47 protein-coding genes and 1 pseudogene (1 of these 48 running past the window's edge) are annotated in these 57,671 nt (G+C 40.2%); 32 read left to right on the forward strand and 16 right to left on the reverse strand.

The features are described 5' to 3' along the window. Positions 1 to 371, forward strand: a pseudogene (locus CSC79_RS20055) (ribonuclease E); the annotation flags it as partial. Positions 372 to 532: 161 nt separating this feature from the next. Here the strand turns inward: CSC79_RS20055 and yejK are convergent. Next, complete coding sequence (gene yejK, locus CSC79_RS03795; RefSeq protein ID WP_099294202.1) at positions 533 to 1,546, reverse strand: nucleoid-associated protein YejK; 1,014 nt, start codon at positions 1,544 to 1,546, stop codon at positions 533 to 535. 62 nt (positions 1,547 to 1,608) lie between these two features. Here yejK and CSC79_RS03800 point away from each other — a divergent pair, with 62 nt between their 5' ends. The 7 genes from CSC79_RS03800 to CSC79_RS03830 all read left to right on the forward strand — a co-directional run bounded on the left by CSC79_RS03800 (position 1,609) and on the right by CSC79_RS03830 (position 7,911). Continuing rightward, complete coding sequence (locus CSC79_RS03800; protein ID WP_099294204.1) at positions 1,609 to 1,821, forward strand: DUF1414 domain-containing protein; 213 nt, start codon at positions 1,609 to 1,611, stop codon at positions 1,819 to 1,821. Positions 1,822 to 1,826: 5 nt separating this feature from the next. After that, positions 1,827 to 3,332 (forward strand): DUF3413 domain-containing protein, encoded by a 1,506-nt coding sequence (locus tag CSC79_RS03805; RefSeq protein ID WP_099294206.1) that lies wholly within the window; start codon positions 1,827 to 1,829, stop codon positions 3,330 to 3,332. Positions 3,333 to 3,430: 98 nt separating this feature from the next. Next, the gene (locus tag CSC79_RS03810) at positions 3,431 to 3,919 is read left to right on the forward strand and encodes a hypothetical protein (RefSeq protein WP_099294208.1); all 489 of its coding nucleotides are present in this window, start codon (positions 3,431 to 3,433) and stop codon (positions 3,917 to 3,919) included. Positions 3,920 to 4,004: 85 nt separating this feature from the next. Continuing rightward, positions 4,005 to 5,729 (forward strand): bifunctional isocitrate dehydrogenase kinase/phosphatase, encoded by a 1,725-nt coding sequence (aceK, locus tag CSC79_RS03815; RefSeq protein WP_099294210.1) that lies wholly within the window; start codon positions 4,005 to 4,007, stop codon positions 5,727 to 5,729. A 15-nt stretch (positions 5,730 to 5,744) separates the two neighbouring features. After that, positions 5,745 to 6,683: a LysR family transcriptional regulator gene (locus CSC79_RS03820; protein WP_099294212.1), complete on the forward strand. Its 939-nt coding sequence runs from the start codon at positions 5,745 to 5,747 to the stop codon at positions 6,681 to 6,683. Between the two features lie 171 nt (positions 6,684 to 6,854). Beyond that, positions 6,855 to 7,301, forward strand: coding sequence for a PA2169 family four-helix-bundle protein (locus CSC79_RS03825; protein WP_099294214.1), 447 nt, complete (start codon positions 6,855 to 6,857; stop codon positions 7,299 to 7,301). A gap of 214 nt (positions 7,302 to 7,515) precedes the next feature. Beyond that, positions 7,516 to 7,911, forward strand: a complete 396-nt coding sequence (locus CSC79_RS03830) for a biopolymer transporter ExbD (RefSeq protein ID WP_099294216.1) — start codon at positions 7,516 to 7,518, stop codon at positions 7,909 to 7,911. A gap of 58 nt (positions 7,912 to 7,969) precedes the next feature. On the opposite strand, the gene CSC79_RS03835 is transcribed toward CSC79_RS03830, so the two are convergent. The 4 genes from CSC79_RS03835 to CSC79_RS03850 all read right to left on the reverse strand — a co-directional run bounded on the left by CSC79_RS03835 (position 7,970) and on the right by CSC79_RS03850 (position 13,645). Further along, positions 7,970 to 10,789, reverse strand: a complete 2,820-nt coding sequence (locus CSC79_RS03835; protein WP_237113951.1) for a TonB-dependent receptor — start codon at positions 10,787 to 10,789, stop codon at positions 7,970 to 7,972. A 230-nt stretch (positions 10,790 to 11,019) separates the two neighbouring features. Further along, a complete protein-coding gene (locus CSC79_RS03840; protein ID WP_099294220.1) occupies positions 11,020 to 12,087 on the reverse strand; it encodes a FecR domain-containing protein in 1,068 nt (355 codons plus the stop codon). Next, positions 12,084 to 12,638 (reverse strand): RNA polymerase sigma factor, encoded by a 555-nt coding sequence (locus CSC79_RS03845; RefSeq protein WP_099294222.1) that lies wholly within the window; start codon positions 12,636 to 12,638, stop codon positions 12,084 to 12,086. The genes CSC79_RS03840 and CSC79_RS03845 overlap by 4 nt, the downstream gene beginning before the upstream one ends. 116 nt (positions 12,639 to 12,754) lie before the next feature. Continuing rightward, on the reverse strand, positions 12,755 to 13,645 hold the full coding sequence (locus CSC79_RS03850; protein WP_099294224.1) for a LysR family transcriptional regulator: 891 nt from the start codon (positions 13,643 to 13,645) through the stop codon (positions 12,755 to 12,757). A gap of 160 nt (positions 13,646 to 13,805) precedes the next feature. On the opposite strand from CSC79_RS03850, the gene CSC79_RS03855 reads away from it, so the two are divergent. Beyond that, the gene (locus CSC79_RS03855) at positions 13,806 to 14,570 is read left to right on the forward strand and encodes a haloacid dehalogenase type II (RefSeq protein ID WP_099294226.1); all 765 of its coding nucleotides are present in this window, start codon (positions 13,806 to 13,808) and stop codon (positions 14,568 to 14,570) included. Between the two features lie 46 nt (positions 14,571 to 14,616). Here the strand turns inward: CSC79_RS03855 and CSC79_RS03860 are convergent, their stop codons facing one another. Continuing rightward, positions 14,617 to 15,282, reverse strand: a complete 666-nt coding sequence (locus CSC79_RS03860; protein ID WP_343255096.1) for a TetR/AcrR family transcriptional regulator — start codon at positions 15,280 to 15,282, stop codon at positions 14,617 to 14,619. A gap of 153 nt (positions 15,283 to 15,435) precedes the next feature. Between CSC79_RS03860 and CSC79_RS03865 the strand changes: the two genes are divergently transcribed. From CSC79_RS03865 to CSC79_RS03900, 8 genes are all read left to right on the forward strand, one after another. After that, a complete protein-coding gene (locus CSC79_RS03865; RefSeq protein WP_099294228.1) occupies positions 15,436 to 16,635 on the forward strand; it encodes an efflux RND transporter periplasmic adaptor subunit in 1,200 nt (399 codons plus the stop codon). 14 nt (positions 16,636 to 16,649) lie between these two features. Beyond that, the gene (locus CSC79_RS03870) at positions 16,650 to 19,823 is read left to right on the forward strand and encodes a multidrug efflux RND transporter permease subunit (RefSeq protein WP_099294230.1); all 3,174 of its coding nucleotides are present in this window, start codon (positions 16,650 to 16,652) and stop codon (positions 19,821 to 19,823) included. A 121-nt stretch (positions 19,824 to 19,944) separates the two neighbouring features. After that, a complete protein-coding gene (locus CSC79_RS03875; RefSeq protein WP_099294232.1) occupies positions 19,945 to 20,562 on the forward strand; it encodes a PilZ domain-containing protein in 618 nt (205 codons plus the stop codon). A 70-nt stretch (positions 20,563 to 20,632) separates the two neighbouring features. After that, on the forward strand, positions 20,633 to 21,685 hold the full coding sequence (locus CSC79_RS03880) for an agmatine deiminase family protein (protein WP_099294234.1): 1,053 nt from the start codon (positions 20,633 to 20,635) through the stop codon (positions 21,683 to 21,685). Then, positions 21,685 to 22,578, forward strand: a complete 894-nt coding sequence (locus CSC79_RS03885; protein ID WP_099294236.1) for a carbon-nitrogen hydrolase — start codon at positions 21,685 to 21,687, stop codon at positions 22,576 to 22,578. Before CSC79_RS03880 ends, CSC79_RS03885 begins: the two co-directional genes overlap by 1 nt. Before the next feature lie 43 nt (positions 22,579 to 22,621). Continuing rightward, the gene (gene mfd, locus CSC79_RS03890) at positions 22,622 to 26,095 is read left to right on the forward strand and encodes a transcription-repair coupling factor (protein WP_099294238.1); all 3,474 of its coding nucleotides are present in this window, start codon (positions 22,622 to 22,624) and stop codon (positions 26,093 to 26,095) included. After that, positions 26,095 to 26,931 carry a peptidoglycan binding protein CsiV gene (locus tag CSC79_RS03895; protein ID WP_099294240.1) on the forward strand — a complete coding sequence of 279 codons (837 nt, stop codon included), beginning with the start codon at positions 26,095 to 26,097 and terminating at the stop codon, positions 26,929 to 26,931. The genes mfd and CSC79_RS03895 overlap by 1 nt, the downstream gene beginning before the upstream one ends. A gap of 13 nt (positions 26,932 to 26,944) precedes the next feature. Then, on the forward strand, positions 26,945 to 27,196 hold the full coding sequence (locus CSC79_RS03900) for a DUF3862 domain-containing protein (RefSeq protein ID WP_099294254.1): 252 nt from the start codon (positions 26,945 to 26,947) through the stop codon (positions 27,194 to 27,196). Positions 27,197 to 27,277: 81 nt separating this feature from the next. Here CSC79_RS03900 and CSC79_RS03905 read toward each other — a convergent pair whose 3' ends face one another. The 3 genes from CSC79_RS03905 to CSC79_RS03915 form a co-directional block, all read right to left on the reverse strand. Further along, positions 27,278 to 28,633 carry a hypothetical protein gene (locus CSC79_RS03905; RefSeq protein ID WP_099294256.1) on the reverse strand — a complete coding sequence of 452 codons (1,356 nt, stop codon included), beginning with the start codon at positions 28,631 to 28,633 and terminating at the stop codon, positions 27,278 to 27,280. A 112-nt stretch (positions 28,634 to 28,745) separates the two neighbouring features. Beyond that, the gene (locus tag CSC79_RS03910) at positions 28,746 to 31,466 is read right to left on the reverse strand and encodes a TonB-dependent receptor (RefSeq protein ID WP_099294258.1); all 2,721 of its coding nucleotides are present in this window, start codon (positions 31,464 to 31,466) and stop codon (positions 28,746 to 28,748) included. Between the two features lie 678 nt (positions 31,467 to 32,144). Then, a complete protein-coding gene (locus CSC79_RS03915) occupies positions 32,145 to 32,567 on the reverse strand; it encodes a hypothetical protein (protein WP_099294260.1) in 423 nt (140 codons plus the stop codon). A gap of 341 nt (positions 32,568 to 32,908) precedes the next feature. On the opposite strand from CSC79_RS03915, the gene ccoN reads away from it, so the two are divergent. The 11 genes from ccoN to ttcA all read left to right on the forward strand — a co-directional run bounded on the left by ccoN (position 32,909) and on the right by ttcA (position 42,825). Further along, positions 32,909 to 34,342, forward strand: a complete 1,434-nt coding sequence (ccoN, locus tag CSC79_RS03920; protein WP_099294262.1) for a cytochrome-c oxidase, cbb3-type subunit I — start codon at positions 32,909 to 32,911, stop codon at positions 34,340 to 34,342. 12 nt (positions 34,343 to 34,354) lie between these two features. Further along, on the forward strand, positions 34,355 to 35,029 hold the full coding sequence (gene ccoO / locus CSC79_RS03925; RefSeq protein ID WP_099294264.1) for a cytochrome-c oxidase, cbb3-type subunit II: 675 nt from the start codon (positions 34,355 to 34,357) through the stop codon (positions 35,027 to 35,029). A gap of 6 nt (positions 35,030 to 35,035) precedes the next feature. Then, complete coding sequence (locus CSC79_RS03930) at positions 35,036 to 35,221, forward strand: cbb3-type cytochrome c oxidase subunit 3 (RefSeq protein WP_087534511.1); 186 nt, start codon at positions 35,036 to 35,038, stop codon at positions 35,219 to 35,221. After that, entirely contained in the window at positions 35,218 to 36,183 is a 966-nt protein-coding gene (gene ccoP, locus CSC79_RS03935) for a cytochrome-c oxidase, cbb3-type subunit III (protein ID WP_099294266.1), read from the forward strand. The genes CSC79_RS03930 and ccoP overlap by 4 nt, the downstream gene beginning before the upstream one ends. A gap of 148 nt (positions 36,184 to 36,331) precedes the next feature. After that, a complete protein-coding gene (locus tag CSC79_RS03940; RefSeq protein WP_099294268.1) occupies positions 36,332 to 36,823 on the forward strand; it encodes a FixH family protein in 492 nt (163 codons plus the stop codon). A gap of 10 nt (positions 36,824 to 36,833) precedes the next feature. Further along, on the forward strand, positions 36,834 to 39,209 hold the full coding sequence (locus CSC79_RS03945) for a heavy metal translocating P-type ATPase (protein WP_099294270.1): 2,376 nt from the start codon (positions 36,834 to 36,836) through the stop codon (positions 39,207 to 39,209). Then, complete coding sequence (gene ccoS / locus CSC79_RS03950) at positions 39,206 to 39,373, forward strand: cbb3-type cytochrome oxidase assembly protein CcoS (RefSeq protein WP_058559001.1); 168 nt, start codon at positions 39,206 to 39,208, stop codon at positions 39,371 to 39,373. Before CSC79_RS03945 ends, ccoS begins: the two co-directional genes overlap by 4 nt. Next, entirely contained in the window at positions 39,366 to 40,037 is a 672-nt protein-coding gene (locus tag CSC79_RS03955; RefSeq protein ID WP_099294272.1) for a sulfite exporter TauE/SafE family protein, read from the forward strand. Before ccoS ends, CSC79_RS03955 begins: the two co-directional genes overlap by 8 nt. Positions 40,038 to 40,071: 34 nt before the next feature. Then, positions 40,072 to 40,803 carry an FNR family transcription factor gene (locus CSC79_RS03960; protein WP_099294274.1) on the forward strand — a complete coding sequence of 244 codons (732 nt, stop codon included), beginning with the start codon at positions 40,072 to 40,074 and terminating at the stop codon, positions 40,801 to 40,803. A 91-nt stretch (positions 40,804 to 40,894) separates the two neighbouring features. Next, positions 40,895 to 41,821, forward strand: a complete 927-nt coding sequence (uspE, locus tag CSC79_RS03965; protein WP_099294276.1) for a universal stress protein UspE — start codon at positions 40,895 to 40,897, stop codon at positions 41,819 to 41,821. A gap of 95 nt (positions 41,822 to 41,916) precedes the next feature. Beyond that, on the forward strand, positions 41,917 to 42,825 hold the full coding sequence (ttcA, locus tag CSC79_RS03970; RefSeq protein WP_099294278.1) for a tRNA 2-thiocytidine(32) synthetase TtcA: 909 nt from the start codon (positions 41,917 to 41,919) through the stop codon (positions 42,823 to 42,825). 68 nt (positions 42,826 to 42,893) lie between these two features. Here the strand turns inward: ttcA and secF are convergent, their stop codons facing one another. The 4 genes from secF to CSC79_RS03990 form a co-directional block, all read right to left on the reverse strand. Continuing rightward, positions 42,894 to 43,811 carry a protein translocase subunit SecF gene (gene secF, locus CSC79_RS03975; RefSeq protein ID WP_099294280.1) on the reverse strand — a complete coding sequence of 306 codons (918 nt, stop codon included), beginning with the start codon at positions 43,809 to 43,811 and terminating at the stop codon, positions 42,894 to 42,896. Next, complete coding sequence (gene secD, locus CSC79_RS03980) at positions 43,808 to 45,643, reverse strand: protein translocase subunit SecD (RefSeq protein ID WP_099294282.1); 1,836 nt, start codon at positions 45,641 to 45,643, stop codon at positions 43,808 to 43,810. Before secD ends, secF begins: the two co-directional genes overlap by 4 nt. A 93-nt stretch (positions 45,644 to 45,736) precedes the next feature. Then, a complete protein-coding gene (locus tag CSC79_RS03985; RefSeq protein ID WP_099294284.1) occupies positions 45,737 to 46,222 on the reverse strand; it encodes a hypothetical protein in 486 nt (161 codons plus the stop codon). Positions 46,223 to 46,554: 332 nt separating this feature from the next. Beyond that, a complete protein-coding gene (locus CSC79_RS03990) occupies positions 46,555 to 47,604 on the reverse strand; it encodes an NAD(P)-dependent alcohol dehydrogenase (protein WP_099294286.1) in 1,050 nt (349 codons plus the stop codon). Positions 47,605 to 47,790: 186 nt separating this feature from the next. Here CSC79_RS03990 and CSC79_RS03995 point away from each other — a divergent pair, with 186 nt between their 5' ends. The 4 genes from CSC79_RS03995 (at position 47,791) to CSC79_RS04010 (ending at position 54,060) form a co-directional block, all read left to right on the forward strand. Then, positions 47,791 to 49,581, forward strand: coding sequence for an ABC transporter ATP-binding protein/permease (locus tag CSC79_RS03995; protein ID WP_180270383.1), 1,791 nt, complete (start codon positions 47,791 to 47,793; stop codon positions 49,579 to 49,581). 137 nt (positions 49,582 to 49,718) lie between these two features. Then, positions 49,719 to 51,791, forward strand: a complete 2,073-nt coding sequence (locus CSC79_RS04000) for a M13 family metallopeptidase (protein ID WP_099294288.1) — start codon at positions 49,719 to 49,721, stop codon at positions 51,789 to 51,791. 194 nt (positions 51,792 to 51,985) lie between these two features. Next, positions 51,986 to 52,699: a YebC/PmpR family DNA-binding transcriptional regulator gene (locus tag CSC79_RS04005; RefSeq protein WP_099294290.1), complete on the forward strand. Its 714-nt coding sequence runs from the start codon at positions 51,986 to 51,988 to the stop codon at positions 52,697 to 52,699. An 89-nt stretch (positions 52,700 to 52,788) separates the two neighbouring features. Continuing rightward, positions 52,789 to 54,060, forward strand: coding sequence for a leucine-rich repeat-containing protein kinase family protein (locus CSC79_RS04010; protein WP_099294294.1), 1,272 nt, complete (start codon positions 52,789 to 52,791; stop codon positions 54,058 to 54,060). Between the two features lie 242 nt (positions 54,061 to 54,302). Here the strand turns inward: CSC79_RS04010 and CSC79_RS04015 are convergent, their stop codons facing one another. From CSC79_RS04015 to eda, 3 genes are all read right to left on the reverse strand, one after another. Further along, on the reverse strand, positions 54,303 to 56,057 hold the full coding sequence (locus tag CSC79_RS04015; RefSeq protein ID WP_099294296.1) for a hypothetical protein: 1,755 nt from the start codon (positions 56,055 to 56,057) through the stop codon (positions 54,303 to 54,305). 456 nt (positions 56,058 to 56,513) lie between these two features. Then, positions 56,514 to 57,518, reverse strand: coding sequence for a type I glyceraldehyde-3-phosphate dehydrogenase (gene gap / locus CSC79_RS04020; protein WP_099294299.1), 1,005 nt, complete (start codon positions 57,516 to 57,518; stop codon positions 56,514 to 56,516). A 17-nt stretch (positions 57,519 to 57,535) separates the two neighbouring features. After that, a protein-coding gene (eda, locus tag CSC79_RS04025) for a bifunctional 4-hydroxy-2-oxoglutarate aldolase/2-dehydro-3-deoxy-phosphogluconate aldolase (protein ID WP_099294301.1) crosses the window boundary here: on the reverse strand, positions 57,536 to 57,671 show its 3' portion. It continues 485 nt past the right edge of the window; 136 of the gene's 621 nt are visible here — the last part of the coding sequence; its start codon lies beyond the right edge, outside the window; the stop codon is at positions 57,536 to 57,538.

Consider the following 57,671-nt stretch of genomic DNA (forward strand, 5'->3'; position numbering starts at 1 on the left):
TAACTGAAGAAGCACCTGCTTTGACAGAAGAAGCACCGACTGTAGCTGAAGAAGTACAGGTTGAAACTGAAGTTGCACCGGTTGAAGCTGAAGTAACACCAGTATCTACTGTTGAAACGCCAGTTGAAGCCAAAGCTGCACCCGTTGCCCAAACTGCTTCTGCAAACATCAAAACAGTGATTGCAGCAGGTCATGCAAGTGCCCCAATGGCACAGCCAACACCTGTTGCAGACAGCGATGTGACTCATACGCCACAAGCGATGGCTCATGACCAACGTGAAGCAATCCCTGATAGCGGCTTACGTGCAGGCTCTATCAAGCCAGCTGGTCGCGCAAGCGCTGCAATGACTAAAACCATGAGTGTTGACTAACAACTCTGGCTTTAGCCAAAAGTAAAAAAAGCCGCGTTAATGAAAATTAACGCGGCTTTTTAATACTCATTTTAATTACTAACCATAAAAAAGCGAAGTGCTGGCACTTCGCTTCAACTAACTCAAATCTGCTTAAAACTTACCGCTTATGGCTTAAAGCGTTAATCTTCACTTTCCATAAACCGTTGCAGCTGATCTTTTAAGTTCGGCGGGATACCTTTAATAACCAGCGTGTCCGTGGCTTCATTATAGGTTACGCGCTCACCTAAGTGCTTACGCTCAAAGCTGATACTCACACCGCCACCAAGGCCTGAGAATTTCACCATGCTAGTGACGGTTTTTTTATCTACCGGGAATGACTCTTCTAAATCGTAGCTTTGCTCTTTGCAAAAACTGTCAAATGGGTTGTCGTCACCTTTTGTGAGCGCTTGTGATAGTTCGCTGACGTTGGCATCTTCACCTGTAGTTACGCAGTCATTACAGTAATCAAAGACTTGTTTGCGTAAGTCATCTTTCTCTGATTTGTCAAATTGCTGCTCTGATAGGTAATCTTCAACAGCGTTGAGCATGGCTTGGCTTTGCTGTTTTGGATCAATACCTTCTTCACATCCTAAAAAGTCTAAGAAAAAGTCTGCTACTTTTCGCCCTGCACGCCCTTTTATAAAAGAAATATAACGATTCTCGTCAGCTTGAGTGTCCCAACCAGTTAAATCAATTCGCGCCGCTAACTGCATTCTAGAAATATCTAAATGACGTGATGAGGCTAAATCAAGCTCTGATGTGATTGAGTAGTGCTCTTTAATGTTGATCATGGCAATCAACATATAATCAGTAGCAACATATTGATAATGACAAAAGATTAAATAGCCTGTTTCGTTAAACGCATACTTATTTAACTCTTCTTTTAATACCGTTGTAGCTTGCTCAGTCATGTGCCAAAAGCCAAGCTCATCGTTGCGATAGCTTTGCATTGCTGATGCAACAACACTATTTTTGTCGCCACTAAAAGCGCAGAACCCTTTTCCAGGTTTGCCGTTATATGCGTGATGTAATTGTTCAATGAATACAGCTACTTTTTCATTAACCGCCATTTCATCGTTGCGTAAATGAATTTGTGTATCGTCGTCTTTTTTGTCTACATAATGAACGACTAATTTTTTAACATCTATTGTCATCTTTGTTTTTCACGCCTCTGGTGTTAAAATACGAGAATATAACTCTTTTATTGAACCAACTGATGCCAATCTTATCAAAATATTCTAATGATGAAGTAGAACAAATCGTCGATCAGCTCATTGATGTGTTAACTGAGCACAATGCGCCGGTTGATTTAAGTCTTATGTGTTTAGGAAATTCTATCACGCATATATTAAAAGAGCATGTGCCAAAAGGGAAAAGACAAGCCGTTGCGGATAACTTTGCAAAAGCATTAGCGCAATCGGTTAAATAACATATATGAATTTATCGCAGCACAATCAGTTTTCGTCTAAAGCAAGCCAATTATTAAGCTGGGGCCATTGGTTTACCTTTGCTAATATTGGGTTAGTATTACTTATTAGCTTAAGTTACTTATTTGCTGACTCTGCGCCAACAACCACAATGGGCTATATATATATGTTAGTAACATGGCTAAGCCATACTAGCTTTATAACCTTCATTGCGTTTGTGCTGACGATATTTCCACTTAGTTTAATTTTTCCTTACCCACGGCATATTCGCGGCATGGCAGCAATACTGGCGACTTTTGGCGCATCTTTATTGACGCTTGATGCTTATGTTTATTTTAATTTGGGCTATCACCTAAGTAGCTCAGCATTGCCTGAAATTGTTTCATTGTTGTGGCACAGATTAACCAGTTCTCCCGCACTAACCACCCTACTTGCAGGTGGCATCGTAATGCTAATTCTTGCTTTCCAATTATTGGCGAGTAATTATACTTGGCACCATCTAGCACGATTAAAGCAATATAAATTTGGCCGTTATGCAACATCTGTATTAGTTACTTGCTTTGCATTAAGCCACAGCATTCATATATGGGCTGACGCAAACTTAAAGTTTGATATTACAAAGCAAGATAACGTTTTACCGCTGTCGTATCCAACAACAGCAAAAAGCTTGCTCGCTAAGAATGATTTGCTTGATATAGAAACCTATAAACAAGCTCATAACGTTAAACTGACTAACCAAAACATTAAGTACGCTTTATCAAAGCCACTTCCCCGTTGCGAATCAAAAACACAAGCAAACATCGCTATTTTAGTATTTAGTGAAGATGACTCATTAGAGTCCTTTGCCAAGCAACATGGTGAGCTTTTTCAAACTGAGCAGTTTCTTCAACCAGTAAATCATCAAGATACTCTATTTAGCCTAGTTTATGGCCTACCCGCCTATTACAAACCAGCATTATTTGAAGAGCAGATTATGCCTGCTTGGACAAACAAACAGCGTAGCTTGAGCGTGAATGGGTTTACTGAATTTGATTATATTAACGAAGAAAACAATTCAACAAACGCTATACGTATTATCAATACTACAGTTACTGACCCCAGCTCGCTAAGTTTTGCTAAAGACACTCGCATTTATGCGTTTAGTCTTGCTAACCACAATAATGAAATCATAACGACTTCTCGGCTTTACAGTAGTGATAAAAAAATTACTCGGGTAGAAGGGTTAATTCAACCTAGCGATATTATAGCCACCAGTGTTGGCGAGTACTTGAGTTGTCCAAAAGTCGCACATCAGAGTATGTTGGGTGTAAATTTATATGATAAAAAAGATGATATTGGCGTCACCTATTCACAAGGTGTACTGATAGCTTACAAAAAAGATCGTATCACCTTAATTGATTCTGACGGAAACTATAAAAATGTCTCTGCAGCCCAAGGTTTTTCGATAGAGCAAGGCTTGGACATACCGTTTTTAGTGCAAAGCATCAAAAAATTAAAGGCATTCACTGATTAGCTTAGTTAAGGTTAATCTAATATGATAAGCCTATAGACTTGTGATTTGGCTACAGTAAGTTATATTTCATTATACTGTCATAGTGCAAGGAAGCCCTTATGAAAATAAATACCCGCTTTAACCTTCTTAGCTTACTCGCGTTTGCTTTTGTTTTTTCACAAAGCATTGCTGCTAAAACTAACTATTATAAATGTATTACGGATAGAGGGACTGTATTTAGTCAGTTCCCATGTGGATCAAACGCCACTGAGCACAAAATTAAACAAACTAACGTTGCCTTTTCTGATCCCAACTCCAATCATGTAAAAACACTTAATGAGCTCGAACGACAACAAATAGTTCGTAACCTTAATTCAACCATACGCAGTAAACAACATTCACTTGATATACTTTCTCGGGACAGAGATCGTGCTGAATTTAATCAGCAACAGCGTTTAAAACGTATTTTAAGTGACAGTGAAACAAAACGAATTACTAAAGATATAAAAAAGAAACTCAAGGCAATTAATAAGCGTTACTTAAGAGATGTTAAAAAAGTAGAGAAGCAGATTGAAAAACTTGAAAAAAAGCTAAAACGATATAAATAACCTATTGGGTTTTACTTTTATTTAGCATACTCTTAACAAGTATAGAGCAATAACTCTAAGGCCGTATTTTAGGAGTATTTCCCACATGCACGCACACACAATTGCCGAATTTATTCTAAAAGGCTTTAAAAAGCACTATCAGTTATTTCAAAAAATTACAGCGCAAGCACCTGTAGCGTTTGCTGAGCAAGATTGGCCGCAAATGCACAAAATTAGTCATTTAAGAATTAGTCATTACGATGACCGTGTCAATGAAACCATAATACAACTTAAAAAAGCCCATTTAGCTTTTAGTGATCAACTCGATGAAACGTTATGGCTTGCTAGCAAACAACATTACCAGCAGTTTTTACAATTCCACCCTCAAGCAGAACTCGCTGAGACGTTTTATAACTCTGTGTTTTGTAGATTGTTTCATCGTCGTTATTTTAATAATAATTTTATATTTGTAGAAACCTCATTAGCGGATGCACCCGCTTTGCCAATTGAAGCGGAATACAGAAGTTTCTTCCCGGTAATTGATGGCCTAAAGCCTACGATTAAAAAAATTATTAGCCAATTCGATTTTAGAGCAGATTTCGAAAATTTAGAGCGCGATATACGGCTTCTTGTAAAAGCATTTTATAAGCAAGCTCCTGATACTCATCACAGCGCATGGCAAATGCGTTTTGATATATTACAAACCCCATTTTATCGTAATAAAGCGGCCTATATTGTGGGTCGGGTTGTATCAAGCAGTGGAATACAGCCATTTATCATTCCTGTTTTACATCACAAACAGCATGGCCTCTATTTAGACGCACTATTGACAAATTCATCACAGATGCGAGTTATTTTTGGCTTTGCTCGGGCTTATTTTATGGTGGAGACCCATGCACCCTCAGCACTTGTACGCTTTTTAAATCAGTTAATGCCAAATAAAACGTTGGCTGAATTATACAACGCGATAGGCTTTCACAAACAAGGCAAAACTGAGTTCTACCGAGAGTTTCTTACCCACTTAGAACGCTCTGATGATAACTTTATTATCGCCCCTGGTACGCCTGGCATGGTAATGATGGTGTTTACCCTCCCTTCATTTGGCTATGTATTTAAAATAATTAAAGACAAGTTTGGTGAAAGTAAGCCATTTGGCAGAGACACTGTTCTAAAACGCTACCAATTAGTGAAAAGTCATGATCGGGTTGGGCGTATGGCTGATACCATAGAGTATTCGAACGTCGTATTTCCTTTAGCGCGTTTTGACGATAACTTACTCTCACAGCTTAAAAGTACCATTGGTGAATCAATGGTTATCGATAATGATTTAGTTATTATAAAGCACTTATATATTGAGCGACGCATGACCCCGCTGAACTTATTTTTAGAATCAGCCACAGAAGATGAGGCTGTCACTGCTATTACTGAATATGGCCAAGCGCTCAAAGAAATGATTGCAGTTAACATTTTCCCCGGTGATATGCTGCTGAAAAACTTCGGAGTCAGTAACCATAAACGAATCATTTTCTATGACTATGATGAAGTACAATATTTAAGTGATATGAATTTTAGAGCCTTACCTAAGGCTAAGAGTTATGACGATTATTTAATAAATGAGCAAAGTTACTCCGTTGCGCCACAAGATGTATTTCCTGAGCAGCTTTGTACCTTTGTGATGCCGAACCCTCGTTATAAAGCTATTTTTACCCAGGCTCATCCGGAATTATTAGACGTAAATTTTTGGCAGCAAGCACAGAAGAATATTAAGGACGGTGTTGTTAGCCATATTTATCCTTATCCGAGCACTCAACGTTTTATCAAGCATTGGTAAACGCAAGGACACACAATGAATATCAGCAAGATAGATTTAAATTTACTCGTGTATTTAGACACTCTTTTACGTGAATGTAACGTTACGCGCGCAGCCAATCAGCTAAGTATTACTCAACCTGCAATGAGTAACGGCCTTAAACGTTTACGTAACTTATTCAACGATCCTATTTTAGTGCGTACCAGTGATGGTATGGTACCTACAGAGCGAGCCATTGAGCTACAACCCGTTATTCGCGGAATTTTAATGACTCTAGAGGAAACTCTCGCCCCCAATAGAGAGTTTGAAGCAAGTCAAAGTAACCGTGTATTTAGAATAATGGCCAGTGACTATGCAGCAAGCACGCTCGCTCCTAGACTACTTAGTAAGTTACATGAAGAAGCCCCCGATACCACTTTGGATATTCTCACTCCTAGTGATGTAACCTTTCACGATGTTGAAAATGGCAAAGTTGATATGGCCATCAACCGGTTTGAAAACTTACCGCAGTCTTTTCATCATAAAAGGATATGGAAAGACAGTTTTTGCTGCTTAGTAAAAGCTGACAACCCAATTATTGAAAATTTTAGTTTGGATAGCTATTTAAAAGCACGCCACATTTGGGTGAGTAAAACCGGCTTTGGCGTCGGTGTTGGCATGGATCCAAAAGATGTGCAAAAATTAGGTTGGGTTGATGAGGCTCTTGCACATTTTGGCAAACACAGAAATATCGCTACATTTACTCGTAACTATCATGTAGCTATCCACTTAGCTAAAGAACAAAACTTAGTTGCCACATTACCTTCAAAGGCCGCTAACATATATATAGATGACCCTGGTTTAACAATCCTTGAAACCCCGTTTCCAATACCTCCTTTTGAACTAGATATGATATGGAGTCCATTACTTCATCGCGATGCTAGTCATATTTGGCTAAGGCAAAAAGTGGCGGAAGTTGCACAGGAGTTAAAGTAAAACAATTACATATGAACTTGTAAAATTTTCTGGGTATGTTGGAAACAGCATTCTTTAAAACGTTTGATGAAATTTAAATGCATTAAATTCATGATGTTATAAAAACGAACATCTGGTACACGCATTGCTTTAATCTTAGCGAAATTCATTAAACTTAAAGAGGTCATTATTATGAATACCCATCAAGGACAAGAAGCGAATCATATCACTGACATTATCCAAGTAATGAACAGCGGAATAGACTTTTACGAGAAAGCCCAAGATAAGGTTGAAGATCCTGCTATTGGTGCACTTTTTCAACGCATGATAGATGCTCGTAAAGTAAGTGTCGAAAGCTTACAACCTTACGCTATTAACCAGCAAGGTGAACGCGAAGACGGCTCATCATTCGCTGTAGAAGCACGCCGTGCGTATACATCATTAATTGCTAAATTTAGTTCTGACAACGATGAAACGTATGTAAAAGAACTCGAAGAAGTGGAAGATAAAACGTTGGAAGAAATTAAAGCGGCCATGAATAAACCACAACCACACGATTGTGAAGCTGCATTATCTAAAGTTTTACTCACAATTCAAAGCTGCCATACCGAAATGAGCCGCATGCAGCAAAAATATTAATACAATTCGTTAAGTCAAAGCCCAGCCCTACTTGCTGGGCTTTTTTGTTTTTAAGTTATATACCTCTGATTTTCATAACAAATAAAACCAAAAAATTAATAAAAATAATATATTTATTTAACCATGCAATTTTCTTCCTCTGCTAGTCTTGTATTTAGGTACCTAATAAACCGCTGCGGCGCCGCAGCTTTTTAAACTTTTATGAGGTTCTAATATGAAAAAGAAACAAGAAATACAACAAAATAATGCAGATGTAGATATGACACCAATGCTCGACATTGTGTTCATACTATTAATTTTTTTTATTGTAACTACATCATTTGTTAAACCAGTAGGCATTGAGTTACTGAGGCCTTTAGATAAACCAAGCATTGATAAACCTACTAAAAATGCCCAGTTCAGCATTGATAAAAACAATGCTATTTATTTTTCTAATAGACAAATTGACCTTGAAAGTGTTGCAACTAATTTAGCTATGTTTGCAGCGAAGTATTCTATTACCTCAGTGCAGATCAACGCCGACTCGGCCAGTAAGCATAAAACATTGATGAGTGTGATGAATAATATAAAAGAATATGATAATTACCCCATTGCCTTAGTTTCGGAATAAAATTACTAAAAAAGGGCCTTACGGCCCTTCAAAAGTTAAATAACGTAGGAGAACTTATTTAGAAACGGTATTCGGCGCCTAAATAGTAATAAGCACCGTTAAAGCCAAATGGTGCAGAACGTCTTGAGTATTCAAACACACCTGTTGAACTAACAATTGTATTACCTGATGCGTCTACAATTGTGCCAGATCGTGAGTTACCAATAGTATTTTTGTCTGGGTAGACATCAAACAAATTGTTTGCACCAATGTTTAACGACAGATTATCAGTTACATAATAGTTTATTTTTACATCTGTCAGAACTTCAGCCCCATAAGTTTGACGGCCACCATCTTGCACTGTGTATTCACCATAGCGGTTCAGAGATAAGTTCACTGTCCAATCTTCAATGCGGTAAAGTGCGCTTAAATTAACCCTGTCTTGCGGTTGCCACTCTTCAATAATAGATGTTTCTTGCGCTGAAAATACGTCTTCTACTGGGATAGTTTCAAGACCACTTCCCGCTGGCGTGAATAAATCAACCACATCTGTTTCGGTAAAGTTAGCTGCTAACGTAAAATCAAGCGTGCCACCAAGGCCTTCTGTGTTCCAAGTTGCAACAAAGTCTACGCCCTGTGTTTCAGTATCAGCACCATTTAAGAAAAACTGACCTGCTCCCGCTCCTGAGCTAACTAAAGCAGCATCAAGCGTTGATGACAAGCCTTTACCTAACCGATTACTGATCACGATACGATCATCGATATCAATCGAGTAGTAATCGATGGTGACATTAACATTATCTGTTACGTTATAAACAATACCTAGGCTAAGGTTTTCTGACTTTTCTTCTTTAAGTTTTGGAATTCCGATGCTTTGAGCAAGGGTACTGTCATTTCTAAATGTACCCACTTCCTCTGCAATTAGGTCACCATTAGGGCCCACAACAAATTGCGTACTGATATTATTAAAGTACAGCTGCTGCATAGAAGGTGCTCTGAAGCCCGTGCTAACCGCGCCACGTAATGAAACATCATCAGTAACAGCCCAGTTACCGGCAAGTTTAAAGTTTACCGTGTCACCAAAACCTTTATAGTTATCGTAACGTAGCGCCCCAGAAATAATCACATCGTCAATTACATAAGTTTCTGCGTCTACATAGAATGAAATAACATCGCGAGATTCATCAACTGATGAGTCAGGAGAAGAACCGCCAAAACCTTGTGTTCCACCCGATGCATTTTCACTACCGACACCACCACTCAAACCATCATAAATATTAACACCATTATTAGTGTCGTAATCTCGGTATGCGTATTCACTGCCTTCAAGTATTCTATATTCATCAGTGCGCAACTCTGCGCCCATAGCTAATGAATAATCATCAAAATCTTTCGTGTAATCCAAGTTTAACGTTTGTAAGGAAAGCTCCATGCCATAAGCGTAAGCTTCACGTGGGATAGTCGCACGTATATCTTCGGCACTTAATCCTTGCTCATAACGTAATAAATTAGCATACGAGCCGTTTATTGTATCACTGGTCGTGTAATCTATGCTGTTTTCACCATAGGTGTATGAAAAATCGAGGCTTGAATCGTTATCGAACTCTTTCTTAAAACCAAAGTTATATGAAATGTCGTCTATAGTAGTATTTATTTTAGGTAAAAAACCCATTGGAATTACTGCATCACCATCTTGCAAGACGGGATTACCACCAGCATTAGCATTGTGACGGAAAAACGCGGCTGATTCATTATCACGCGTTGAATAAGTAATAAAACCATATAGCTCGCCACCCGCTAATTCGTAGCCTGTATTTACGGTTAAAGCAAACTGTTGTGAGTCAGCATCACCAATTCTAAAAGTATCACGCGGTGCTGTGAGTTCACGAGGATCTGAAGCCAGTAAAGTACCATCATCAAGCTCTGTACAGCCATAGAACTGGCAAGAACCATGAAGGCCGGCTCGGTTAGTTGGCGCACGATCGCGGTAATTAAGCGTGGTGTTTAAATAACCTTCATCACCCAACGCAAAGCCTTTATTGAAATCAATGTTTACGGTTTCGCCATCACCTTCTGAGTATTGACCGTAATTAATTGCTGCTTTTCCGCCCTCTTCAGCATCTTTCAATACTATGTTGATTACACCTGCAATAGCATCAGAACCGTACTGTGCAGCTGCACCGTCACGTAACACCTCAATGCGTTTAATTGATGCAGCAGGAATAGCATTCATGTCAGTTCCGGCAGTACCACGCCCTACAGATGTATTGATATGAATAATACTCGCTTGGTGACGACGCTTACCATTGATAAGCACCAACGTCTGATCTGGGCCTAAACCACGGAGTGTTGCAGGGCGCAGTGCATCTGTGCCGTCACTGATTGATGAACTTGAAAAGTTAAATGAAGGTGCAATGGCTTGCAGCATCCTGCCAACTTCCGTTTGACCTGTATTCTCTAGTGCTTCTGCACTTAAAATATCAACAGGAACAGGTAAATCTTCAACTGAACGACCCGCGACACGGCTACCTACAATAGCAATTTTTTCGATTTTTTCTTGTGCAGCTTGTTCTTGTGCATTAACACCTTGGCTATTGGTCGCCATTAAAAGTGGTAATACGGCAGCACTGACCCCTGAAAGCTTTTTCATGTTGTTATCATTCCTATTGATTTGATTGAGTTTTACGCTCAGTAAACCATTTTGATCAACAACCGCATCGAGTTCAGTATTTTGCAACATCGTATTAAGTGCATCCAACTGGGTGTAATAACCAAACACTGATTGAGCTTGATATTGCTTTGCTAATTCAAATGAAAAAACCACGGTTTGTTCAGTTTGCTTAGCAAATTCAATCAGTGCTAGGTCTGCTCGTTGCGCTTTAATATCAAATTGCACCATGTGTGATTCAACAGCATTGGCATGCACATTCAGGCTACATACTAAAGGTGCTAATGCTATAAACCCACAAAATGGATACGTTTGGTTACTACGCAACTTATACAAACAGTTGAGAACGAATAATCCCCTACAAAAATTTGATTTTTTCTTTATTATTTTTTTACTTTTATTTATCAGCATTGTTACTTTTCATGCTTTAAGTCAGAGTTTCAGCAGCTTGCAGAACGATATTAGCCTTGTGTTAAGCTAACAATATGCTCACCTAATCGCTCATGTTCAATCGCTAGATTTGCTTGAAGGCTATCTAATAAGCCTAATATGTCTCCAGCTTTAAATACACCGGCTACTTTGAGCGACGCTAAAGCAGGATCTTTTAATTCAAACCGCGTGGCAGTGTAACGACTAACCTCTTGTAATGCTTCACTTAGTGGCTCACCATTAAAGATAAGCATACCTTGTTGCCATGCCAAATCTCGCTGCACATCATCTATGGATAATTGTTTAATTGGTTTAGTAATGCTTTCTTTTATAAGTGCTTTTTCGCCAGAAATAACAATACTCGCCTTAATATTTTTAACCTGTTGTGTTTCATTACTTGCAGTTTGTAACTCAATAAAGTCTTTTGCATTTACTTCAACTGTGGGATCCGTGATCATCACTTTGCCTTCAGTGACAACCAGTTCTAAATCTGACGCTGCATTACGTTGTACGTTAAAAATGGTGCCAAGCGCAGTAAACGATTTATCTCCTGCCATGACAGAAAAAGGCCTTGATGCATCTTTTGCTACATTAAAACGCCCTTCGCCTCGGCTTAAAATTAATTGTCTGCGCCCTTGAGTGTAGGCAACCTCTAACAAACTATTGGTGTTGAGCTGAACTATGGTGCTATCTGGTAAAACATAGGTTGCTTGTTCACCAACTTTTGTACGATAAATTTTACTATATTTAGCCTGATCTTGAGATGATTCAGAATAGTAATTAAGACCAGCAAACATAAATGTAGCTATCAATAAAACGGCAATAACACTGGCTGCCATTGCATAATGTGCAGTTGCAAAAGTAGATTTAGAAGGAACCTGTTTGTGTGGAAACAATGCACTTAATTCATTTAAAACACTTAATTCATCCCACAGCTTTGCTAAGTCAAAAACAGCATCCTGATGTGCTTTGCTTTGTTTAACCCATTTATTGAATTGCTCTTTTTCATTATCAGACAAACCACGATCCATCGCACTGATCCAGCGACTTGCTTGGGATTGTATCAACTCTTTTGACGAAAATTGATGTACATTACTCATTTCCCCACCCTCCTGGTAGCGGCCACATCTGGCTCTACAGTATTCGAATCATGCTCTTGCTGCTGCATATACTGCATAGATTTTAATAAACCTTTGGCAATATGCTTTTCAACGGTACTTTCACTTAAGCACATTTGTGCAGCGATTTCTTTCTGACTCATACCGTATACTTTTTTAAGTATAAAACATTTTCTAACAGGTTGACTAAGTTGTTCTGTCGCACGGCAAAAAAGTAAAAACCGCTCTTTTGATGTGACTTCATCTTCAAGCTGCATCGATTTTAAATTTTGTTGATAGTCATCTGATGCATCTAGTGAGTCGCTGTGTTTATTGTCCCACTTTGCAACGTGATTTAGCGCCAAATTTTTCGCTGTTTTTAGCATATAACTATGCGTATATTTAATATCTTGTTTTAAGTCGGCTTCATAACTTTTAACAAAGGTTTCTTGGACAATATCTTCGACATCATCAGGTAATACAATGCGTGAAACAAACCGCCTTATTTGTGCTGACAGTTCAACAAATGTATTGGTTACTTTGCTCTGTGTCATCCTTAACAGGCCTTTTATAATTATAGTTATGCTAAGACTACGAGTTTTAGCGCTAATTACAAGGCAAATTGTTAAATTATCGTTATTTTTGCTTACGTTTTCTTCATCATATCTGTTTATATCTCTGGGACATCAAATAATGATCTCATAAAGTCATAAAAAACCTCTGTTTTGCGTGTGGTCAAACTATTTTGTGGCCTTAAAAACCAAACGGGAGAGTCATCATCAGCCAAGACCCCCGGTAATACCTCTACTAGTAGACCCGTTTGCAATTCATCTTTGATAGCTAGTTTAGACTTGATCGCAATCCCATGCCCCGCAATGGCTGCTTGCGTCATATTATCGGAATTAGATATCGTAAAACGCGTTTTAGCATTAAAATTAATGACCCTTGCATTATCGTCTATTAATTTAAGTTGTCTTTGCCAAGGTAAACATACCCAAAAATGGGTTTGGAGTTGTTCAAAAGAAGTTGGCATCCCGTACTTTTCAATATAACTGGGGGCGACACACAATATCCGATGGTTATTCACTATTTTACGCGACAGTAAAGCTGAGTCAGTTAATTTACCAACTCTAATTGCAATATCCTGTGCTTCATCTACCACATTGACAAAATTGTCAGAAATAGAAAAGTCTAATTGCAACTCTGGGTATTGCTGCTCAAACTCAATCAATTTAGGCATAACGAATTTTGAGAACACCCAAGGCGGCATTGTTACTCTTAATAAGCCACTTACTGACGAACCTCGTGCGCCAATGCTGTATTCAGCATCATGCAATGCCTCAAGTATACTACCTACTTTGCGATAAAATATTTCACCGGCGGGCGATAATCTAATGCGCCGACTATCTCTAAAAACTAATACTGTTGCTAGTTCACGTTCAAGTTTTGCAAGCCTATGACTAACCGTGGCAGCAGAAAGTCCTTGCGCACTAGCAGCTGCCAGCACACCTTTGTTTTCAACTATTGCAATAAATGTTTCAAGATCACTTACGCTGTACATATGCCCACTTTATATTAATTTGATATTTTCGAATATAGCTTTCAATTTTGCGCTCTTTATTTAATTAATTCAAACACTATACTGGCCTCTCACCGTAAATTGAGGCTTTAATTAACTAATAGTCTCTGAACTTCAATTTTTGTAAAGGGCGTTAAGCGTTATGACTATTTTTAAAAACTTAACCAAACTAAGCTTATCATTAGTAATGTTAGGCCACTTAATCGGAGGAAATGTGATGGCAGCCGATCTTAAACAGCATAAGCCAAAAGTAATTATTTTTGATGTAAATGAAACATTGCTCGACTTAGATTCTATGCGTGGCTCAATTGGTAAAGCCCTTGGCGGGCGAGATGATTTATTGCCAGTTTGGTTTTCAACAATGTTACATCACTCATTGGTCAGTACCGCGATTGGTGATTACCAAGACTTTGGTAAAATTGGTGTTGCATCATTACTTATGGTTGCACAAAACAATGATATTAAAATGAATGCTGAGCAAGCCAAAAACGCTATTGTTACGCCACTACTAAGCTTACCTGCTCATGCTGATGTTAAAGCAAGTTTGCAAGCACTAAAAGATCAAGGCTATAAATTGGTCAGTCTGACTAACTCATCAAACGAAGGCGTAAAGGCCCAATTTGAAAGTGCTGGACTCACTGATTACTTTGAAGCTAGGTACAGTATAGAAGATATAAAAATATATAAACCAGACCTACGTGCTTATGAGTGGGCACTCAAGCAGCTAAATATAAAAGCCGAGGATGCTTTAATGGTTGCTGCACATGGCTGGGATGTTGCTGGTGCAAAAGAAGCCGGTTTACAAACAGCATTTATAGCTCGACCAGGTAAAGCACTTTACCCGCTTGCGCAAGAGCCTGATTACAATGTGGAAAATTTAACGCAGCTAGTAAGCCAGCTCAAGTAACTATAAAGTGACAAATCAAGGGTTGAACTTTATTACAGGTTCACCCTTATTTAATACCTCTGATAAAAAATCTCGACATAACATCAATTAATTGTTCTAACCGAGTTTCATCAAGTGCTGGACGCCACATAATTACCTGCTCCCAATAGCCTAAATCTTTTAAACCGCCATAGAAAATTGAAGCTGCAATATCTGCTGGAATGTCATTCAGTATCCCCGCTTGGTGAGCCTGTTCAAACCACGTTAGTAAGCCTTTTTCACAGTCTAAAAATTGTTCTTCTAATCGCGCGGCTTGCACTTTATCACGCATAGATTCGATAATAACAATTCGTGATAATGTTAAATAATTCTCGTCACCCCCGAGCGACAGGCACACGCGCGCCAATTCTTTTAATTGCTTATCAACACTTACATTTGGTTGATATGGATACTTGTGTAATTGCGAAAACCGCTCCAATAAGAGTGCCACAACATCATCGAACAAAGCATTCTTATTAGGGTAATGTTTATATAAAGTGCGTTTAGAAACGTTCGCACTCTTAGCAATCGCTTCCATTGTAGTACCTAATAAGCCGTATTGTGCAAACTCTTGAATTGCTGCGCAGAGCACATCATTTTGTTTACTATTACCTGATTCCATATCGCCCCCAATATTGAACATGCTAATTTGCTTCAACCATTTCATACGGAATAGTGAAAAAAGTAAACGCAAGTGTATACCTATTTTGAATTTGGGTATACACTTGCGTTTACTGAGTTTAAATATCAATCATTACTATTGGGTAATATCTCACTTTAAGCCATACTCAATTAACTCAAACTTGCTTTAACTTTATACTTATACAATTGGATCTGTGGAGTAACCATGCGTCAGTCTTTCGTACCATCGAAGTTGTCATTATTTTTAATCACTACTGCTTCATTCTTAATTCAAGGGTGTAGTGAAGCCCCGAATACACAGCAACAAGAAGCTATGCCTTCGGCTGCTGTATCAACAATTAAGGCAACAACTGAAGATGCCCCTTTTACAATAGAACTACCTGCCACACTTTCTGGGTCGAAAGAAGTTGAAGTAAGGGCCCGTGTAACGGGGATCTTAGAGTCACGTAATTTTGACGAAGGGCAAACCGTAAAAAAAGATCAATCTTTGTTTACCATTAACTTAGAACCTTATCAATTAGCGGTAGAAAGTGCTCAAGCTGCGTTTGATGGTGCTAATGCTTCGCTTATTCAAGCACAGCGAGATGTTAAGCGCCTAGGTAAACTTCGTGCTGACAAATCAGTATCACAACGTGACTTTGATAACGCAAGTTCTGCACAAGATATTGCTAAAACTAACCTAGCTGCAGCTAAAGTAGCTTTAAAAGAAGCGAAATTGAACCTCGAATACGCCCAAGTAAAAGCCCCAGTTGCAGGCATTATGGGACGAGAATTTGTCTCAGAGGGGACATATGTTGCAGGACCCGATTTGCTATTAACTCAAATTACTCAACTTGATCCCATTCGGTTACGTTTTGGCATCTCTGAACGCGAACAATTAAAAATGCGCCAAGATGTTGAAAAAGGCTCCCTTACATTGCCTAAAGATGGTCACTGGCAAACCAGCATAACATTACAAGATGGCTCGCGTTATGAACAAACTGGTGAAGTGAACTTCTCTGATGTACGCATAAACCCAAATACTGGCACGAGCGAATTGCAAGCCATCATACCCAACCCTGATTTTAAATTACGTCCGGGTCAATTTGTTCGGGTTACGTTACAAGGCGCTGTGCGCAAAAATGCTTTTGTCATTCCACAACGAGCCGTACTTGATAATGGAACCGGTAAGTTTGTCTACCTTGCAGCCAAAAATGAGCAAGGCAACACGGTTGCTCGCCCTGCTCCCGTTGAAGTGGGTGAGTGGATCCAAAAACCTGAAAGCCAAAACAACAAAAACTTTTGGTTAATAAAATCAGGACTTAATGAAGGTGACGAAGTAATCATTGACGGCATGGCGAAAATTTTCTTCCCAGGCATGCCCGTTGCAGTTAATAACACATCTCACAGCGATAACGCTGAATAAGTACAGGGAGTCGTATGTTTTCTCGTTATTTTATAGACAGACCCATTTTTGCGTTTGTTATATCTATCGTTATCGTTTTAGCGGGCCTTGCGGCAATGCGCAGTTTACCTATTGCCCAATATCCTGAAATAGCGCCTCCAGTTGTACAAGTTACAGCTGCTTACCCTGGCGCTTCAGCTGAGGTACTTGAACAAACTGTGGCTGCACCGATTGAAAATGCAATTACTGGTGTTGAAGGCATGATGTATATGGCATCTACTTCAACCAGCTCGGGTGCCACAACCATTGAGATCACATTTGAAATAGGGACTGATATCGATCAAGCCGCAGTCAATGTGAATAACCGAGTAAAGCAGGTTGAAGCACGTTTACCTGAAGAAACTCGTCGCCAAGGTGTTGTTGTGCAAAAAGGCTCCTCAAGCTTTCTGCAAGTTCATGCTTTTTATTCACCCGACGGCAGCCGTGATAGCTTATGGACGTCTAATTACGTTACATTAAATATACTTGATCGAATCAAACGTATTCCTGGCACCACCAGCGTACAAATATTTGGTGCTAAGGATTACGCCATGCGTATCTGGCTGCGTCCAGATGTGATGAGCCAATTAGGTGTAACAGTTGAAGAAGTCGCTGCTGCAATTCGTAGCCAAAACTCTCAGTATGCAGCAGGTAAGATTGGCGCTACACCAACCTCTCAGTCCGCACAAGAGCTTGTTTACAGCGTAACAGCACAAGGTCGTTTATCAGAGCCTGAACAGTTTGAAGAAATTATTATTCGCTCAAACATAGATGGCAGTAGTTTGCGTTTAAAAGACATAGCTCGCATCGAACTTGGCTCTAAAGATTATAATTTTAGTGGCACAATCAATGGTAAAGAGGCTGTGCTACTGGGCATATTTTTACAACCTGGTGCAAATGCATTGGATGTAGCCGCCGAAGTAAACGGTGTACTTGCTGAAATTAAGCAACAATTCCCAACCGGACTGGCACACTTAAATTCATACGATACCACTCGCTTTGTTGAAGTTTCTATTCGCGAAGTTGTCATCACACTCATTGAGGCCATGATACTTGTATTTTTAGTGGTGTATTTATTTTTACAAAATTGGCGCGCAACGCTTATCCCTACCTTGGCGGTGCCCGTATCTTTACTAGGCACGTTTGCTGGCATGTACATGCTGGGCTACTCAATTAACTCGTTGACACTGTTTGGTATGGTGTTATCTATTGGTATTGTTGTGGATGATGCGATAGTTGTGCTCGAAAACGTCGAACGTATCATGCATGAAGAGCATGTAAGCGCACATGAAGCAGCCATTAAAGCGATGAAGGAAGTATCAGGCCCTGTTGTTGCCATTGTATTGGTGCTTTGCTCAGTATTTGTTCCCATTGCATTTTTAGGTGGCCTAACAGGTGAGCTGTTCCGTCAGTTTGCAATCACCATTTCAATTGCGGTGAGTTTATCTGGTGTTGTAGCACTAACAATGACCCCTGCTCTTTGTGTGCTTATTTTAAAACAAGAACATAAACAAACAGCTCGCTTCTTTTTATGGTTTAACCGAGTCTTTACTCAAATAACCAGTAAGTATGTTGGCACTGTTGGCTTTATGGTTCGTCGCGGCGCGCTTGGACTTGTGCTTATGATAGGCATGGTATCTATCACCATTGGCTTATGGAAAAATACGCCAAGTTCACTCGTCCCAGATGAGGACCAAGGTTATTATATTTCGGCTATTTTCTTACCTGATGGTTCTTCTCTAGAACGCACAGAGGAAGTTGTAGAGCAAGTTATTGCAGCTGTGCAGTCCAATCCTGCTAATGAAAATGTGGTGGCTTTTACTGGTTTTGATTTTATTGGTGGTGGATATAAAAATAGCGCTGCAACCTTGTTTGTAACGCAAAAGCACTGGGATGAGCGTGAAATAGATACGAAAAGCTTAGTGAATGAGTTATTTATGAAAACAGCTCATATTAATGAAGCATTAGTACTGGCTTTTAACCCTCCTGCTATTTTTGGCTTAGGAAACACCGGTGGTTTTGAGTTTTATATTCAAAACAAAGGCGCTGGTGGTCCCGAAAAACTGCAACAAGCCATGGGATTAATGATGGCTGAAGCACAGAAGAGCCCTATTCTAAGTGGTTTACAGACACTTTGGCGCCCTAATGCGCCACAACTAAAAGTAGATGTTGACCGTGAACAAGCCCGTGCCATGGGCATTGAAATTGACGATGCTTTCACAGCCCTTGCCGGTACATTAGGCACCTACTACGTTAATGACTTCAATAAATTTGGACGAGCATGGCAAGTACTTATGTCTGCTGAAGCTGAATTTAGAATGAAACCTGACGACATCGGCCGCATTTATGTAAAAAACAGCCAAGGTACTATGGTCCCCATGTCTGCGTTTACTAATATAGAATTTAGCCGCGGCCCTGAAAGCTTAAACCGTTATAACAACCTTTCTGCGGTTAAGTTACTGGGTAATGCAGCTCCAGGCTACAGCTCTGGGCAAGCGATTGCCGAAGTTGAGCGTATTGCAAAAGCTGTGCTTCCGCCAGACATGACATACGACTGGACTGGTTCGGCATATCAAGAAAAGCGCAGCTCAGGCACAACCGGCCTCGCACTTGGGCTCGCCGTGATTATGGTATTTTTGATTCTTGCAGCGCTTTATGAACGCTGGTCATTACCTTTATCTGTAATGCTGGCGCTACCATTTGGTACCTTTGGTGCACTTGTGTCTATTTGGTTAGTAGGTATGACAAACGATGTCTATTTCCAAATCGGTTTAGTTACTTTACTTGGTCTTGCGAGTAAAAATGCCATATTGATCGTTGAATATGCCTTAATGAAACATCAGCAAGGCTGGAGCGCAAGCGCTGCCGCACTTGAGGCAGCCCGATTAAGATTCAGACCCATCATTATGACTTCGCTGGCATTCATATTAGGCGTTGTGCCGTTAGTGCTAAGTTCGGGTGCAGGTGCAGGTGCGCGTCACAGCGTTGGCACCGGTGTTATGGGTGGCATGATGGCTGCAACATTCTTAGCCGTATTCTTTGTGCCCTTGTTTTTCTATTGGCTTACCGAACGTAAACTCAGTGAAAAACGCTCTCGTAATGAATTAGCAAATGAAATTTCTGAGCATCACAAACGTGAAAATGTGGATACGATAGAGGGTAATTTATAACCTCTAGAATATAAAAAATTAAGGGCAAACATAGGTTTGCCCTTTTTTATTAAAATTTCATCACTAGTAATTTTCGCGTGGCAGCGCTACTATTAGTAAATGCGCGCTGTGGAGTCTAATGATGAATAATGAAAAGTTAACTGAGTTTGAGCAGTACTTTCAAATTGCTGAGAGTAATAGAGTCAATCTTTTTGCCATTGAAAAACACAATGTGCCACAAAGCCCTGCTCAGCTAGAAGCTGATATTCCCCCGTTATTCAAACTTGCTAACGAAGTGAGTGAACTTGAGCAAAGCTCTTTAAGACCTTTACGTAATTTAGGCGATATAGCACAAGAACTCGCCGTATTTTTGCAAGCTCAGTCACGTAAAATAGACTTGATCATGAGCCATATTTTAGCTTCAGAGCAACCTGAAGATAATGCCCTTTACTGTGATAGTTACGGTGGAGGTGGTGTAAAGTTAACATCAAGCCAAGTCTATTCATTAGGCCAAGCGTTTAGAACAAAACTATTTTTGCAACACGAAGCCTCTGCGGTTTATTGTTACACTGAAGTGGTTGCTATTGATAAGCTAGATGATGAACATTACCAGTATACGCTGCTTTTTATAGCAATTCGTGATTCAGACCAAGAACTTGTCGTAAGAGCTAGTTTACACGCTCAAACTAGACAGCTGAAAAAACGACAACAACTGCAATCAGACAAACCAAGTAATGAACACGAAAACAAGCCTGACTAATCACTTATAAAAGCTGACATCTGTGCTTGAAATGCTAAACTAGACGCACCTTAATTTGTTTATTAACTTCATGAACTTTAGACTTTTACCCGAATGGGCTGAGCAAGATGCTGTGATGCTTACTTGGCCTCACCAAGATACTGATTGGCGTGATAATTTAAGCGCTGTAGAGCCTGTTTACATATCCCTTTGCAAACATATATGCAAGCGACAACAGGTTGTTATAGTTGCACATAACAATGCATTGCAAACACATATAAGCCAACTATTAACCAGTAATGAGATTGATATTGCTCGGGTGCACTTTGTGCTCACCCCTTGTAATGACACTTGGGCACGCGACCATGGCCCATTGACCTGTGCAAACACACAGGATGCAAGCCAATTAGCTATTCTTGATTACACCTTCAATGGCTGGGGTAACAAGTTTGAAAGCACCCTTGATAATCAAATTAACAAAGTACTTGTTAACCAGCTTGCTGCTCCTGCAAATCAATACCAAAAAATTGATTTAGTATTAGAAGGCGGCGGCGTTGAAATAAACGAGCATGGTGTACTGCTTACCACCCGCGAGTGTTTACTTAATCCAAACCGTAACCCAACCCTGACAAAACCACAGATTGAAACACAATTGCAGCTGCAATTAGGGGCAAGTTCGTTTTTATGGGTTGACCATGGTTATTTAGCCGGTGATGATACTGACAGCCATATTGATACCCTTGTACGCTTTGCACCTAACAATACCCTAGTTTATGTAAAGTGTGATGACACAACAGATGAGCATTTTGACGCGCTTGATAAGATGCAAATACAGTTGAAAGATTTTCAAACGCCATCAGGTCACCCTTATACCTTGATTGATTTACCTTGGCCAAAAGCGGTGTATAACAACGATGGCGATAGGCTGCCAGCAACCTACGCAAACTATTTAATTATCAATGATGCCGTATTAGTACCCACTTACAATGATGAAAACGATACTAAAGCACTTGCACAAATTCAGCGTGCCTACCCTGAGCACTCAATTATTGGGGTAAATTGTTTGCCTATTATTCATCAGTTTGGCAGCTTACATTGCATTACCATGCAGTTACCTCGCGGATTTTTAGTTGGAGCACCATAATGACGTCGTCAAATAAATTAACGGTTGCCTTAGTGCAGCAAAGCAATACTGATAACGCCGAGCAAAACATGGCAAAATCAATTGCAGCTATACGTAACGCTGCCAACCAAGGTGCTCAACTTGTGGTACTTCAAGAGCTTCACCGCAGCCTCTACTTTTGCCAAACCGAAGACGTTGATGTTTTTGATTTAGCTGAAACTATCCCGGGGCCAAGTAGTGACGCATTGGGTAAATTAGCAAATGAGCTAAACATCGTCATAGTGGCTTCATTATTTGAAAAACGCGCCACAGGTCTTTATCACAATACCGCAATTGTGCTGGAAAAAGACGGCTCGATTGCAGGTAAATATCGCAAAATGCACATCCCTGATGACCCGGGGTTTTATGAAAAGTTTTACTTTACCCCAGGCGATTTAGGCTTTGAACCTATTCAAACCTCAGTAGGTAAGTTAGGCGTATTAGTGTGCTGGGATCAATGGTTCCCAGAAGCTGCCCGCTTGATGGCGATGGCGGGTGCTGAGTTACTAATTTACCCAACCGCGATTGGTTGGGACCCACGTGACGATAACGACGAAAAAACACGACAAAAAGATGCATGGGTTATTTCGCAACGTGCTCACGCTGTCGCAAATGGCGTGCCCGTTATAAGTGCAAACCGCGTAGGCCATGAAACTGACCCAAGCGAGCAAAGTGACGGTATTCAATTTTGGGGCAATTCATTTATAGCAGGCCCTCAAGGTGAAATGCTCAGCGAAGCAAATAATACTGACGAGCAAATTTTAGTGGTGGAACTTGATCAAAAACGTTCAGAGAACGTAAGACGTATATGGCCTTATTTACGTGATCGCCGAATTGATCACTATCAAGACCTCACTAAAATTTACCGCGATTAGAATAAATTAGCGCCTCAGTTGAGGCGCATTTAAGGAGTAATAAATGGCGTTTGCGCAATGGGCAGCCTTGCCTTGGGTAAAATCTCAAAAAGATAAAATTCAATGGGGGCAACTCACCGGTAGTGGTTTAAGTATCGCTATTGCACAAGGGGTGAAACAACAAGACAGCTTAGTGCTAATTGTCACTCCTGATACACCCAGTGCGCTGCGCTTAGAGACAGAACTTGATTATTTATTACCTAATCACCCGGTGATGGTATTTCCTGATTGGGAAACCCTGCCATATGATCACTTTTCGCCACACCAAGATATAATTTCGTCACGATTAGCGACCCTAAATACACTAAAAAAAGAGCAACAAAGCGTATTAATTGTACCTGTATCTACGTTGATGCTACGCACGGCCCCGGCCTCGTTTATTTATGGCTCTACACTTAACTTTAAAGTAGGCGATACATTAGATACCCATAGTTTGCGTAATAACCTAGAGCAAGCGGGTTATTTACATGTTCAGCAAGTTATGGAGCATGGTGAATACGCTATTCGAGGCTCAATTGTTGACTTATACCCTATGGGTAGCCCACATCCATTTAGGTTAGATTTTTTTGACGACGAGCTCGACTCTATTCGCCTGTTTGATGTTGAAACTCAACGTTCTGACGAGAAAGTAGATAAAATAGAGTTACTCCCTGCCCATGAGTTTCCAACCAATGAAAGTGACATTGAACGCTTTAGAATAAACTACCGCGAAAAGTTTGGCGCCAGCGCAGAGCAAGACTCTGTGTATATGCAAGTCACTAAAGGAAACTGGCCTGCGGGTATTGAGTATTATATGCCGCTGTTTTTTGAGCAGCTTGCAACCATATTTGAATACCTACCTGATACCACAACGGTCATGCAATATGGTGATTTAGAGCATGCTGCCGATCAATTTTGGCATGATGTTAATGTTCGCTATGAAAACCGCCGAGTCGACCCGCTTAGACCCCTTCTCGAACCAACTGAGCTTTATCAACCGCTCAATGAGCTGTTTTCAAACTTAGGTAACTTTGCCCGTATACGCTTAAGCCAAGCTAAATTACCCACCAAAGCAGGGAATAAAAATTTAGCAATAGGCGAACTGCCAGCCGTTCGAATTGATCATAAACAACATGAACCGTATCAAGCATTTATTGAATATATAGCGGCACAAAAAAAACAAAAAGGCCGTGTACTGATCTCGGTAGAGTCTGACGGGCGACGTGAGTCTTTGCTTGCATTACTAAAACCCAGTGGCTTAAAACTCAAAGAGTTTGATTCGTTTGATGACTTTACTGCTAGCAAGAGCGATGTCGGTTTAATTGTTAGTCCGCTTGAGCAAAGTGTACTATTAAGTGCAAAGCCCGCGCTTAGTATTATCACCGAACAAGAATTACTGGGAATTAAAGTATCCCAGCGCCGTCGCCGAAAGCATAAATACGAAGCAAGCCAAGATGCGCTGATCCGAAACTTAGCTGAGCTTAAAGTAGGCCAACCTATCGTGCATTTAGATCACGGTGTTGGCCGTTACCAAGGGCTACAAACTATTGATGCTGCGGGACTCGTCACTGAGTTTGTAACCATCACCTATGCAGGTGAAGCGAAGCTTTATGTGCCGGTATCTGCCCTACACATGTTAAGCCGTTATTCTGGTGGCGAAGAAGCCACAGCGCCGCTGCATAAACTAGGCTCAGATGCTTGGGAGAAAGCAAAAAAACGTGCCGCTGAAAAAGTTCGTGATGTCGCTGCAGAGCTGCTTGATATTTATGCTCAGCGCCAAGCAAAACCAGGCAACGCGTTTGCTCTCGATGGCAGTGCATACCGCGCGTTTAGTGATGGTTTTCCATTCGAAGAAACCGACGATCAACGCAATGCCATTGAAGCCGTGCTTGGTGATATGCAAAGCAAACACGCCATGGATAGACTGGTGTGTGGTGATGTGGGCTTTGGTAAAACAGAAGTCGCTATGCGCGCCGCGTTCATTGCCGTAAACGACAATAAACAAGTGGCTGTATTAGTGCCCACTACCCTACTTGCCCAACAACACTTTGAAAACTTCAAAGATCGTTTTGCTGATTTCCCTATTGAAGTCGGTGTGCTTTCACGCTTCAATTCGCCTAAAGAGCAAAAAGACACACTTGAAAAGATGGCTGAAGGTAAACTCGATATTGTCATTGGTACGCACAAATTAATACAACAAGATATTAATTTTAGAGATTTAGGCCTACTTATTGTTGATGAAGAACACCGTTTTGGGGTTCGTCAAAAAGAAAAGATAAAATCATTACGCGCCGATGTCGATATTTTAACGCTTACCGCAACGCCAATTCCACGAACATTAAATATGGCAATGAGTGGCATGCGTGACTTATCAATTATCGCCACTCCACCAGCTAAACGCCTTGCAGTAAAAACCTTTGTTCGTCAGCGCGATGCAGAACTTATTCGCGAAGCTGTACTACGTGAAATAAAACGTGGTGGCCAAGTCTACTTTTTGCACAATAATGTAGAAACCATTGACCGCGTGGCTCAAGAGATCAGTGAGTGGGTGCCTGAAGCGAGCGTTGCATCAGCCCACGGTCAAATGCGCGAGCGTGAACTCGAACAGTTAATGAGTGAGTTTTACCATCAAAAATACAACGTATTAGTCTGTACCACCATCATCGAGACCGGTATTGATATACCAACTGCCAATACCATCATCATGGACCGAGCAGATAAGTTAGGCCTTGCCCAGCTTCATCAGCTGCGTGGTCGTGTGGGTCGTAGCCATCATCAAGCGTACGCATATTTATTAACTGGTCACCCTAAGTCGCTTTCAAAAGATGCCGTTAAACGCTTAGAGGCTATTGAATCGCTTGAGGATTTAGGTGCTGGATTTGCATTAGCGACTCACGATTTAGAAATACGTGGTGCGGGTGAATTACTCGGTGATGATCAATCCGGACAAATGCAAACCATTGGCTTTAATTTATACATGGAAATGCTTGAGCAAGCCGTGCAATCTCTGCGCGAAGGTAAAGAGCCGACGCTTGATAACTTATTACAACAGCAAAGCGAGGTCGATTTAAAACTCGCCGCATTATTACCTGATGATTATATTCATGATGTAAACGCCCGCTTAGGTATTTACAAACGTATTGCAAGCTGTGCTACTGTAGATGACATGGATGAGCTTCAAGTCGAGTTAATTGACCGCTTTGGTTTACTACCTGATGCCACTAAAAACCTATTTAGCTTGCAGCAACTTAAACAAAAAGCCAGTGAATTAGGTATTAAAAAGATTGAAGCCAACCCCAAAGGTGGTTACTTTGAGTTTACCCAAGATACAAAGGTTAACCCAAGCTTCATAATTGGTTTGATACAAAGTGCACCCCATGTGTACAAAATGGATGGCGCAAATAAACTGCGCTTTGCGATCAGCGAGGCAAATGCCCGTGAACGCTTAAAAATGGTCACTGCAATGATTGCAGATTTCTCTAAAAAGGTTAGCCATTAATGTTGTTTAAAAAATCATTATTAATTTTATGTTGTATATTTAGCAGCACAGCGTTCGCAGAGCGATGGTTTGAAGTGGAGGTGCTGATTTTTGAGCAGCGGCCTGCCCCATTTCTACAAGAAGACTTTAGCTTAAAAAAACAGCCTATCAAGGCAAAAAACCCCGTTGACTTACTGACACCTTGGTACGTTGCGCAAGCTAAAACAGAATGTATTGATGGCGATACGCGCTTTAACTCCACATCATTAACTGACTCTGTTATTGGGGCCAGACGCTCTAATTTATGTGATGATACGATTGATTACGTTAACAGTTACGACACTTTGCCTTTGACCCCTAATGCAGAGACAAAAGATGATATGCTGAATACTTACCTGCTCAGCCCTGAGCAATTACAGTTTGTAGATCAACAGCGCGAACTTGTTCGTAAGGGGCTTAAACCTATTTTACACACAGGGTGGCGGTTTAAAGGTGTAAGGAAATCTCGTTCACAAAGCATTAAACTGTATGGTGGCAAACACCTTCAAACAAAACCAATAGCTGCTGACACTCGTTTTAATGATAGCTTTATCAGCGCTATTAACCCTTCATCTCAGTCACTTATGCCCGTAGCGCAAGACACACCAGAAAAGTGGCAATTAGAAGGGTTTTTCAATATTTACTTACGCCACTATCTGTATATTAATACTGAATTTGATTTTAGTGAAAAGCTAGAAAATGGCGAGCTTCAAAGCGCACGTTTTGCACAGTTCAAACGCGTGATCAGTGGTGAAGTTCATTATTTTGACCACCCGAAAATGGGTATGATTGTACAAATAAGAAAATTTAAACATTAGAAGGAACGTTACCATGAAAAAAATACTAATCATTGCAGCAACTTTATCGCTAGCAGCTTGCTCAAAAGTGAGCCTTGAGAACTACGAAAAGATCTCTATCGGCATGGACAAGACACAAGTTGAAGCTATTTTAGGAAGTGCAGATAACTGCGTAGAAAAAACACTTCACACGAATTGTGTTTGGGGAGATGAAACAAAAAATATTGAAATCACGTTAGTCTCTGACAAGGTATCGTTATATAGCAAAACAGGCTTAGAAAAATAACCCGAATCAGCACTGGTTTATTAAAGCTGAATAAAAATATATGGTAGTTTGATTTCTACCATATATTTTCATAATTGAACGTTATTCTTTTTTACTTGAAATGAGTTCTATATTTACGATTTTACTGCGATTCAAGGTTATTTTATAGCGTTGATGTGTAGTTTGTTCTTGGCTTTGATACACCACAACAACATTTAACTGGTAACGGCGTTCAACACTTTGTTTTGAAATTTTACTACTATCTAAATGATAAAGCTTTCCTTCGCCTTTTTTCAAATAACGCGTAAATGGTGCAAGGCTAAAACGCAGTGTTTGCTGCAACGTATCGTAGCCTGGCAAAAACTCTTTTGCACCAACACGCGTCTCACTAGCAAAATGAAACCACTGCGCGGCCAATCTATTTTGTTGCCTACGTTTTGAAAAGATATTACGAACACCCTGTGGAATACGTTTAAACCGCGTATATTCAAGCCATATATACTGCGTAGCAATTTTATCTTTTGTGACACTGTTTCTAAACTGAAAGCGCCACTTTGGCCGGCCTTTTACAATGGTTCGCCAGATCACACGCGTTATATCCTCTTTGAAAATTTCACGCATACCGTAGATCGCGCCAAGAATAATCACTAATGTCGCTGTTATTTCAGTAAAGTTACTTCGCGCATTTAAAACTACAACCATCACGAACGCCATGATCACGGCAGTAACAGAGCCTTTTACAAGTCGCTTTAAATAGCTATTTAAATGTCGTGTATGACGATTAAGTACAACCCCGTGTTCAATAAGTCGCTGCAATAAACGCATCTTGTTTGTGATTCTGTTGGCGTCTTGTAAGGTAGATTCAGAGTTATATTGATGTTCTTGCCTGTATGCTTGCTCTGCTTTGCAAAAGTTCAATAAGTCACTGCGCTCTTTAGCATGATCACTACTTCTAGGACCTTCGTCGAGTAACTTTAAAAATGATTGTTCAATTTGCCAGCTCAAATAATTATCTGCATTGGTATAAAATGACACCAGTTTTTCATTATCGGGTGTATAACGGCGCAGTTTTTTTAATAGCCCTTTACTCTGCTCAGCTAATTCAGTAGCGCGAATATAAAAAGCATCTTTGTCTGTTATTTTAAGTGCATCTTTCACATCGGTATCTATCGCAAGCCTAACTTGATAGCAATAAAGGTTGAGGTTTTGACGGTAATCTTGTTGCTCACCTTTATTTTTACTCACAAAGCGGCTTCGTACTAAAGGCAGGTGAATATTTTTAGCGTTATAAGCTAAATGAGACTTAAAATGGTTGTTGAAATACGCTTCTTCGCTGAGGGTTTGCGGGTTGATACCCATTTCGTTGGGAATAGAAAAATACAAGTCAATACGTTGTTCTGAGCGCGGGCTTAGCTCGGGTTCTATAATAAAGGATAAATTTTCATCCTGTTTTAACAATCAGTTCTCCTAATGAATTATTTATATATATTAGTTTACTGTCACATTTTATTTAGTTCAATAAAAAAGACCCAGTAAACTGGGCCTTTTAAGAGTCAAACGGTTTTACTGATTAGAATTTAACATTCACGCCAGCAAAGAAACGACGACCAAGTACATCGTATGTGTACGGGTCAGTGTTAGAATCGTTATTACCTGTGTAGTAAGGCGGTTGCTTATCAAACAAGTTGTTAATACCCGCTGTTAATGAAACTGTATCATTAACTAAGTATGATCCACTCACATCATGATAAATCACAGTTGGTGTAGTCGGTGCGTAGCACGAATCTTCTTTACCAATACATGAGTAGCTGTCCATACCTGCAATGTAACGCGCTTGATACTGAGCATCCCAGTTATCACCAGCAACATTAATTGTTAGGTTAGATTTAAACTCAGCATAACCACCTGAACCAGATGTGATAACACCTGCGTAATCAACTGGGTCGCCAGTTACTTCAACTACATATTCGTCAAGATACGTTGTGTCTAAACCAGCCTTCCAGTTAAGACCTGCAGCTTCAAATGAGTAGCTAAGGTTTAAATCAACACCTGAAGTTTTCTCTGAACCAATATTTTGTAATTGATTATTAAAAGTAATACGACCTGTAGAATCAAGTTTTACATTACTTGATTTACATAGTGCAGACTCTTTATTACTTGCGGCAACTAAACACTGATCAACAATGTATTGATTATCAACGGTTGCAATCGCATTTTCGATTTCGATATCGTAGTAATCAAGCGTCATGCTGAAGCCTTCAAACCACTGCGGTTCGTATACGATACCAGCAGTTAAAGTATCAGCTTCTTCTGGCGTTAATTGGTTATTACCACCTACTGTCACTTCTGCTTGGTCCTGTGCACCTGGGAACTCTACTTGTTCGAAAGAAGGTGAATTACCAGAATATAACTCAGATACTGTTGGTGCACGGAATGCTGTTGAAACAACACTACGTAACATTAACTCGTCGTTTACTTTCCAAGTAAGGCCTAATTTCCACGTTTCGTCTGAACCAAAAGTGCTGTAATCAAAGGCACGAATTGCAGCGCTTAATTCAACGTTTTGTGCAAGTGGTGCATCAGCTAATAATGGTAAAGCAAACTCTACATATGCTTCATTTACATCAAAGCCACCCGCTGTTGGCTCAACCATAGGGTCATTTGCAAGACCTTGTGCTGTCAATGAATCCGGCGTAAACCACGCTTTTTCTTGACGGCGCTCAATACCTGCTGCAAATGCTGCATAGCCCGCAGGTAGTTCAAACATTTCGCCCGATACTGACGCTGCTAAAATAAATAGCTGGCTGCCGCCATTGTTAACTTCGGTGTAAACATTGCGACGGAAGTCTTCGCTTGTCCATGCAGCTTGATCAAGTGGATTAAATGTTCCTACTACATCATTTTCATCGTTTGTGTACATGATGCTATCACCAATAGCACCCATATTGTGAAGGTTGCTTAACTTGTCGACAGAATCGTTACGGCCAAAGTTTGCAGACACATCCCAGAAATAATCGCCAGCATAACCATCAGCACCGATTACAGCACGAACAGTATCAACTGATTGTTCGAAATAACGCGCGCCAGTGTCTGACATGCGACGGCCATAGAAAATATCATCGCCGTATTTATAATTTGCAGTTTGCGTTAGGTATTTACCATCGGCATCTTTATCAGCATAACCATCACCGTCTGCATCAACTTTACTTGTGTAAGTTTGATCAAGTAATGAATCGCCCATTGACTTGTCATACTTAAAGCCGAACCATACTGGTTGTGGCGCCATTTGCTGTTGCGACCAACGTTTAGTATAAGTAAATTCAGTAAACACGCGCGTTTCATCGCTGATTTCGTATGTAGCTAAACCCGTTAGGTTTAAACGCTCCATCGGCGTATATAGGTAGCTTGAAGGTGCAAAGTTAAAACGGTCAGCATCTGTAAATGGGTGTAAGCCGCCTAAACCACTTAAACCATTATCACCTTGTGCTAAACCAACGCTAACTTCTTTACCATCATCGTCAAGCGCTTTTGTTGTACTGTCTTGCCAAATGTGGCCACCCTCTGAATACACAGAGCCGCCATTACAGTTTAAACCGTTCGCACCTTCAGCAATTGGGCACTTAGAGAAATCACGGTCAGCTTGAGACGCTTCACCACGATCAGTATATTGCATACCAACAACGATATTACCTTTGTCGAAGCTAGTACCTACTGTGAAATCAAATGACGTTTCTGTTGCATCACCTTCACCAGTGATTGCAGAGTTCACATTCATGTCCAAGCCTTCGAAATCATCTTTTAAGATGATGTTCACAACACCTGCAACAGCATCAGTACCATAAACAGCAGACGCGCCATCTTTTAATACTTCAACCGATTTAATCATTGAAACTGGGATTGTATTCAAGTCAACAGTTGATGCTGCACCTGTACCTGATGCAATCATACGGCGACCATTTACAAGTACTAATGTACGGTTAGCACCAAGACCACGAAGGTCGATTCGTGCATTACCACCTGAACCATTATTAACGCCAGGGTTAGTCATCGCACCGCCAGTGGCAGTCATTTTTTGAAGCACGCTGTCGATGCTCGTAGCGCCCATTGCTTTGATATCATCAGCGCCAATAAGTGTAACTGGGCTAGCGTTTTCCATATCAGAACGCTTAATGCGAGAACCCGTTACTTGGATTTTTTCAATTGACTGAGCTGCTTCGTCTGCAGCAATAACACTTGTTGAGAACATAGGAATTGCTGAAACAACAGCTAAACCAAGAATTGATTTTTTCATGTTAAACCCTACTTGTTGGAAAAAGTACCCTTATCAGGTAATACCGCTCGATATTGTTAGAATGACGAGTCAGCGGGGGGCAACTTAGGCTGAGTTAACTGAACGAAAACTGAATGCAGGAGCAGCATTTACACACCTTGATTTTCACCGACCTTTAAAGGGTACATAAGTTAATTGATGTTTCATTGTTAACACGATAAAACAACTTAATTTCAATTAGATATGAAATTCAAACCACAGTAAAAAAACGAATGAAATCAAATGAGCAGAGTTTGTAATCGAATGTAATCAATGGTTATAAATACCTGAATTAGAAAAATTCACATCTTGATCACACAGTTTTATAGAAACCGTAAAACTCACTGTTAATTACTAACCATAATTATGCAGAATCAGTGAGTAAATAAGCATCGCAATTGAGTAAGTGGTTAAAAATAGACTAAATTTATAGCTAAATTAAATAATGTACGCAGAAAATAAAGAGGTGGAACAATAAATGATTAGGGTCTGTTAACTTTTGCGGATTAAAATTCGTTCAAACTAGGCGCGATTTAATCGCGGCGCGAGATTTGTAATCTAGTGGGCTAAGTTAAAATCGAGCAAAGCTACCGCATCTTGCTCACACCCCTTACCACCATCCATGTAGGCAACAAAGAGTAAAGCGCTCCTAGCCGGACCCTACTGTTTGACGATGAAATTATAAGAAATTTGGGAGTTATTACCTTGCTGATCTTTTAACTCTATGGATAGTTTCCATTCCATATTTTTTTCAGAACAAACGCCTACCATAGTAGTGGCACGAAATTTACCTGCTACTGATTCGAAAAAAACAGGGATATATCCCATATACATAGTCACACCTTCAAGCTTGGCACGTTTAACTTGCAAGCCTTCAGGTAATGATAAGTTTATATCAAAAGGCGTTTCTGGCGAGACTGTCGACTCTGATAACCACACTTTTATTTGTTGATCATAAGTGCATGGTTCATTTGAAAGGCAACTTGCGACTGTTGCCTGCTCTTCTATACTTGTCTCTTGAGGCTTGCATGCAGTCAGGCTAATAACTGAAATTAAAAGCAGTGATCTTTTTTTAAATTGCATCGTAACTCCTATTGTATAGACAAGAGATACTAATAAGCACATCGGTAAAAGACAACAACTGAAGGGTAATTACCCTCATAAGATTAAAAAGTATGTCAAAAAATAATCAACAACATGATAAAAATTGATTGATGTCATAATTTTATGCAATTGACCTATCTTTTTTAGGCCAAAAATTTTATCATTTCCCCCGCAAAAATAAGGGTTTCTCGAGTTTGTTTTCTGAAGCAGTCAACGCATTGAAGGTTTTAGGTAACACACTTGTGGAGTAATAGTAGGCCCCACTTTTTTAAAGTGGGTAATTCATTTCTAAACGCATATATTGCAGCGGAAGCCAGAAAATGAGCCAAACAGTAGCATCACAAACTGAGTACAACTATAAAGTTGTACGCCAATTCGCTATTATGACAGTGATTTGGGGCATCGTTGGCATGGGTATTGGGGTTCTGATTGCTGCCCAATTAGCTTGGCCAGCACTTAACTTTGATACACCATGGTTAACATACTCTCGACTTCGTCCGTTACATACGAACGCAGTTATTTTCGCATTTGGTACCAGTGCACTTTTCGCAACATCTTACTATGTTGTGCAACGTACTTGTCAAACGCGCCTTCTTTCAGACAAATTAGCCGCCTTTACCTTTTGGGGTTGGCAATTAGTTATTGTCCTTGCAGCTATCACATTACCTTTAGGTATTACTAGCTCTAAAGAATATGCAGAGCTTGAATGGCCAATCGACATATTAATTGCGGTTGTATGGGTAACCTACGCTGTCGTATTTATGGGAACTATCGCGAAGCGTAAAGTATCACATATCTATGTTGCAAACTGGTTCTATGCCGGCTTCATTATTACTGTTGCAGTATTGCACATCGTAAACAGTATGGCTGTTCCAGTATCACTCACTAAATCATATTCAATCTATGCAGGCGCTGTAGATGCAATGGTTCAATGGTGGTACGGTCACAACGCTGTAGGCTTCTTATTGACTGCTGGTTTCCTTGGTATGATGTATTACTTTGTACCAAAACAAGCGGGTCGTCCGGTTTATTCTTACCGTTTATCAGTTGTTCACTTTTGGGCGCTTGTTTCTTTATATATTTGGGCTGGTCCTCACCACTTACACTACACTGCACTTCCAGATTGGACGCAAAGTTTAGGTATGGTGATGTCTATTATCTTATTCGTGCCTTCTTGGGGTGGTATGATCAACGGTATCATGACCCTGTCTGGTGCATGGCATAAGCTTAGAACTGACCCTGTACTTCGTTTCTTAGTTGTTTCACTTTCTTTCTACGGTATGTCTACCTTTGAAGGACCGATGATGGCAATTAAATCTGTAAATGCATTATCTCACTACACTGATTGGACTGTAGGTCACGTTCACTCTGGTGCACTCGGTTGGGTTGCTATGATTTCAATTGGTGCTATTTATCACCTTATTCCTGCATTGTTCTCACAAGGTCGTATGTACAGTGTGAAACTTGTAAATACGCATTTCTGGTTACATACCGTGGGTGTTGTACTTTACATCGTAGCAATGTGGATTTCAGGTGTAATGCAAGGTCTAATGTGGCGCGCAGTTAACTCTGACGGTACATTGATGTACAGCTTTGTTCAGTCACTACAAGCATCTTATCCTTTCTATGTTATGCGCTTCCTAGGCGGTGTATTCATCGTAGCGGGTATGTTGGTTATGGCTTATAACGTTTACCGTACAATTACAGCGAAAAATGATTCGTTGAAATTAGACGCGCAAGCACAGTTAGCATAACGGAGCGAGATGATGAGCAATAATAATTCACAAAACAAACATGAAATAGTTGAAAAGAATATTGGCCTGATGGCTATCTTGACTGTTTTTGCTATCAGTTTTGGTGCATTGGTTGAGATCACTCCGCTAATGTTCCAAGACGATACAACGAAACCTGTTGATGGGTTACGTCCACTAAACGCACTTGAAATGGAAGGCCGTGATATTTACGTTCGTGAAGGTTGTTACAACTGTCACTCGCAAATGATTCGCCCATTCCGTGACGAAGTTGAGCGTTATGGTCACTATTCTGTTGCAGGTGAATCAGTATGGGATCACCCATTCCAATGGGGTTCTAAACGTACTGGTCCAGACCTAGCTCGTGTAGGTAAACGTTATTCAGATGATTGGCACTATGCTCACTTAGTTAATCCTCGTGATGTAGTACCTGAATCAAATATGCCAGGATACCCTTGGTTAGCTGAGAATCACGTTGATACTAGCCTGACTCTGAAAAAGCTAAAGATTTTCCGTGATACATTCGCTATCAACCCACAAAACCCAGCTCACCCTGGTTTAGGTTACGGTAGTGATGAAGAACTAATCGCTGATATTGCTAAAGTTGATGCAATGAATGACGGTAAAGGTGCGACAGAAATGCAAGCCCTTATCGCCTACCTGCAACAGCTTGGCACGCATTTGAAGTAATTGATTATGGATTACGGAACATACAGAGGCATATTAACTCTGGTAATTTTAGTATTGTTTATTGTGATTGTTGTGTGGGCATACAGCAAACGTAGCAAAACGCGCTTTAAAGACGCTGCAAATGCTATTTTTGAAGATGAGAGCAAACACAACAAAACACTCTCTAACGAGGAAAAGGGGTCTGAGAAATGACTAGCTTTTGGAGTATTTGGGTTATTGTATTAACCCTAGCATGCTTACTTATCATCTTTGGCTTATTAGTGTGGAACTTAACAAACTACGCTGGTGTTAAAGAAGGTGAAAGCTGTGGGCATGAATTTGATGGCATTGAAGAACTAAACAATCCACTACCTAAGTGGTGGACTTACATGTTTTTCGCAACATTTGCATGGTCAGTCTATTATTTAGCAGCATACCCAGGTTTAGGTAACTGGGAAGGCTTAGCTAAATGGACAAGTTCGAACCAAGGTGTTACTTCTTTAGCTGAGTCTAAAAAGGCAATTGAAGAAGCACATGCTAATGGTGAGTATGTAAAACTTGACCAAGAGTATAAAGCAGCTGATGAGCGTTTTGGTCCTATCTTTGAAGGCTTTGCAAAACAAGATATAGAAACTCTTGTCGCAGACGAAAAAGCCCTAGAAATTGGTCAGCGTTTATACGCACAAAACTGTTCACAATGTCACGGCTCAGATGCACGTGGTGGTATGGGCTTCCCTAACCTAACTGATAACGATTGGTTATACGGCGGCACGCCTGACAAAATCAAAGAAACACTTCTATATGGTCGCGTTGCAGCAATGCCACCATGGGGTGCAGCTTTGGGTGAACAAGGCGTTAAAGAAATGACCGCTCACGTTTTAAGTTTATCTGGTCGTACAGTTAATCAAAAAGATGCTGAAGCGGGTGCTGCCAAGTTTGCAATGTGTGCGGCGTGTCACGGTGCTGATGGTAAAGGGTCTGTTGCTCATAACCTGCCGTTTGGTGCACCTAACTTAACCGACAATATTTGGTTGTACGGTGGTTCTCAACGTGCTGTTGAAGAAACACTGCTTAATGGCCGCGCAGGTGTTATGCCAGCATGGAAAGATATTTTAGGTGAAGAAAAAGTACACTTATTAACAGCGTATGTTTATAGTTTATCGCAAGATAAATAATCACAACGTTAATAAAATGTTGTAACTTTCATCTTTTATTTCAATACATTAATTGAGATCAAAAAAGCCTCCATTCGGAGGCTTTTTTTTAGTCTTTTTAAAACAAATCCTATAAAATGTCCCCATCACAAACTAATGAAGTGTATTTATGAGCCCTACTCCTTGGTATAAAAATTTCTGGCCTTGGTTTTTAATTTTTTTCCCTCTTGTTGCCATTATTGGTTGTATATCGTTGTTTATCACTGCTATCGGAAATGGACCTGACATGGTTGTTGACGATTACTATAAAAAAGGGAAAGCAATTAATTTAGAGCTAAGCAAGTTTGACAAAGCTAAAGCGCTTTACTTACACGGTAACCTAACTGCTGAACATGACAAAATCAGCTTTAAGTTCACTAAAGGCGACACCAGTAATATTCACTCTTTAAAAGTCTCTTTTTACCACCGTACTATTGGAGAGCATGATTTTAATGTTCATTTAACACCTAATGCTAATGGTGAATTTACTGCGATAGTTGAGCCTTATAGTGAAGGGACTTATACCGTATTTATTGAACCAACAGATGCAAGTTGGAAGCTAAAAGAAAACATTACCTTGCCTAACCAGCAAAGTATCGCGATTAATCCTGAATATAAGTAGTTGTATCATCATGGCTAATAATTGCTTTCACTGTCTTGAAAGTGTTCCCTCTGGGTTTAGTGCGACCGTCGAGATTGACGGTAGCGCTCAGCCTATGTGTTGTATTGGATGTCAAACAGTTGCTGAAACAATTGTTGCGCAAGGTATGACTGATTATTATAAATTTAGGACAGTTCGAGCAGGGAAAGTTGAGCAACTAGTACCTGAACAGCTCGCATTTATTACCAGTTATGATAACCCAGATATTCAGGAAGAATTTATTTCGCAAAGCAATGACGTAAGCGAAGTTCTTTTAACCGTTGAAGGTATTACATGCGCGGCCTGTGCGTGGCTAATTGAAAAGCAATTACTCAATATGCCTGCCGTGAAACGAGTTGATGTGAATACATCAACCAATCGCGCCATGATACAATGGCACAAAGATGCCCTACCACTGAGCGAAATCATCAAGTCCCTGCTTGAAATAGGCTACAAAGCCTACCCATTTCAAGCTGATCTCGAAGCAAGTCAAAAACAACTTGTGGCAAAAGCATATATTCGCCGTCTTGGTGTTGCTGGTTTAATGACGATGCAAGTAATGATGTTTGCATTTGCCATGTATTTCGGCATGTTTTCTGGGATGGAAGATGATTTTGAACAGTACTTCCGATGGATAAGCCTTGTATTAGCGTCTCCCGTGATTTTATACAGTGCATTGCCATTTTTAACAAATGCTATTAATGGGCTAAAAGCCAAACAGTTAAACATGGATCTACCTGTTTCTTTAGCCATTTTTGGCGCGTATGCCGCAAGTAGTTATGCCACAGTAATGGAAGTTGGCGAGGTGTACTTTGAATCCATTTGTATGTTTACATTTTTACTGCTGTTAGGAAAATACTTAGAGTTTAGGGCGCGCCTTAAAGCGAGTGAGTTCACTGCCAATCTTCAAAAGCTACTGCCGCTAACTGCCCGCACCCTTGATGAGCACGGGCAAGAACATATCATTGCAGCAAAAAAACTAAAATTAGATGACCGTGTCTTGGTTAAAGCCGGTGAAACAATTCCTGCTGATGGAATTGTGTGTGCAGGTACTACAACGGTAGACGAATCAATGATGACAGGTGAACACTTACCTGTTAATAAATATATTGAACACCAAGTATTCGCAGGCACCGTTAATCACGATGGCGTGATTGAAATACGCATTAATAAATTAGGCCAAAATACACTCTTAAACCAAATAATAAAACTACAGCATAGTGCACTGGCTACAAGGCCTAAACTAGTTGAAGTAACCGACAAAGTAGCGCAATGGTTCGTTGCCTGCTTGTTAGTTTTTGCTTCTTTAACTGCTATTGGGTGGTATCAAATCGACCCTGAACATGCTTTTTGGATCACCATTGCTGTACTTGTTGCTACCTGTCCGTGTGCATTAAGTCTAGCGATCCCTACCGCTTTAACGTGTGCTGTTGCCACACTCACACGTAAAGGTGTACTCATAAAACAATCCCATGTGCTTGAAACATTACCACAACTAACGCGTATTGCGTTTGATAAAACAGGCACGCTAACACAAGGGCGTTTTAGCTTCGAAAAAATCGACATTATTGATAGCCAATATCAAAAAGAGAACATTCTAGCGCTTGCGGCGCAACTAGAGAGCTACTCTGAACACCCTATTGCATCAGCTTTCAATGAATTTACTCCGACCTTACGCCATTTAACTAATATTACGATTGTTCCCGGTGAAGGCATCACAGGTGAAGATGAGCAGCACCATTATGCCATCGGTAAAAGTGGTTGGTTCAACACACAAAAAAGCAATGCTCAAGCCACCTTTTATGTCGACCATCAACCAGTGGCCCATTTTTACTTAATTGACGAAATTAAGACTAATGCAAAAGGTTTAATCGCTTCTTTGCATCAGCAAAACTTAACCTGTCATATGTTAACGGGTGATGCATCGAGTGCAGGAAAGAAAATAGCTGAGAAACTTAACCTAGATAGTTACAAGTCTGGCTGTCTACCACAAGACAAACAAAGTGAAGTAGAAAAATGGTCAGCCCAAGGTGATGTTGTAGCGATGGTGGGCGATGGTGTAAACGATAGCCCAGTGTTCAACAGCGCTCATTTATCTATTGCTATGGAAACAGGTGCTGATATTTCTAAAAACACAGCTGATGTGGTATTACTAAACAGCGACTTGTCTGCAATTTCACATTTGATGACTGTTTCTAAAAAAACACGTCGTATAATTAAACAGAATCTAGCGATTTCGTTAATCTATAACGGCTCTATTCTTCCACTAGCAGCATTGGGGCTCGTGGCTCCTTGGATGGCTGTGATAGGGATGTCTGCAAGTTCAATTATTGTGATCAGTAATTCATTGAGGTTATTAAAGCTATGAGCATAATTTATATTTTGATCCCGATTGCAATTTTGTTTGTCATTATCGCCATTGGCGTATTCTTTTGGGCAGTACGTGGAGAACAGTTCTCCGATTTAAACAAACAAGGCCATAGCATTTTGTTTGAAGACGATAAAGAGCAACACAATAAAAGCAATGATTGACCCTCTTTACATTAGCGCATTTATTATGGGGCTCATCGGTAGTGGCCACTGTATTGCAATGTGTGGAGGCATAGCCAGTTCATTACAATTGGCAACAGATAAGCGCCGCCCTATTTTTTATACTATTGCTTACAACTTGGGGCGTGCTAGCAGTTATATGCTCGCAGGTGCCTTGGTCGCAGGCATAAGTAGTCACTTTGCCAGCCAAAACCATTTTTTTTCGCTCACTTTAGCCATTTTAAGTGGCGTATTTATGCTACTGGTTGGCCTCTATATTATGCGTTTGGGAGCCAGTTTACAGTGGCTTGAATCGCTTGGAAAAACATTGGTATGGCAACATTTAGTTAAACTAAATCGCTACCTTATGCCCGTTAATTCGCTTCCAAAAGCACTCGCCTATGGCGCTTTATGGGGATGGCTACCTTGTGGTTTAGTCTATTCAGCATTAACATGGGCCATGACAAGCCAAACTGCTTTAGAAGGCGCCTTTGTTATGTTATTTTTTGCATTTGGGACATTTCCTGCCATGTTGAGCATGGGAATGGGTGCCCAGTTTATACATAAAATACTTAACCACCCATGGGCCAGAATCGCTATGGGCAGCATTCTTATTTGGTACGGTATATACTTACTTATTATTGCAACTGATAAATTAGTGCATTAGTCTAACTAAAAAAGCACTGTAATGGATTTAACTGATGGATTTTTCTAACAAAGCAAAAAGCAATTGTACAATTAGCTGTAACGACTGCAGTATCAGCCAGTTATGCTTGCCTTTTACCCTCAACGGCCAAGAAATGGATAAGCTTGACGAAATCATTGAGCGCAAAAAACCTTTACATAAAGGTGATTTTTTATTTGAGTCAGGTGCGCCTTTAAATGCTATTTTTGCTGTTCGCTCAGGGTCGTTTAAATCTTACACCTTGTCAGAGCAAGGAGATGAGCAAATAACAGGCTTTCACCTTGCCGGAGACCTAGTAGGTTTTGATGCAATCAATAAAATGCAACATCAGAGTTTTTCTCAAGCGCTTGAAACATCGATGGTATGTGAAATTCCTTTTGATACGTTAGATGAACTCTCTGGTAAGTTACCTAAACTTCGCCAGCAAATAATGCGTTTGATGAGTAATGAAATTAATTATGATCAGGAAATGCTGTTACTTTTAAATAAAAAATCAGCAGAAGAACGCTTAGCAAGTTTTATCTACAATTTATCTGAACGATTTGGTGAGCGTGGCTTTTCTCGTAAAGAGTTTAGATTTACCATGACACGAGGCGAAATAGGCAATTATTTAGGACTAACAGTAGAAACGATTAGTCGTTTATTGAGCCGATTCCAAAAAGCAGCTCTCATAAAAGTTGAAGGTAAGTTTATAACTATTCTTGATAATGATGGTTTACGCGATGCCGCTGCTATTTCCGCAAAATAAATCTTGATCTAAAACAAAACTTACTCAGCTGCTCCTTTAACTCCACAAATTATACGTTACACTGTATAAAAAGTAGTTAAAGGAGCAGCTCATGAATACTATCCAACAAATTCTTGCCGTTATTGACCCCACTGTTGATTCTCAACATAGCCTCTCGCGTTCAATCGATTTAGCAAAAAAATCGGGGGCAAGCATCACTGCTTTTATGAGCATTTATGATTTTTCATATGAAATGACCACAATGCTTTCAAGTGATGAACGTGAAGCAATGAGAAATGCAGTTGTAAAAGATCGCCAAGCTTGGCTCGATGATATCCTCGCGCAGTATCCTGAGGTTGACATAAAAAGCCAAGTCGTCTGGCACAATCGTACCTACGAAGCAATTATAGATGCCGTCATTGAGCAAAATTTTGACTTGGTTGTAAAAGGCACCCATCAGCACGATACGCTCAAATCCGTTATTTTCACACCAACTGACTGGCATTTAATTCGTAAATGCCCAGCGCCCGTATTACTAGTTAAAGAGCACGCATGGCCAGAGCGTGGAAACATTCTTGCTGCTGTGAACTCAGTCAGTGAAAACGAGCAACACCTCGCTCTAAATAATCGCATAATCAAAGATGCACAATTTCTATGTGAGCTTGCCAATGCAAAACTAAGTTTAGTAAATGCCTATCCAGCAACACCAGTAAATATAGCAATTGAAATACCAGAGTTTAATCCAAGTGTTTACAACGAATCGGTGAAAAAACACCATGTTGAATCCACCCATGAACTTGCAAGCAAACACCAAATAGCACATCAAGATTGTGCAATTGAAGAAGGCTTACCCGAAGACGTCATTCCTGATGTAGCGGCACGTTTAAACAGTGAGCTAGTGGTTATTGGTACAGTGGGTCGAACTGGTTTAAGCGCAGCGTTAGTAGGAAACACCGCAGAGCATGTTATTGATAGCCTAAACTGTGATGTGCTCGCACTCAAACCCGATGGTTATGTCAGCCCATTAGTAAAAAATTAATTAGTGTTGCTTTGTAAATTTTGCTATAGCTCCCCTTGAGCATATAACATATAATACGCCCCTTATTTTTACGCATAGTATCTCAAGGGGCCGTAATGTCGCATTCTGTTCAAGCCAAAGCTCAATTTAACTTCAATAAGTTACAAAAGCGCTTACGTCGCCAAACTGGTCAAGCAGTGATGGACTTCAATATGATTGAAGAAGGTGATCGCATCATGGTCTGCTTATCAGGGGGCAAAGACAGCTATACCCTTCTAGAAATGCTAAAACATTTACAGCGTGTTGCGCCTATCAAGTTTGACCTTTTTGTTGTCAACCTAGATCAAAAACAACCTGGATTCCCAGAACATGTATTGCCTGAGTACCTAGATACACAAGACGTAGAATACAAGATTGTTGAAGAAGATACCTACAGTATCGTTACTGATATCATTCCAGAAGGTAAAACAACCTGCTCTCTTTGTTCACGATTGCGTCGGGGCATTTTATATCGCACAGCAAACGAGCTTGGGGCAACTAAAATTGCGCTTGGGCACCACCGCGATGATATGATAGAAACCCTGTTCTTAAACATGTTTTACGGTGGTAAACTCAAAAGCATGCCAGCCAAATTGATGAGTGATAATGGCGAACACATGGTTATTCGTCCATTGGCATACTGTAAAGAAGCAGATATTGAACAATACGCTATTCATCAAGCTTACCCTATCATTCCATGTAATTTGTGTGGCTCGCAAGAGAACCTTCAACGTAAGCACACTAAAGCAATGCTTGCAAAGTGGAATGAAGAACACCCAGGGCGCATTGAAAGTATCTTTACAGCCATGCAAAACGTGGTGCCTTCTCACTTGGCTGATAATGAGTTGTTTGATTTTAAGCAGTTAAAAACGGGGGAAGTGATTGATGGCGGTGATATCGCACTTGATAAACCCGATATACCAAAGCAACCAGCAACTGCTGCTGAACAAGAATCTGCTGACGTTGTTACCATCAACTTAAGCTAGTTTAAGTTAAAAGTTTAAAAAATGCCGCTTTTCTAGCGGCATTTTTGTTTAGCTTAAACGTGATGTTTTTATGGCATATCCATTAGTGCTTGGCTTTGTTCATCTAACTTTAATTTATAGTTTTCTGCACTTAGCCCCAACAACTGCGGTAATGTAACCGCAATACAGATTGACGATAAAGTACCGAAAACAATTCCTGCAAATAATGCGATTGAAAACCCCTGCAAAGGCGCACCGGCAAAAAGCCAAACACTACCTACAGTGGCCAAAGTCGTGCCTGAGGTAATTAAAGTACGCGTTAACGTGCTGCTAATGGCATTATTAATAACATTATTTACTGTTAGCTGCACCGCGTTCTCGTGCCGTAATAGTTCACGCACTCTATCACCAACTATTATCGAGTCATTAAGGGAATAGCCAATAATAGCCAGCAAGCTTGCCAATACTGTTAGATTAAATTCCAGCTGCAGCCATGAAAATATTCCCAGCACAATTATTATATCGTGAAATAGAGCCGCTACCGCGCCAATTGCCAAGCGCCACTCAAAACGAACAGCGAGATAAAGCATCACCGCTACCATCGCTGTAAATAAGGCTAAAACGCCCTGTTCAAGTAACTCATCACCTACTTGGCTACCTAAATAAGATGACGAAATAACCTCAAGACCTAACGTGGGATCTTGCTTAAGTACTTGTAACCACACTGATTGCTCGTCACTTTCTTTTATTTGGAAGTGTTGCGCAGATTGTGCCGTTAACACATAGTTTTTTGTTCCTGTTGCTGCAATTTTTTGCTGCATCTGCTTATCACTCACTGCAACTGTGGTCGTAAACTCAGTTAAATACCCACCGGTAAAGTCAAAGCCAATATTAAGCCCCTTATTCACCACACTAAAACCTGATAATAAAACAAATAAGACTGAAATTATTAGCCCAACATAACGGATATGTGTCCCATTTTTTAACAAATAATCACGAAAAATCATACATTGACTCCTTGTTTGTTAGCCAGTTTCAAATAGAGCGTTTGGCTTAAAGCTTTTGCCACAAATACACCAGTAAACACACTGGTAATAAGACCTAACGCCAATGTGATCGCAAAACCTTTAATAGGCCCATACCCTATGCTGTACAAAATAATGGCTGTTATCATGGTTGTTATGTTGGCATCAAAAATAGTGCTAAATGCTTGATTATAACCCTGCTCGATTGCCTGATAAGGTGCCCGCCCCTTCAGCCGCTCCTCTTTTATTCGCTCAAAAATAATCACATTTGTATCAACAGCCATACCAATGGTTAAGACAAGCCCAGCAATACCAGGAAGAGTCAGGACAACACCGGGTAATAACGACATTAAACCCACCAATGCTGTTAAGTTTAGTAATAAAGCTATATTGGCAATGATGCCTAATTGTCGGTACCACAACGCCATAAACAGCAGTGTCACGCCCATACCTAGCATTAAAGCAGCTAAGCCATTATTTATGTTATCAGCCCCTAAACTTGGGCCTATCGTTTGCTCTTGAACAATAGTGACCGGTGCAGTCAACGAGCCAGCACGTAGTAATAGCGCTAAATCTTGCGCTGCTTGAGCGCTTTGCATATTAGTAATACTAAAGCGACTACTCAAATGCCCAAGAATATTTGCTACGTTTATTACTTCACTTTTTTTAACCGTTTCACCTTGTTCATTTATATAGTATTCAGAATATACCGTTGCCATAGGCTTCCCAATGTTACGTTTAGAAAACGCAGACATTGCTTCGCCACCTTGGCTATCTAGGCTTAATTGAACAAGGGGTTTACCCCACTCATCACGTCCAGATTGAGCATTATTGATGTGCTCACCTGAAAATATAGCCACTGGATCTAAGTTAACTTTGCCACCATCTTGCAAATTAAATGTTTTACCTCCCAATTCTTTGATCTGGTAAAACTCTAGTGACGCTGTGGCGCCAATAATCCGTTTTGCCTCGCTAGGATCTTGCACTCCAGGTAGCTCAATACGGATCCGTTGCTTTCCTTGGCGCTGCGTAACTGCCTCAGTGATACCCAACTCCTCAATTCTGCCTCGTAGCGTGGTTAATGTTTGGCTCATTACACCCTTTGCAAATTCATTTGAGCCTTGCTCACTAAAGCTAAACGATACCGATATAAAACGACCTTGATTGTGGCTAACAGCTTGTAAATATTCAAAATGGCTGAGTACTTCTTTTTCTATTGCTAGCGCATTCGCTTTATCTTGAGAGTGAAGCTCAAAACCTACGCTGCTCTTTTGTACTCGCATACCTCGCGCTTTATTCTCACGGATCAGCTTTTTCGTTTGTTCAAATGCATTATCAATCTGCTCTTGTTCAGCTTTGCTAAGGTCAACATCTAACACAAACAGTACGCCACCATTGAGATCTAATCCTAACTTTATTGGTGCGAGTCCTAAACTTTGTAACCACTGTGGGCTGGTTTGGTGACTAACAATTTTACTGCTTAGATGAGTAAATTGATGTTTAAGTAATTGTTGTGCATTGGCACTCTTTGCGGGGCTATCAAGTAAAAGCTCAAGTTCAAAGCCATCACTTGTCGTTTGCTCAATTGCTTGAGCAACCTCAAACTTATGTTGGTTGAGGTATTCAATGAGGCTTTTTGTTGTAATTGGGTGCGCTATCGTTTGATTATTTATCACCTGAATATGCAACCAAGAAGTTGTAGGGTATAAATTGGGAGCAGCACTCACTGCAAGTAAGAGCAAAGCGATACACATTGCCATATAACTGAGTTTGAAACGCTGCAAAAGCGATTTTTTTACTGGTTTTTTTAACATAATTGTTTCCTTTAGCCAGCCAAGTACGCTGGCTTCATGCCATATAGGCACATTAATTTTTAGTGTTCGAAATGGAATAAATTAATGGAAAAATTAACTATGGTAGGTAGTGACTGCTCGGTAGAGGAGGTTTGCGTCTTTCCAACCACTTAAACGATTTTTCTTACCGTCATAAGCGGTATACCACGGGCGGGTAATGGGTGGCGCTAAAGGCTTTAAATAGAGTTCACGAGCCAAGCTTGGTGTAAAAAACTCAAATATAGGGGTGTAGTTAGGCTCGACTTGGACCTGTTGTAAAAATAAAGATGAGTTACTTAAAGCTAAACGAAATTGTACAGACTCAAAATCCGATTGCTTCGGTTGTTCATCAATATGTTTATCATATTTTAAGGGGGCAGTTGTTAAAGCAGATAGATTAACACTTCGCGCTTTATCTATAAATTGGCTGTGCTCTAATTTAATACTCAAAAGAGAGGCAATTGAATCCGTTTTGTTTACGCTCACGCCACTTGCAACCTGCGCACTTAACAGTGCAACAACAAGCAGTAATGTATTTAAAATAAAGCGTAAGTGAGTCATATTGCTTTCTATTAATCAGAGTATAGGCATATATGGAGGTTAATTTTATATTTTCAATACTTTGATGAATATTGAATTATACCCAAGCCACCTTAAGGTGCAGAATTTAGCATTTCACAGGGGCTTAATGTCAAGGGGTTGGTTTAAAAGTGATTGATACTGCGTTATTGATTTTAACAATAGAACCACTACTTCTTGCAATTAATGCCTTGCCTAAATCACTTTTAATTCCAACTGAAACTCATATCTTGAGGTGGTTTGGGTATATAACCGCAGTATTAACTGCGGCTATAGTTAAAACAATGGATCATACTTAGTGATTTAGAATAGCGTTAAGCCACTTCCAGAGATGACATATCAATCACAAAGCGATGAGATAAATCACCTTCCTTCAAACGTTCAAAGGCGTTATTAATCTCATCCATTTTAATCATTTCAACTTTTGGTAAAATATTATGTAGAGCACAAAAATCAAGGATTTCCTGCGTTTGGGCAATCCCTCCGATTAATGAACCCGCCACGCGACGACGACCTAATAATAACGGCACAGAATTAGACTCAGCCATTTCACCAACCTGACCTACCAATACCTGAGTTCCATCAATGTCTAATAAAGGAAGGTAAGGTGTAAAGTCGTGTTTTACTGGAATCGTATTAATGATTACATCAAATTGATTGTTATACGCTTGCATTGCTTTTTCATCTTTAGAAACAAGCAGGTCTTTAGCGCCATACTCGAGTGCTTGGTCTTTTTTATCAGCTGATCGGCTTATCGCCGTAACGTGTGCCCCCATTGCGGCTGCAATTTTAATCGCCATATGGCCTAAACCACCCAGACCAATCACCCCGACTCTGCTACCTGGGCCGACATTAAACGTACGAAGTGGAGAATAGGTTGTAATGCCTGCACATAAAATTGGCGCACATGCTGCCTTATCTAATGACTCAGGTACACTTAACACAAACTCTTCACGCACCACGATATGCTTTGCATAGCCGCCTTTTGTTTCTTCGCCAGTGACTCGATCTTTTCCTGAGTAGGTACCAACCATGCCTTCACGACAAAACTGTTCCTCTCCTTTGTGGCATTGATCGCATTCTAAGCAACTATCCACCATACAGCCAACAGCTACAGTGTCCCCAACTTTATATTTACTCACTGTGTCACCAATTTCAGTGACACGCCCAACAATTTCATGCCCGGGTAATATTGGATAGCGCGTGCCACCCCAATCATTATTCACTGTATGAAGATCCGAATGGCAAACACCGCAATAAAGAATCTCAATTGCTACATCTTCATCACGTAACTCACGTCTTTCAAAGTGATAAGGTTTTAGTGGTGTGTTGGCTTCATGTGCCGCATATCCAATAGTTTTCATGTGCTGTCCTTTCTTTGTATAAACTAAGTTTTACTCTATAGACCAAAGCGTTACGTTAAATTGTAGTATAATGCCCTGGCTGTGAATTAATAAGCATGGTCATAACCATTTAAGTATATACTCTAGCCTACACCAAAAAGTTTAATACACCCTTAATATCTTAATTAAAGTCAAAGCAGGAACAGTATGCGCGGTGCCAGTAGACAAGAAACAATAAAACATCACGATGCCATGAATTTAAGTCAAAGTATTAAAACCTTGTGGCCCTACCTTATGGCATTCAAGGGCCGTGTTGTATTGGCGCTTTTAGCCCTTATCGCAGCCAAAGGCGCTACTTTGCTAATGCCTTGGGCACTCAAAGAAATCATTGATGCGGTTGACGGAAACTTACAAACCCTACTCATAGTCCCTGTTGCATTATTATTATTGTATGGAGGACTGCGTTTTGCTGGCGTCTTTTTTGGCGAAGTTCGTGATGCACTATTTGGCCGAGTAACCGAGCATGCAATGCGCCATATTGGCTTAAAGGTATTTAAGCATCTACACGCGCTGGAGCTAAGCTTTCATTTAGATAGACAAACCGGTGGCATCAGTCGTGATATTGAGCGCGGCACACGCGGACTCAGCTTTTTGATGCGGTTTTTAATGTTTAATATTGTGCCAACCCTTTTTGAAATAGTGATTGTTGCAGTCATATTCGCCACCGTTTTTTCACCTTGGTTTGCACTTGTTACCCTCATTGCCGTCATAAGTTACATTGCATTCACCGTCATTGTTACTCAATGGCGCAACCGTTTTATTCGTGAAGCGAATCAGGCCGATAACAACAGTAATAGCCGTGCAATTGATAGTTTATTAAATTATGAAACCGTTAAATATTTTAACAATGAAGAATATGAAGCTAAAAGTTACGATACGTTTTTAGCGAGCTGGGAACAAGCAAGGCTGAAAAATCGATTATCTCTGCTTGCTTTAAACTCAGGTCAAGCATTGATCATTGCGGCCGCCATTACAGCCCTTATGTGGCTTGGTGCCGCAGATGTTGTAACAGGTGAGCTTACTATTGGTGAGCTGGTTATGATTAATGCATACATGATTCAGCTATTCTTACCGCTTAACTTTTTGGGCTTTGTGTATCGCGAGATTCGCCGCGCTTTGACAGATCTTGAAAATATGCTCGGATTACTCACACGCAAAGCAAAAATAGAAGACGTAGCCGACGCAAAACCATTAAATTTAATAAAGGGTGATATCTCATTTGAGAATGTTTCTTTTGGCTATGACAAAAATCGCAGCATCATTAATAACTTAAGCTTTAACATTGCAGCAAATAGTAAAGTCGCGGTTGTTGGCTCTAGTGGTGCCGGTAAAAGCACCCTCGCACGCTTACTTTATCGTTTTTATGATATACAAAGTGGCAGTATTAAAATTGATGACCAACCCATAAACAACATAACCTTAGAAAGTTTACGCCAAGCTATTGCCATCGTACCGCAAGACACCGTTCTTTTTAATTCGAGTATTCGTGAAAATATAGCGTATGGACGTCCAACAGCCACTGATGACGAAATTGATACCGCGATCAGGCTTGCACACCTAGAAGGTTTTATTAAAAGCCTTGATAAAGGTGACCAAACACTTGTTGGGGAGCGAGGATTAAAAGTTTCAGGGGGTGAAAAACAACGTATAGCAATCGCCCGGGCAATCTTAAAGCAATCGCCAATTATAATTTTTGACGAAGCGACCTCGGCTCTAGACTCTCATTCAGAGCAAGCAATACTTAACGCAATGCGAGAAGTGGCAAGTAATCACACCAGTTTAGTCATTGCTCACAGGTTATCGACTATTACAGATGCTGACAAAATTATTGTGCTTAAAGATGGCCAATTAGTAGAACAAGGTACTCACCAAACATTGTTGAATTTAGGGGGCGAATATTCACGCATGTGGCAATTACAACAAACAGAGTCCACATAAACGTAAATTGATGTTAACCTAATTCTATCGAGCGATTAGGTTATTCACCTCAAAATGTTTGTTTAGCTCAACGTTCTCTATAACAATTAAAGATAGAATAGATAAATACCGATAAAAATAATATTCAAGGCAATAAAATGAAAAATACGCTTATCGCAGCAACACTCGCTGCCACATTTTTAACTGGTTGTTCAAAGCCTGAGCAAACCGAAACACAAGATACAACAGCTGAATCAGTAGCAAGTACACAAAAAGCAGAATTAGGTTCATTTGGTGTTGATTTATCCGCACGTAATGAAGCCGTTAAACCTGGCGATGACTTTTTTATGTATGCCAGTGGTACATGGTATGACAACTATGAAATGCCAGCAGATAAAACTCGCTATGGCGCATTTTCAGGTTTGGCTGAGCGTAGTGAAGAGCGTGTTAAAGCTATTATTGAAGAAATTGCTGCACGTGATGATTTAAACGCAGAAGAGCAACTGATTGCCGATTTTTACAACGCCTACATGGATACCGAAACGCTTAATAAACTAGGCCTAGCCCCTATTAAGCCTTTACTAAATGATATTAGCGCAGTGTCATCAACTGACGATTTAACTAAACTGTTTGGTCAGTCATGGTTATCTGGTGTTAATTCACCGATTGGCGGTGGCATGTGGTTCAACCGTCTTGACCCTAATAAATATGAAATGTCTTTAGGCGCTGGCGGTCTAGGTTTACCGGACCGTTCTTATTACCTTGAAGATTCAGAGCGATTTGAAAAAACACGCGCAGCGTATGTAGCACATATTAGTGAAATGCTAACACTAGCAGGCGTTGACAACAGCACAAAACGCGCAGAAGCAATCCTCGCACTTGAGACAAAAATTGCACAAGGTCATTGGCCACGTGAAAAACGTCGAAATCGCGACCTTACATTAAATCAAATCAAGCGCGAAGACCTAAACGCTGCCTACCCAGACTTTAACTGGGATTTGTACTTTGCACAAACAGGATACAAAGTACCACAACTTAATGTGTCACAGCCTGAGCCAATTAAAGCCATGATTGAGTTAATCAATCAAGAAGACCTAGCGGTATGGAAAGACTATTTAACGTATCACGCTCTAAGTGGTAACGCGTCATTATTGTCTGAGGAAGTATTCAATACTAACTTTGCCTTTTACGGTAAAGAACTCAGTGGTCAACAAGAGCCTCGTCCACGTTGGAAGCGCGCTATTAGTCAAATGTCGAGCACTAACTCGTTAGGGTTTGCAATTGGTAAAGTATACGTTGCACGCTACTTCCCAGAGTCGTCTAAACAGCAAATGTCTGAATTAGTCGAAAACCTGCGTACAGCACTTGGCGAGCGTATTGATAATTTAGATTGGATGGGCGAAGAAACTAAAGTAAACGCACATGCTAAGCTAGCCGCATTCGTACCAAAAATTGGTTACCCTGATGTATGGCAATCATTTGATGGCTTAACAATCAGTAAAACTGACTTAATGGGTAATATTAAAAATACCCGTGAATTTTTCAGAGCTGACAGTGTAGCAAAAGAACTTGAAAAAACTGACCGTAACCGCTGGGGCATGACGCCACAACGTGTTAACGCATACTACAACAGCTCATTTAACGAAATTGTATTTCCAGCCGCGATTTTACAACCACCATTTTTTGATCCAAATGCAGATCCTGCTGTTAACTACGGCGGTATTGGCGCGGTAATTGGTCACGAAATGGGTCATGGCTTTGATGACCAAGGCTCAAAATCAGATGCAAACGGTGTACAACGTAATTGGTGGACCGATGCCGATCGTACAGCATTTGATGCTAAAGCCGACCAACTTGCAGCGCAATATAGTAAATACGAACCAATCCCTGGTAACTTTGTTAATGGCCGTAATAGCCTAGGTGAAAACATTGGTGACGTAGGTGGACTGGCTATGGCTTATCATGCCTACAAATTAAGCTTAAATGGTAAAGAAGCCCCCGTTATTGATGGTGTAACTGGCGATCAACGCTTCTTCCTAGCATGGGCACAAGTATGGAAAGAAAAACGTACTGAACAAAGCATGCTTAACCAGCTTCGCGGCGGTACACATGCTCCAGGTCGCTTTAGAGCGCAAGCACCACGTAACCACGACGCATGGTACAAAGCGTTTGATGTAAAACCAGGTGATGAGCTTTATTTACCTGAAGAAGAACGTGTTCGTATTTGGTAAGCAATATACCTAAATATAAGACTGATAACCCGCAATAGCGGGTTATTTTTTGCTTACATATTACTGCATTCAACCCTATGATTATTAAAGCCCCCAATTCAATCAACGAATACATACTAGCCCTACCCGAAATTAACCTTTAGAATACAGCACTACAAAATTTATACTTTTAAAAACATGAAGGCGAAACGCAGATGGGAAGAGCTTACCAAAACAAAAAAGATTCAATGGCTAAAACTGCGGGTGCTAAAACAAAAGTTTACTCAAAGTACGGTAAAGAAATATATATCTGCGCTAAAAATGGTGGCGTTGATCCAGACGGCAACCTTGCACTGCGCCGATTAATAGAACGCGCCAAAAAAGACCAAGTACCTGCCCACGTTATCGAACGTGCTATCGACAAAGCAAAAGGTGGTGGCGGTGAAGATTACGCTGCAACCCGTTACGAAGGCTATGGACCAGGTAACTGCATGATTATTGTTGATTGTTTAACTGACAACAACAAACGGACCTTTGCCGATGTACGTGTCTGTTTTACCAAAGCAAACGCTAAAATTGGCGCACAAAATTCGGTGTCTCATTTATTCGATCACCTTGCGATTTTCGTATTTGATGGCGATGATGACGAAGCTGTACTTGAAGCGCTTATGATGGCTGATGTAGATGTTACTGACGTTGAAGTAGAAGATGGCAAAGTAACTGTGTTTGCCCCTCACACTGAATATAACAATACGCGCACTGCCCTTGAAGAGATGGGTATTAATGAATTTGACGAAGACTTAATTGCCTTTGTACCACAAGTAGAAGCCCCTATTGAAGGTGAAGATGTAGAAGTCATGGAGCGCTTTTTAGCCATGCTTGAAGATTGTGATGATGTACAAAACGTATACCATAACGCACAGTTTTAATTACATTTATTAAGACTTCAAAATAGGCCAACTTAGTTTGGCCTTTTTATTTTTACTACCACATTAACAAACTAAAACGGAATTTCATTTTGCATACCCTTGAACAGCTTCGCAGTGGCCAGTTAATCGGGGCTAAACGCTTACAATTAGTCGAACAGTTAGACACATTCCCAGAAGAGATTCTTACTCTGCACGACACACTTGAAGTGCTCGACTTATCCAATAATAATTTGAACAATTTACCCGATAACTTTGCAACGTTAACAAAGCTTAAACGCGTCTTCCTGTCGTTTAATCAATTCAAGCATATTCCGCCAGTATTAGCACAGTGCCCTGCCCTTATTATGGTGGCATTTAAAGGCAATCAAATTAGCGAATTTGCTGAGAATAGTTTACCAGCCGCAATCCAATGGCTCATTTTAACCGATAATCATATTGAGCAATTACCAGAGTCATTTGGTGAACTAATAGAGCTGCGTAAATTAGCGCTTGCGGGTAATGAGTTAACGACTCTGCCTCAAAGCATGAAGAACTGCCAAGCACTCGAGCTTATACGTTTATCTGCAAACAAGCTGACACACATAGATGATTGGCTTTTTGAATTGCCCAAGCTTACTTGGGTCGCATTTGCAGGAAACGATTTTAATAAATCGCAATGTTTACAAAATGCGCCATTAAAAAAAATCAACATTGATGAATTTGAGCTTATTAGCCAAATAGGAGAAGGTGCTTCTGGTATCATTCATCTTGCAAAATGGCAGCAGAAAAACGTGGCGGTAAAGTTATTTAAAGGCGCAATTACCAGTGATGGTTACCCACTTGATGAAGTTAATTGTTGTCTGCAAACAGGCCAACACAGTAACCTTATAAAAGTGCTCGCGTATATTGATAACCCTGAACAGTTAGGTCTTGTCATGGAGCTTATTGGCTCAGAATATCAAAACTTAGGCCTCCCCCCAACGTTAGATACTTGCACACGCGATACCTTCGCACAGAATACACAATTTAGCATTACTGCAATAAAGTCTATCGTTAAACAAATGACCAAAACCGTAGCTCATTTACATGCTAATAATGTAAGCCATGGTGACATTTACGCTCATAATATTATGGTAGATAAAGAGGCGAATATTTTATTTGGTGATTTTGGCGCTGCAACAGATCTGACATCATTAACAGACTACCAGCTCCAACAAATGCAATACATTGAAGTTCGCGCAATTGGCTGCTTAATTGATGATTTACTCAGTGTATGTAACAAAAATGAAGAGACCGAACATTTAAATATATTAGCTCAACAGTGTATGACAGAGAACTTCTCTTTAAGACCATCGCTCCAGACCCTTATTGAATCCCTTTAATACCAATTCGCTTAATTAAGTGATCTACTTTGAGGATAGATAAACGTGTTGATAGCTAGGAAAAAATTTGTTATTTAGTTGTTCTAAATGAGAATTTTATAACGCAGATAGCGACACGTTTAGCCCCGCAAAATGATTAAGTATTATTGCGGATTGGTATAAGTTTAAACACGGTTTACAGTATATAAACCGTGTTTAATGCTATTCAAATTTATCGTGAAATTTACGATATGCGCCTTGAGCTAATCAATGGCAACCGTGAACGCTTCGTTTCCTTCTTTACTAAAAACGACCAGGTGGCTCTGTGATATAGCTTCAAAATGATAGTTTTTGCTAAGGTATTGCCCCCATAGCACCTGCTCTTTTATTAACAGCGCGTGCCCAGCGGATAAAGCCCACAATTGACCTTGCGATTGTGGTGACGCTGTCGCACCGACGTAAACCAATATAAACCCTTGTTCACTTACAATGGGGGTGATTTTTGTTGTGTTACTGTTTGCAAAGCGTGACACTTCTCGCCATGTTTCATTATAAACACGTATAGGGTAAGTCGTATTTAAACGTGTTTGTAATTGAGCTTCAAAAAATTCACTGTCACCATGTCTTAAATATTTAAGCACTCCATGTTCAGCAGACTCGGTATCAACAAAATCTCCTGCGAGCAGTGTATCTAGATCTCCCCCTATCCAATCAGGTAAAAGTTGAGTGAGTGGATTTATATCAAAGGCAATCGTACTTTGAACGTCATTACGAGAAAACTCAAACTGCTCAACGCCACTGTCATTATTAGTAAATAAAAATTGGTTGTTTTTATTTTGCCAGATCGTCGCATTTTTCACGTTCACAAATGAGAATATTGCATCATCACGCGCACTTGAGAGTGAGTCCATCACATTTATGATCAATTGATCATCACGGCCAAAGCCGATACTAAATGTTACATCATCATAATCAAATAATGGGGCATGGCTGAATTGGCTAATCTGATTACTAATCGCTTTTTCGCCGCGCACCTGGCCATTTATAATTTGTATATAAGATTTAGAGGCTGGATCATCGTTATCCTCAGCCGCAAGATAAAGGTTGCTATTATTAGTAACAAACCCACTTTGTAGGCTGATTTCTTCAAGCAGGTTAGACACCATTTGCCATGCCCCACTTTTCCAACGATATAAACCAATAGGGGAAGATGATAAAGCGAATAAAGTATCACCCGAGCGCGCGATACTTGAAGGCGTAATATCATAAACTACTCTATCGCCAAGCTGACCATTATCAAATGAAACTGACTGCAGTCTAAAGCCCGATGCATCACTTTGAGTAATAAACCATACTTTTTCTTCAAACCACATGTTTTCAGACGCTAAAAGCCGTTCTTTATTTGGGTTATCAAACAAAAGCTGTTTATCTTGCCCACCAAAATGTAAATAAACTTTTTCATTTTCAGAAACCGTAATGTAAGGGTGGCAAGCAATCTCATATTTAACATTTGACAACTTTTCAACATCGCATATTTGAGGCCCTCCCAGTTGCATTATTTCAACTTCACCTGCCATACTGGCATCCGTTGAAACAGTACGCTTATCGACGATGAGTTCGCTCTGTGCATAACGAATAATAATGGGGTATAAGTACGGTGTTGTTAATTCAAAAGTCACCGCTGCTGCAGCGCATTCAATTGATAACGTATAATCAAGAGACGTAGTATTACTTAATGTTGAATCACAATTCATCGTATCAGGAATATTCGATACCACAGGCTGCACAAATGATGTTCCTTTGGCGGTAAAATCAAGTTCATTACCTGCCACTAGGGTTGCCGTATTATTCATCCATGACAATTCAAGCCCGGCAACAGAGTCACTAGGCATTACCTTAAGTGTGTATGTTTGTTCTGCACTTATAGGCGCTGCAGGTTCATTACTCTCGCTCGAAGAGCCACCACAGCCACTGATAGCGAAAGCAGATAAGCTTGCCAATAATAACTTTATTTGCACAATAAAATCCTTTTCATTTGATTTATTAATGTAAGTGATAGATTTACTTAACCCAGCTATTTTAAGGTTTTATCTAAATCGATTCGTATTATCACTCGCACCATTAAGATGTATCATTTGAACCCAAAACGCAAACAAAATATTGTCAAAATGATGAATTAGCAATCAACCCATTGAGCCAAAATATCTAATACCAATTCGCTTAATTAAGAGATCTATTTGAGGTAAGAAAACCTTGTCGAAAACAAGGCAAAAATATCGTCATTTAGTTATTCTAAATAAAATATTTTTAACGCCGTTAGCGTCAGGTTTAATACCTAAAAATGATTGAGTATTATTGCGGATTGGGACAATCGTGAGATGCACAGTATTGAGGGTTCTGTGGCCAATCAATGAAACGAAAAAAAACCGCGATAATCGCGGTTTTGTTGGATAAAGCTAAACTTTTCGTATTATTTACAGGTATTGACCCAATGCTTTAACTTGGTCTAACATGCGGTTTGAGAAACCCCACTCGTTATCATACCAAGCCATCACTTTAACTAATTTACCTTCAGCTTTGGTTTGTGTTGAATCAAAAATTGAAGACGCTGGATTGTGATTGAAGTCAATAGAAACAAGCGGAAGCTCGTTGTATTCTAAAATACCTTGCATTGAACCTTCTGCAGCGGCTTTCATCACTTCATTGATTTCAGCAGCCGTAGTGTCACGTTTAGTGATAAAGGTAAAATCAACTAATGATACATTAATCGTTGGTACACGTACTGACATACCATCCAGCTTACCTGCAAGTTCAGGTAACACTAAGCCTACAGCTTTTGCTGCACCCGTTTTAGTTGGGATCATAGACTGCGTTGCACTACGTGCACGGTATAAATCAGGGTGGTATACATCTGATAAGTTTTGATCATTTGTATAAGCATGGATAGTTGTCATGCTGCCTTGTTCAATGCCTACAGTATCGTTAATTGCTTTAGCAATTGGTGCTAAACAGTTTGTAGTACATGATGCATTTGAAATGATATTGCTATCTGCATTAATTACATCGCTGTTCACACCATGAACTACTGTTGCATCTAAATCAGTGCCAGGCGCAGAAACAATTACTTTTTTCGCGCCGGCAGTAATGTGCTTAGCGGCATCATCACGCTTAGTGAAAAAACCAGTACACTCTAATACGATATCAACATTAAGCTCTTTCCAAGGCAAGTTAGCAGGATCGCGCTCTTGAGTAAGGGTAATAACATCGTCGCCAATCAACAGGGTGTTATCAGCAAGTGTTACTTTTTGAGAAAATTGACCATGCACTGAGTCAAATTGAGTTAAATGTGCGTTAACGTTAGCCGGTGCTAAATCGTTAATTGCAACAATTTTAATCTCGTTATTTTGTGCAGATTCATAAAGTGCGCGTAATACGTTGCGACCGATACGGCCATAGCCATTAATTGCTACATTAATCATTTCAAATTCCCCTTTAATTATTTAACTTCACTTGCTTGGCGAGCAAGCGTTTCAATGGCTTGCCAGTCTTTATTTTCAATCAATTTTTTGTCAAGCATCCACGTCCCACCAACACAAATTACGTTGCTTAATGCTAAATAATTTGGAGCAGTT

The organism is Pseudoalteromonas sp. 3D05 (genome assembly GCF_002723455.1).
In the GTDB taxonomy this organism is placed as follows: Bacteria; Pseudomonadota; Gammaproteobacteria; order Enterobacterales; family Alteromonadaceae; genus Pseudoalteromonas.

What these genes read in the sequence shown, in the direction of transcription:
- ccoP (WP_099294266.1), top strand. Translation starts at nt 35,218, where the DNA reads ATGACTAGCTTTTGGAGTATTTGGGTTATTGTATTAACCCTAGCATGC.
- CSC79_RS03900 (WP_099294254.1), top strand. Translation starts at nt 26,945, where the DNA reads ATGAAAAAAATACTAATCATTGCAGCAACTTTATCGCTAGCAGCTTGC.
- CSC79_RS03990 (WP_099294286.1), bottom strand. Translation starts at nt 47,604, where the DNA reads ATGAAAACTATTGGATATGCGGCACATGAAGCCAACACACCACTAAAA.
- CSC79_RS03835 (WP_237113951.1), bottom strand. Translation starts at nt 10,789, where the DNA reads ATGGTGCAATTTGATATTAAAGCGCAACGAGCAGACCTAGCACTGATT.
- aceK (WP_099294210.1), top strand. Translation starts at nt 4,005, where the DNA reads ATGCACGCACACACAATTGCCGAATTTATTCTAAAAGGCTTTAAAAAG.
- CSC79_RS03895 (WP_099294240.1), top strand. Translation starts at nt 26,095, where the DNA reads ATGTTGTTTAAAAAATCATTATTAATTTTATGTTGTATATTTAGCAGC.
- CSC79_RS03825 (WP_099294214.1), top strand. Translation starts at nt 6,855, where the DNA reads ATGAATACCCATCAAGGACAAGAAGCGAATCATATCACTGACATTATC.
- CSC79_RS03840 (WP_099294220.1), bottom strand. Translation starts at nt 12,087, where the DNA reads ATGAGTAATGTACATCAATTTTCGTCAAAAGAGTTGATACAATCCCAA.
- secD (WP_099294282.1), bottom strand. Translation starts at nt 45,643, where the DNA reads ATGTTAAAAAAACCAGTAAAAAAATCGCTTTTGCAGCGTTTCAAACTC.
- CSC79_RS03805 (WP_099294206.1), top strand. Translation starts at nt 1,827, where the DNA reads ATGAATTTATCGCAGCACAATCAGTTTTCGTCTAAAGCAAGCCAATTA.
- CSC79_RS03870 (WP_099294230.1), top strand. Translation starts at nt 16,650, where the DNA reads ATGTTTTCTCGTTATTTTATAGACAGACCCATTTTTGCGTTTGTTATA.
- CSC79_RS03910 (WP_099294258.1), bottom strand. Translation starts at nt 31,466, where the DNA reads ATGAAAAAATCAATTCTTGGTTTAGCTGTTGTTTCAGCAATTCCTATG.
- CSC79_RS03855 (WP_099294226.1), top strand. Translation starts at nt 13,806, where the DNA reads ATGACTATTTTTAAAAACTTAACCAAACTAAGCTTATCATTAGTAATG.
- CSC79_RS04005 (WP_099294290.1), top strand. Translation starts at nt 51,986, where the DNA reads ATGGGAAGAGCTTACCAAAACAAAAAAGATTCAATGGCTAAAACTGCG.
- mfd (WP_099294238.1), top strand. Translation starts at nt 22,622, where the DNA reads ATGGCGTTTGCGCAATGGGCAGCCTTGCCTTGGGTAAAATCTCAAAAA.
- uspE (WP_099294276.1), top strand. Translation starts at nt 40,895, where the DNA reads ATGAATACTATCCAACAAATTCTTGCCGTTATTGACCCCACTGTTGAT.
- CSC79_RS03820 (WP_099294212.1), top strand. Translation starts at nt 5,745, where the DNA reads ATGAATATCAGCAAGATAGATTTAAATTTACTCGTGTATTTAGACACT.
- ccoN (WP_099294262.1), top strand. Translation starts at nt 32,909, where the DNA reads ATGAGCCAAACAGTAGCATCACAAACTGAGTACAACTATAAAGTTGTA.
- ccoS (WP_058559001.1), top strand. Translation starts at nt 39,206, where the DNA reads ATGAGCATAATTTATATTTTGATCCCGATTGCAATTTTGTTTGTCATT.
- CSC79_RS03995 (WP_180270383.1), top strand. Translation starts at nt 47,791, where the DNA reads ATGCGCGGTGCCAGTAGACAAGAAACAATAAAACATCACGATGCCATG.
- CSC79_RS03850 (WP_099294224.1), bottom strand. Translation starts at nt 13,645, where the DNA reads ATGTACAGCGTAAGTGATCTTGAAACATTTATTGCAATAGTTGAAAAC.
- CSC79_RS03800 (WP_099294204.1), top strand. Translation starts at nt 1,609, where the DNA reads ATGCCAATCTTATCAAAATATTCTAATGATGAAGTAGAACAAATCGTC.
- CSC79_RS03915 (WP_099294260.1), bottom strand. Translation starts at nt 32,567, where the DNA reads ATGCAATTTAAAAAAAGATCACTGCTTTTAATTTCAGTTATTAGCCTG.
- CSC79_RS03845 (WP_099294222.1), bottom strand. Translation starts at nt 12,638, where the DNA reads ATGACACAGAGCAAAGTAACCAATACATTTGTTGAACTGTCAGCACAA.
- ccoO (WP_099294264.1), top strand. Translation starts at nt 34,355, where the DNA reads ATGAGCAATAATAATTCACAAAACAAACATGAAATAGTTGAAAAGAAT.
- CSC79_RS03940 (WP_099294268.1), top strand. Translation starts at nt 36,332, where the DNA reads ATGAGCCCTACTCCTTGGTATAAAAATTTCTGGCCTTGGTTTTTAATT.
- gap (WP_099294299.1), bottom strand. Translation starts at nt 57,518, where the DNA reads ATGATTAATGTAGCAATTAATGGCTATGGCCGTATCGGTCGCAACGTA.
- CSC79_RS03955 (WP_099294272.1), top strand. Translation starts at nt 39,366, where the DNA reads ATGATTGACCCTCTTTACATTAGCGCATTTATTATGGGGCTCATCGGT.
- CSC79_RS03945 (WP_099294270.1), top strand. Translation starts at nt 36,834, where the DNA reads ATGGCTAATAATTGCTTTCACTGTCTTGAAAGTGTTCCCTCTGGGTTT.
- CSC79_RS03885 (WP_099294236.1), top strand. Translation starts at nt 21,685, where the DNA reads ATGACGTCGTCAAATAAATTAACGGTTGCCTTAGTGCAGCAAAGCAAT.
- CSC79_RS03810 (WP_099294208.1), top strand. Translation starts at nt 3,431, where the DNA reads ATGAAAATAAATACCCGCTTTAACCTTCTTAGCTTACTCGCGTTTGCT.
- CSC79_RS03875 (WP_099294232.1), top strand. Translation starts at nt 19,945, where the DNA reads ATGAATAATGAAAAGTTAACTGAGTTTGAGCAGTACTTTCAAATTGCT.
- CSC79_RS03830 (WP_099294216.1), top strand. Translation starts at nt 7,516, where the DNA reads ATGAAAAAGAAACAAGAAATACAACAAAATAATGCAGATGTAGATATG.
- CSC79_RS03930 (WP_087534511.1), top strand. Translation starts at nt 35,036, where the DNA reads ATGGATTACGGAACATACAGAGGCATATTAACTCTGGTAATTTTAGTA.
- CSC79_RS03865 (WP_099294228.1), top strand. Translation starts at nt 15,436, where the DNA reads ATGCGTCAGTCTTTCGTACCATCGAAGTTGTCATTATTTTTAATCACT.
- CSC79_RS04000 (WP_099294288.1), top strand. Translation starts at nt 49,719, where the DNA reads ATGAAAAATACGCTTATCGCAGCAACACTCGCTGCCACATTTTTAACT.
- ttcA (WP_099294278.1), top strand. Translation starts at nt 41,917, where the DNA reads ATGTCGCATTCTGTTCAAGCCAAAGCTCAATTTAACTTCAATAAGTTA.
- yejK (WP_099294202.1), bottom strand. Translation starts at nt 1,546, where the DNA reads ATGACAATAGATGTTAAAAAATTAGTCGTTCATTATGTAGACAAAAAA.
- secF (WP_099294280.1), bottom strand. Translation starts at nt 43,811, where the DNA reads ATGATTTTTCGTGATTATTTGTTAAAAAATGGGACACATATCCGTTAT.
- CSC79_RS03985 (WP_099294284.1), bottom strand. Translation starts at nt 46,222, where the DNA reads ATGACTCACTTACGCTTTATTTTAAATACATTACTGCTTGTTGTTGCA.
- CSC79_RS03960 (WP_099294274.1), top strand. Translation starts at nt 40,072, where the DNA reads ATGGATTTTTCTAACAAAGCAAAAAGCAATTGTACAATTAGCTGTAAC.
- CSC79_RS03880 (WP_099294234.1), top strand. Translation starts at nt 20,633, where the DNA reads ATGAACTTTAGACTTTTACCCGAATGGGCTGAGCAAGATGCTGTGATG.